Origin of the sequence: Arsukibacterium perlucidum DSM 18276 (assembly GCF_000382165.1) — a bacterium.
GTDB lineage: Bacteria > Pseudomonadota > Gammaproteobacteria > Enterobacterales > Alteromonadaceae > Alishewanella > Alishewanella perlucidum.
The window spans coordinates 57672-115342 of sequence record NZ_KB907708.1 but is presented as its reverse complement, the minus strand read 5'-3'; the positions used below and the strand labels follow the sequence as shown (position 1 = coordinate 115342).

The 57671-nt window shown below is 49.0% G+C and carries 53 protein-coding genes (2 of these 53 cut by a window edge); 35 read left to right on the top strand and 18 right to left on the bottom strand.

Going from position 1 to position 57671, the window contains the following annotated elements; translation table 11 throughout:
• Together H141_RS0108030 and rraA are read right to left on the bottom strand one after the other, a co-directional pair.
• Positions 1-358 carry the beginning of a formimidoylglutamase gene (locus tag H141_RS0108030; protein ID WP_019675740.1) on the bottom strand. 701 nt of this gene lie to the left of the window's left edge, so only the first 358 of its 1059 coding nucleotides appear in the window; its start codon is at positions 356-358; its stop codon lies beyond the left edge, outside the window.
• A 17-nt stretch (positions 359-375) separates the two neighbouring features.
• The gene (rraA, locus tag H141_RS0108025) at positions 376-861 is read right to left on the bottom strand and encodes a ribonuclease E activity regulator RraA (protein WP_019675739.1); all 486 of its coding nucleotides are present in this window, start codon (positions 859-861) and stop codon (positions 376-378) included.
• 225 nt (positions 862-1086) lie between these two features.
• On the opposite strand from rraA, the gene H141_RS0108020 reads away from it, so the two are divergent.
• Both H141_RS0108020 and H141_RS0108015 read left to right on the top strand, forming a co-directional pair.
• Positions 1087-3024, top strand: coding sequence for a putative bifunctional diguanylate cyclase/phosphodiesterase (locus tag H141_RS0108020; protein ID WP_240473107.1), 1938 nt, complete (start codon positions 1087-1089; stop codon positions 3022-3024).
• Positions 3025-3099: 75 nt separating this feature from the next.
• Positions 3100-4962 (top strand): methyl-accepting chemotaxis protein, encoded by a 1863-nt coding sequence (locus H141_RS0108015; protein WP_019675737.1) that lies wholly within the window; start codon positions 3100-3102, stop codon positions 4960-4962.
• A gap of 27 nt (positions 4963-4989) precedes the next feature.
• Here the strand turns inward: H141_RS0108015 and H141_RS0108010 are convergent, their stop codons facing one another.
• From H141_RS0108010 to priA, 5 genes are all read right to left on the bottom strand, one after another.
• Entirely contained in the window at positions 4990-5358 is a 369-nt protein-coding gene (locus tag H141_RS0108010) for a gamma-butyrobetaine hydroxylase family protein (protein ID WP_019675736.1), read from the bottom strand.
• Positions 5359-5391: 33 nt separating this feature from the next.
• Positions 5392-6726, bottom strand: coding sequence for an HslU--HslV peptidase ATPase subunit (gene hslU / locus H141_RS0108005; RefSeq protein WP_019675735.1), 1335 nt, complete (start codon positions 6724-6726; stop codon positions 5392-5394).
• Positions 6727-6737: 11 nt separating this feature from the next.
• A complete protein-coding gene (hslV, locus tag H141_RS0108000; protein ID WP_019675734.1) occupies positions 6738-7256 on the bottom strand; it encodes an ATP-dependent protease subunit HslV in 519 nt (172 codons plus the stop codon).
• A 59-nt stretch (positions 7257-7315) separates the two neighbouring features.
• The gene (locus H141_RS0107995) at positions 7316-7891 is read right to left on the bottom strand and encodes an SPOR domain-containing protein (protein ID WP_019675733.1); all 576 of its coding nucleotides are present in this window, start codon (positions 7889-7891) and stop codon (positions 7316-7318) included.
• An 87-nt stretch (positions 7892-7978) separates the two neighbouring features.
• Positions 7979-10153 carry a primosomal protein N' gene (gene priA / locus H141_RS0107990; RefSeq protein WP_019675732.1) on the bottom strand — a complete coding sequence of 725 codons (2175 nt, stop codon included), beginning with the start codon at positions 10151-10153 and terminating at the stop codon, positions 7979-7981.
• A gap of 203 nt (positions 10154-10356) precedes the next feature.
• Here priA and rpmE point away from each other — a divergent pair, with 203 nt between their 5' ends.
• Positions 10357-10569, top strand: coding sequence for a 50S ribosomal protein L31 (gene rpmE / locus H141_RS0107985; RefSeq protein WP_019675731.1), 213 nt, complete (start codon positions 10357-10359; stop codon positions 10567-10569).
• A 118-nt stretch (positions 10570-10687) separates the two neighbouring features.
• On the opposite strand, the gene H141_RS0107980 is transcribed toward rpmE, so the two are convergent.
• Positions 10688-11593 carry a tetratricopeptide repeat protein gene (locus tag H141_RS0107980; protein ID WP_026349322.1) on the bottom strand — a complete coding sequence of 302 codons (906 nt, stop codon included), beginning with the start codon at positions 11591-11593 and terminating at the stop codon, positions 10688-10690.
• A gap of 555 nt (positions 11594-12148) precedes the next feature.
• Here H141_RS0107980 and H141_RS0107975 point away from each other — a divergent pair.
• A complete protein-coding gene (locus tag H141_RS0107975) occupies positions 12149-13390 on the top strand; it encodes a malic enzyme-like NAD(P)-binding protein (protein ID WP_019675728.1) in 1242 nt (413 codons plus the stop codon).
• A 29-nt stretch (positions 13391-13419) separates the two neighbouring features.
• Here the strand turns inward: H141_RS0107975 and H141_RS19980 are convergent, their stop codons facing one another.
• The 3 genes from H141_RS19980 to H141_RS0107960 all read right to left on the bottom strand — a co-directional run bounded on the left by H141_RS19980 (position 13420) and on the right by H141_RS0107960 (position 16146).
• Positions 13420-14391: a sugar phosphate nucleotidyltransferase gene (locus H141_RS19980; protein ID WP_051090387.1), complete on the bottom strand. Its 972-nt coding sequence runs from the start codon at positions 14389-14391 to the stop codon at positions 13420-13422.
• A 136-nt stretch (positions 14392-14527) separates the two neighbouring features.
• On the bottom strand, positions 14528-15337 hold the full coding sequence (locus H141_RS0107965) for an SDR family oxidoreductase (protein ID WP_019675727.1): 810 nt from the start codon (positions 15335-15337) through the stop codon (positions 14528-14530).
• 50 nt (positions 15338-15387) lie between these two features.
• Positions 15388-16146 (bottom strand): DUF2306 domain-containing protein, encoded by a 759-nt coding sequence (locus H141_RS0107960; protein ID WP_019675726.1) that lies wholly within the window; start codon positions 16144-16146, stop codon positions 15388-15390.
• A gap of 129 nt (positions 16147-16275) precedes the next feature.
• Between H141_RS0107960 and H141_RS0107955 the strand changes: the two genes are divergently transcribed.
• On the top strand, positions 16276-17418 hold the full coding sequence (locus H141_RS0107955; RefSeq protein WP_019675725.1) for a sensor histidine kinase: 1143 nt from the start codon (positions 16276-16278) through the stop codon (positions 17416-17418).
• Positions 17411-18058 (top strand): response regulator, encoded by a 648-nt coding sequence (locus H141_RS0107950; protein ID WP_019675724.1) that lies wholly within the window; start codon positions 17411-17413, stop codon positions 18056-18058. The genes H141_RS0107955 and H141_RS0107950 overlap by 8 nt, the downstream gene beginning before the upstream one ends.
• Before the next feature lie 82 nt (positions 18059-18140).
• Here H141_RS0107950 and metJ read toward each other — a convergent pair whose 3' ends face one another.
• Positions 18141-18476 carry a met regulon transcriptional regulator MetJ gene (metJ, locus tag H141_RS0107945; protein ID WP_019675723.1) on the bottom strand — a complete coding sequence of 112 codons (336 nt, stop codon included), beginning with the start codon at positions 18474-18476 and terminating at the stop codon, positions 18141-18143.
• Positions 18477-18673: 197 nt separating this feature from the next.
• Here metJ and metB point away from each other — a divergent pair, with 197 nt between their 5' ends.
• The 9 genes from metB (at position 18674) to argH (ending at position 31770) form a co-directional block, all read left to right on the top strand.
• A complete protein-coding gene (gene metB, locus H141_RS0107940) occupies positions 18674-19948 on the top strand; it encodes a cystathionine gamma-synthase (RefSeq protein ID WP_019675722.1) in 1275 nt (424 codons plus the stop codon).
• 6 nt (positions 19949-19954) lie between these two features.
• A complete protein-coding gene (metL, locus tag H141_RS0107935) occupies positions 19955-22351 on the top strand; it encodes a bifunctional aspartate kinase/homoserine dehydrogenase II (protein WP_019675721.1) in 2397 nt (798 codons plus the stop codon).
• 25 nt (positions 22352-22376) lie between these two features.
• Positions 22377-23270, top strand: a complete 894-nt coding sequence (metF, locus tag H141_RS0107930) for a methylenetetrahydrofolate reductase (RefSeq protein ID WP_019675720.1) — start codon at positions 22377-22379, stop codon at positions 23268-23270.
• An 89-nt stretch (positions 23271-23359) separates the two neighbouring features.
• Positions 23360-26257, top strand: coding sequence for a ligand-binding sensor domain-containing diguanylate cyclase (locus tag H141_RS0107925; protein WP_019675719.1), 2898 nt, complete (start codon positions 23360-23362; stop codon positions 26255-26257).
• Between the two features lie 123 nt (positions 26258-26380).
• Positions 26381-27412: an N-acetyl-gamma-glutamyl-phosphate reductase gene (gene argC / locus H141_RS0107920; RefSeq protein WP_026349321.1), complete on the top strand. Its 1032-nt coding sequence runs from the start codon at positions 26381-26383 to the stop codon at positions 27410-27412.
• The gene (gene argB / locus H141_RS0107915; protein WP_019675717.1) at positions 27409-28179 is read left to right on the top strand and encodes an acetylglutamate kinase; all 771 of its coding nucleotides are present in this window, start codon (positions 27409-27411) and stop codon (positions 28177-28179) included. Before argC ends, argB begins: the two co-directional genes overlap by 4 nt.
• Positions 28180-28248: 69 nt before the next feature.
• Positions 28249-29163 (top strand): ornithine carbamoyltransferase, encoded by a 915-nt coding sequence (locus H141_RS0107910; protein ID WP_019675716.1) that lies wholly within the window; start codon positions 28249-28251, stop codon positions 29161-29163.
• A gap of 7 nt (positions 29164-29170) precedes the next feature.
• The gene (locus H141_RS0107905; RefSeq protein ID WP_019675715.1) at positions 29171-30376 is read left to right on the top strand and encodes an argininosuccinate synthase; all 1206 of its coding nucleotides are present in this window, start codon (positions 29171-29173) and stop codon (positions 30374-30376) included.
• Positions 30377-30381: 5 nt separating this feature from the next.
• Positions 30382-31770 carry an argininosuccinate lyase gene (argH, locus tag H141_RS0107900; RefSeq protein WP_019675714.1) on the top strand — a complete coding sequence of 463 codons (1389 nt, stop codon included), beginning with the start codon at positions 30382-30384 and terminating at the stop codon, positions 31768-31770.
• A 101-nt stretch (positions 31771-31871) separates the two neighbouring features.
• Here the strand turns inward: argH and H141_RS0107895 are convergent, their stop codons facing one another.
• A complete protein-coding gene (locus tag H141_RS0107895; protein WP_019675713.1) occupies positions 31872-34541 on the bottom strand; it encodes a penicillin-binding protein 1A in 2670 nt (889 codons plus the stop codon).
• Positions 34542-34694: 153 nt separating this feature from the next.
• On the opposite strand from H141_RS0107895, the gene H141_RS0107890 reads away from it, so the two are divergent.
• The 9 genes from H141_RS0107890 (at position 34695) to H141_RS0107850 (ending at position 43597) form a co-directional block, all read left to right on the top strand.
• A complete protein-coding gene (locus H141_RS0107890; RefSeq protein ID WP_019675712.1) occupies positions 34695-35774 on the top strand; it encodes a pilus assembly protein PilM in 1080 nt (359 codons plus the stop codon).
• Positions 35762-36358 carry a PilN domain-containing protein gene (locus H141_RS0107885; RefSeq protein ID WP_019675711.1) on the top strand — a complete coding sequence of 199 codons (597 nt, stop codon included), beginning with the start codon at positions 35762-35764 and terminating at the stop codon, positions 36356-36358. The genes H141_RS0107890 and H141_RS0107885 overlap by 13 nt, the downstream gene beginning before the upstream one ends.
• Positions 36355-36954: a type IV pilus inner membrane component PilO gene (locus H141_RS0107880; protein WP_019675710.1), complete on the top strand. Its 600-nt coding sequence runs from the start codon at positions 36355-36357 to the stop codon at positions 36952-36954. The genes H141_RS0107885 and H141_RS0107880 overlap by 4 nt, the downstream gene beginning before the upstream one ends.
• Positions 36951-37487: a pilus assembly protein PilP gene (locus H141_RS0107875; RefSeq protein WP_019675709.1), complete on the top strand. Its 537-nt coding sequence runs from the start codon at positions 36951-36953 to the stop codon at positions 37485-37487. Before H141_RS0107880 ends, H141_RS0107875 begins: the two co-directional genes overlap by 4 nt.
• Positions 37488-37505: 18 nt before the next feature.
• On the top strand, positions 37506-39572 hold the full coding sequence (locus H141_RS0107870; RefSeq protein WP_019675708.1) for a type IV pilus secretin PilQ: 2067 nt from the start codon (positions 37506-37508) through the stop codon (positions 39570-39572).
• A 166-nt stretch (positions 39573-39738) separates the two neighbouring features.
• The gene (gene aroK, locus H141_RS0107865; RefSeq protein ID WP_019675707.1) at positions 39739-40257 is read left to right on the top strand and encodes a shikimate kinase AroK; all 519 of its coding nucleotides are present in this window, start codon (positions 39739-39741) and stop codon (positions 40255-40257) included.
• A gap of 19 nt (positions 40258-40276) precedes the next feature.
• Entirely contained in the window at positions 40277-41332 is a 1056-nt protein-coding gene (gene aroB, locus H141_RS0107860; RefSeq protein ID WP_026349320.1) for a 3-dehydroquinate synthase, read from the top strand.
• On the top strand, positions 41332-42714 hold the full coding sequence (locus H141_RS0107855; protein WP_019675705.1) for an SPOR domain-containing protein: 1383 nt from the start codon (positions 41332-41334) through the stop codon (positions 42712-42714). Before aroB ends, H141_RS0107855 begins: the two co-directional genes overlap by 1 nt.
• Positions 42715-42718: 4 nt before the next feature.
• Entirely contained in the window at positions 42719-43597 is an 879-nt protein-coding gene (locus H141_RS0107850; protein ID WP_019675704.1) for a Dam family site-specific DNA-(adenine-N6)-methyltransferase, read from the top strand.
• Here H141_RS0107850 and H141_RS0107845 read toward each other — a convergent pair.
• From H141_RS0107845 to H141_RS0107835, 3 genes are all read right to left on the bottom strand, one after another.
• Positions 43536-43730, bottom strand: a complete 195-nt coding sequence (locus H141_RS0107845; protein ID WP_026349319.1) for a DUF2970 domain-containing protein — start codon at positions 43728-43730, stop codon at positions 43536-43538. The genes H141_RS0107850 and H141_RS0107845 overlap by 62 nt on opposite strands.
• Positions 43730-43984, bottom strand: coding sequence for a hypothetical protein (locus H141_RS0107840; RefSeq protein WP_026349318.1), 255 nt, complete (start codon positions 43982-43984; stop codon positions 43730-43732). Before H141_RS0107840 ends, H141_RS0107845 begins: the two co-directional genes overlap by 1 nt.
• A 154-nt stretch (positions 43985-44138) precedes the next feature.
• The gene (locus H141_RS0107835; RefSeq protein WP_019675702.1) at positions 44139-44819 is read right to left on the bottom strand and encodes a TorF family putative porin; all 681 of its coding nucleotides are present in this window, start codon (positions 44817-44819) and stop codon (positions 44139-44141) included.
• 221 nt (positions 44820-45040) lie between these two features.
• Between H141_RS0107835 and rpe the strand changes: the two genes are divergently transcribed.
• From rpe to speD, 11 genes are all read left to right on the top strand, one after another.
• Positions 45041-45718, top strand: coding sequence for a ribulose-phosphate 3-epimerase (rpe, locus tag H141_RS0107830; protein WP_019675701.1), 678 nt, complete (start codon positions 45041-45043; stop codon positions 45716-45718).
• Between the two features lie 77 nt (positions 45719-45795).
• Positions 45796-46800 carry a tryptophan--tRNA ligase gene (trpS, locus tag H141_RS0107825; RefSeq protein WP_026349317.1) on the top strand — a complete coding sequence of 335 codons (1005 nt, stop codon included), beginning with the start codon at positions 45796-45798 and terminating at the stop codon, positions 46798-46800.
• A 171-nt stretch (positions 46801-46971) separates the two neighbouring features.
• Positions 46972-47658 carry a substrate-binding periplasmic protein gene (locus H141_RS0107820; RefSeq protein WP_019675699.1) on the top strand — a complete coding sequence of 229 codons (687 nt, stop codon included), beginning with the start codon at positions 46972-46974 and terminating at the stop codon, positions 47656-47658.
• Positions 47659-47765: 107 nt separating this feature from the next.
• Complete coding sequence (locus tag H141_RS0107815; protein ID WP_019675698.1) at positions 47766-48380, top strand: anthranilate synthase component II; 615 nt, start codon at positions 47766-47768, stop codon at positions 48378-48380.
• On the top strand, positions 48377-49492 hold the full coding sequence (locus H141_RS0107810) for an HDOD domain-containing protein (protein WP_019675697.1): 1116 nt from the start codon (positions 48377-48379) through the stop codon (positions 49490-49492). The genes H141_RS0107815 and H141_RS0107810 overlap by 4 nt, the downstream gene beginning before the upstream one ends.
• A gap of 290 nt (positions 49493-49782) precedes the next feature.
• Complete coding sequence (locus H141_RS0107805) at positions 49783-51000, top strand: aspartate aminotransferase family protein (RefSeq protein ID WP_019675696.1); 1218 nt, start codon at positions 49783-49785, stop codon at positions 50998-51000.
• Positions 51001-51111: 111 nt separating this feature from the next.
• A complete protein-coding gene (gene astA / locus H141_RS0107800) occupies positions 51112-52131 on the top strand; it encodes an arginine N-succinyltransferase (RefSeq protein ID WP_019675695.1) in 1020 nt (339 codons plus the stop codon).
• 13 nt (positions 52132-52144) lie between these two features.
• Positions 52145-53614: a succinylglutamate-semialdehyde dehydrogenase gene (gene astD / locus H141_RS0107795; protein WP_019675694.1), complete on the top strand. Its 1470-nt coding sequence runs from the start codon at positions 52145-52147 to the stop codon at positions 53612-53614.
• Positions 53615-53693: 79 nt separating this feature from the next.
• Entirely contained in the window at positions 53694-54074 is a 381-nt protein-coding gene (locus H141_RS0107790; protein ID WP_019675693.1) for a DUF3802 family protein, read from the top strand.
• 84 nt (positions 54075-54158) lie between these two features.
• On the top strand, positions 54159-54587 hold the full coding sequence (locus H141_RS0107785; protein WP_026349315.1) for an OsmC family protein: 429 nt from the start codon (positions 54159-54161) through the stop codon (positions 54585-54587).
• 48 nt (positions 54588-54635) lie between these two features.
• The gene (speD, locus tag H141_RS0107780; protein WP_019675691.1) at positions 54636-55442 is read left to right on the top strand and encodes an adenosylmethionine decarboxylase; all 807 of its coding nucleotides are present in this window, start codon (positions 54636-54638) and stop codon (positions 55440-55442) included.
• A gap of 57 nt (positions 55443-55499) precedes the next feature.
• Here speD and H141_RS0107775 read toward each other — a convergent pair whose 3' ends face one another.
• A complete protein-coding gene (locus tag H141_RS0107775) occupies positions 55500-56396 on the bottom strand; it encodes a phosphoribulokinase (RefSeq protein ID WP_019675690.1) in 897 nt (298 codons plus the stop codon).
• Positions 56397-56535: 139 nt separating this feature from the next.
• Positions 56536-57671, bottom strand: the 3' portion of a protein-coding gene (locus H141_RS0107770; protein WP_019675689.1) for an ExeM/NucH family extracellular endonuclease. 646 nt of this gene lie beyond the right edge of the window; the window shows 1136 of its 1782 coding nt (coding positions 647-1782); its start codon lies beyond the right edge, outside the window; the stop codon is at positions 56536-56538.

Sequence of the window (57671 nt, the reverse complement as noted above, 5' to 3'; positions counted from 1 at the left end):
GCTGCGGATCCTGATTATCCAGAGTGGTAGCTTGTTGTTGCAAATCGACACAGTCGATCTGACCCAGTAACAAAATGTGTTCAGGCACCAGGTTATCGTTATGTTGCAGATTTAAAAAGCGTTGTAAAAAAGCCTGCCAGCCCAGTTCGGCCCCAGGGTTACCCATATTTGCTCTTGGGCCAATACACTCGGCAATGCCCAGCAAAACAAACTGGCCACCGTCAGCTTTATGGCCAGCTAATAGTTCAGCCACTGACAGAGCCGGGTCAGGCAACCGTAGCTGCTGGCCAAGCCGGCTCTCGCCACTGCGCCGGACACAAAGATCATTTAAATCACTAATAGTAAAACGTTGTAGCATATGGCTTTTCAATATTTTTATTCAATATCGAGCGGATCCGGTGACATAATAATGCCGGTACTGTCAGCATACAAATGATCGCCCGGTAAGAAGGTTACTCCGGCAAAATTAACCGGCACTTCGGTTTCACCAAAACCATTGTCATCAGCACCGATAGGGATCGCATTAACGGCCTGAATACCAATTTCGAAATCTTCCAGTGCATCCAGATCGCGAACACTGCCGTAACAAACAATACCTTCCCAGCCATTGCCGGCTGCCAGACTGGCTAGTTCTGCATCAATTAACGCGCGGCGGGCAGAGCCGCCACCGTCAATTAACAACACCTTACCCACGCCGTTATCGGCCAGCACCTGACGCACCAGACCGTTGTCCTCGAAGCATTTAATAGTATAAATTTGACCGCCGAATGAACGTCTGCCACCGTAGTTTGCAAAGATCGGTTCAACAACGTCCACCTGATCCGCATAAAGATCGCATAGCTCTGAGGTATTGTATTCCATGTAAGGCTCCGTGGGCAGTAACAGCTTTTGCACAGTATAGCGCTATGCTTTGCAAGCTCAAGGTAATAATGTGCAACGTCGCTGCTTTACGTTCAACAAAGTATTGCTGCAAAAGTAATTTGTTTGCTAAGGTGTAATCGTCAAGACATAAGAGAGCGCCAAGTGCCAGCAGAACTATTCGCCAGAATACCCCTGTATTTAACGCAAGCTGTTTTAGCGTTATTGATGGTACTTTTATTTTGGTACTACCTGCGGGTTTACCGGCAAGCGTATCTGAAGTACTGGTTGCTGGCTTTTCTGGCTTTTGCAGGATATCAAACCGCCGTTTTACTGATAAACAACTCGCCACTTGGATCGTCAGTAGTAAGACTCCCGCTGGTAACGCTGATGCACTTCTGCTTTTATGCATTTGCGTTATTAATGTTGCTTGGTAATCGACTGCAATTCTTTGACAGCACAGAGCATCAGCAACGTTGGCCTGCCAGTTTTTATTTTATAATAGTAATGTTACTGGCAACCATCACTGCACTTCTACCTGAAATGATAACGGCATTAGCGCCATGGCAACCTTTTCTGGAATTCAGCGCCCGGTTTATTGTCAGTGGCATGCTGCTGTTTAGCGCTGGCGTGTGGTTATGGCGAAACAGTAACCGCAGAGCGGGGCCGCGGCTGTCGGCAATTGTCCTGCTGCTGTGGGGCGTTTTGTACCTGAGCAATATCATCGGCGATTTGTTACAGTCAAGCAGCTATTTTTCGTTGTACCAGTTAATGATTTATAAATGTATTGAACTGACCTTGCTGGTTACTCTGGGTTTTTCGCTGGTGATCTGGTTGCAGGAAAATGAGCGAAACACTAACCTGAAACTGACCGAAAAAACCCGGTATCTGGATCAGCACGATCAGCTTACCGGGGCGCTTAATCGTGATGCCTTATTAGTAAAACTCGACCAGTTGATTACAACTAACCCCGTTGGGAATTTGCACCTGGTCATGCTGGGGCTGGATAAATTTAAAAACGTTAATGAATCAGTTGGCCTGAAACAGGGTGACCGGATTTTACGGGAAGTGATCCGGCGTTTTGAACTTAGTATTGTTAAACCGGCGTTGATTGCCCGCACTGGCGGCGATATTTTTGCATTGGTGCTGGCGGATGTCGTTAACGAGAAACAGCTGCAATATACCCTGCAGCATGTCCAGCAGTTGGTTGAAAAACCGTTTTTACTTGATAGTGGTCCGGTTAAACTGACCACCAGCATCGGCTTGTCCCAATATCCGTTGCATGCTCATAGTGCCGAACAATTGCTGCAACAGGCAAATATTGCCTTTCATCAGGCGAAGCGTTTGCAAGCCAGCTGGCTCAGTTATCAGACCGGCATGGAAGAGGAAACCGCCCGTTTACTGGCCTGGGAAAGTGAACTGTTACAGGCAATCAGTGAAAACCAGTTTGTGTTGTATTATCAGCCGCAGCTCAGCCTGCGCAGCAATTTACTGGAGGGTTTTGAAGTATTGGTGCGTTGGCAACACCCACAACGTGGCTTATTGATGCCGGGAGAGTTTTTACCACTCTGTGAGCAGCTTGGCCTGAGCCAGGTGCTGGATTTAGTTATTTTGCGTAATGCTATTGCCAGTATTCAGCGCTGGCAGCAGCAAGGAGTTCACATTCCGCTGGCGATCAATATGTCACCTATTCATTTTGAGCAGGAGGGGTTGAAACAGGAACTGAAGGGCTTGCTGCAACAATACAAGGTTTCTCCGGAAATGGTGGAGTTAGAGGTGACAGAAAACACAGCGATGCAGGATATGGAGAAAGGCTCTAACTTTGCGCTGGAACTGCAGCAAATGGGTATTAAGGTATCGATAGATGATTTTGGTACTGGATACTCCTCGCTGGCTTATTTGCGTAAAATGCCAATTGAAAAAATTAAAATAGATCGCAGCTTCGTCATGGATATGACCTCGAATGACTCCGACATGATGATTGTTAAAACCATGATAAAACTGGCGCATGGGTTAGGGAAGCGCATTCTGGCGGAAGGCGTAGAAACGGTTGAGCAACTAAACTTACTGCGTAGCTTATCCTGTGATGCCGTTCAGGGTTATTACATCGCCAAACCACTACCTGAAACTGAGGCGCTGGCATTTTTTCGCACCTATCCGCGCTAAATAATTCGTTGTTGCTGTTTACATATACTAAAGTAATTTAATCTTATATTTCAATTAGCCTGGTGAGTGATATTTATGCAGCTTCTTCGTCGGTTGACCATTAAACAACGGTTGTTAGCCAATGCTTTCGCTTTAATTATTGCCATGCTGTTGATGTTGGCTATCCTGTTTTTCCAGAGTAATCAACTCAGTAGTCTGGCCTCAACTCAGCAATTGGTAGAACAATTAAATACTAAAGTATTGATGCTGCGACGCCATGAAAAAGATTTTATGATGCGCAGCGACCTGAAATACCAAAAACGCTTAAATGACCGTATTCAAGAGTTAACTGACATGGTCAGTTCGCTGCGTCAGCATCTGCAGCGCCATGATATTGCTGTCGAACCACTAAACAGGTTCAGTCAGTTGACCACTGAATATCAGCAAGTGTTTAATAGTCTGGTGGCCCAGCAGCAACAACTGGGCTTAACGCCGGAAGAAGGTTTACAAGGCCGTTTGCGCGAAGCGGCTCAGAGCCTGGAGCAACAACTTGTCTTAGCGGGTGAAACAGAGTGGCAATTGCAGCTACTACAATTACGCCGTCAGGAAAAAGATTTTTTACTGCGGCTTGATCTGCGTTACGTAGAAAGCTTTAACCGTGATTTTGCAACATTCATAACCACCTTGCAGCAGGACTACCGGCCAGGCATGGCAGCTGCAACTGCTTACAGCGAAGGCTTTAATCGTCTGGTTGCCGGTATGCAGCAACTGGGAATGAGCGAAACTGAAGGCCTGACCGGTCAGATGCGTGCAGCAATTCACCAGACAGAAACCAGCCTGAAAACCTTGTCAGAAGAAACCAGTGCAGCAATTACGGCTGCAGTTGGTAGTACCAAACAGCTGGCGGTTATTATTTTTATTGTCGTATTGTTGTTGATGCTGGCGCTGGTTGGCTTTACCAGCAGCAGTATTATTGGTCCGGTGAGAGCGGTCTGCCATACCATAGGTTTAATTCGGACTGAGCACGATTTCCGGCAACGGGTGGATGAAAGTGGCCAGGATGAAATGAGCCATCTGGCGCAGGATTTCAACGCGATGTTAGCCGATGTGCAGCATTTAATCCGCACCGTAAACGAAGCCTTGTCTATGCTGGATCAGGCAACAGCTGAGCTGGCTCAGTCAACTTCCGACACCAGCCAGGGCATGCAACGCCAGCAATCAGAGACCGATATGGTGGCGACTGCGGTTACGCAGATGGGCGCCACCATTAATGAAATTGCCAGCAATACTGAGATGACAGCTGCTAAGGCAGACAGTACTAACCAGAATGCTAACAGCGGCCGTAAGGAAGTAGAGCAAACGGTAAATCAGATCCAGCAGTTATCCAAACGCTTAAAGGAAGCAACTACCATTGTTACCGAGCTGGAGCAGGACAGTCAGACTATCGGTTCGGTACTTGATGTTATTCGTGGTATTGCCGAGCAAACCAATTTACTGGCGTTAAATGCTGCTATTGAAGCTGCCCGCGCTGGCGATCAGGGCCGTGGTTTTGCTGTAGTTGCAGACGAAGTGCGTCATTTAGCGCAGCGTACGGCGCAATCGACCGGGCAAATCGAAGAGATTATTGCCGCGTTACAAGGCCGCACCCGCCACATTGTAGAAGCTATGCAGCAGTGCCGGCAGCAAGGTAATGACAGCGCTGAGCAGGCGGGTATTGCCATGACGTTACTGGGTGAGATTACTGCAGATGTTACCAATATTATGGATATGACTACCCAGATCGCGGCGGCGATTGAGGAGCAAAGCCATGTCGCAGCCGAGGTTAATAAAAACGTGGTTAAAATACGCGATTTATCTGACGATACTTTTGGCTATGCCCGCCAAAATGCGACTATTAGTGAGGAAGTGGCACAACAGGCAGCAAGTTTGCGCCAGAGTGTGCAAATCTTTAAAGCCTGAGTTGCTAATAACTCACGATCTGACCTGCTAACTAAGCTGGCGGGTGTTTATCAGGCTTTCGCGGCTGGCATTGGCTGCTTTAAGCAGTGCCAGGTATTGCTGCCACAGTGTATGCTGCTCGTCTGCCAATTGGCATAAATAGCTGAAATGGTACAAGCCGGTATTATGCCCATCATCAAAAGTTAATTTAACGCCATAATGACCTACCGGGCTAATAGACCGGATCGCCACATCGCGTTTATTGGTGACCAATTTTGGCTGGCCGTGCCCGCGCACTTCGGCGGATGGTGAATGCACCCGCAAAAACTCAGCTGACAGCACTTTTACCGTGCCGTCAGTGAATATCAGATCCAGCAAACGTTGTTGCTGGTGGTAATGCAGGGTGCGCAATGTCATATGTTATTAAGCCTTCACTCAACGCGCTATCAATTACAGGATAAACCGGCTTAAATCTTCATCCTGCACCAGTGCCCCCAGATGTTGCTCGACATAATCGGCAGTAATCTCGATATGCTCACCGGCGTGGTCAGCTGCATCATAGGATATTTCTTCCAGTAAGCGCTCCATAACCGTGTAAAGGCGGCGGGCCCCGATGTTTTCGGTGGTTTCATTAACCTGAAACGCTGCCGCAGCAATCCGTTTAATGCCCTCGTCACTAAAACTGATATGCACGCCTTCGGTTGCCAGCATGGCAATAGATTGCTCGGTCAGCGACGCTTTAGGCTCAGTTAAAATACGCTCAAAATCCGCGGCTGTCAGCGCTTCCAGTTCTACCCGGATTGGCAGCCGGCCTTGCAGCTCGGGTACTAAATCAGAAGGCTTACTCATCTGAAAGGCACCAGAGGCAATAAATAAAATATGGTCTGTTTTTACCATGCCATGTTTAGTATTAACGGTACAGCCCTCAATTAGCGGCAGTAAATCACGTTGCACCCCTTCACGGGAGACATCGGGGCCGCTGGTTTCACCGCGCTTACAGATTTTGTCAATTTCGTCCAGAAATACGATGCCATTTTGTTCAACGGCTTCCAGTGCTTCGGCCTTCAGTTCTTCCGGGTTAACCAGCCTGGCAGCTTCTTCTTCCACTAACTGTTTAAAGGCGTCTTTAATTTTCAGCTTACGCTTTTTCTTTTTGTCACTGCCCAGACTCTGAAACATGCTTTGCAGTTGTGAGGTCATTTCTTCCATGCCAGGTGGCGCCATAATTTCTATGCCAACCTGGCTTTGTGCCAGTTCAAGTTCAATTTCTTTATCATCCAGCTGACCTTCGCGCAACTTCTTACGGAAAATTTGCCGGGTATTATTGTCAGGGGTGGGTTGGTTATCAGTTTCTACCCAGTTGTCGCGCCCCCTAGGCAGAAGGGCATCCAGGATCCGTTCTTCGGCAGCTTCCTCTGCCCGGAAGCGGTTTTTCGCAATCGCCTGCTCGCGCAACATTTTCACGGCACTGTCGGTCAAATCGCGGATAATGCTCTCAACTTCTTTGCCAACATAACCAACTTCGGTGAACTTAGTGGCTTCTACCTTAATAAAGGGGGCATTGGCCAGTTTGGCTAAACGACGGGCAATTTCGGTTTTACCAACACCGGTCGGGCCAATCATCAGGATATTCTTCGGCGTTACTTCGGCGCGCAGGCCAACTTCCAACTGCATCCGGCGCCAGCGATTGCGCAGGGCGATGGCGACCGCCCGCTTTGCTTTGCTCTGGCCAATAATATGCCGGTCCAGCTCGTGGACAATTTCTCTGGGTGTCATATCAGACATAATAAACCTGCTTAAAGTTGTTCAATGGTGTGTTGCTGATTGGTGTATACACAGATATCACCAGCAATCGTTAAGCTTTTCTCAACAATATCCTGGGCGCTAAGCTCGGTGTTTTGTAATAAAGCGGTGGCGGCAGCCTGGGCGTAAGGGCCGCCGCTGCCAATAGCAATTAAATCCTGCTCTGGCTGAATAACGTCGCCGTTGCCAGTAATAATCAATGAGCAGTTAGCATCAGCGACGGCCAACAGTGCTTCGAGCTTGCGCAGCATACGATCGGTGCGCCAGTCTTTAGCCAGTTCTACCGCCGCCCGCATTAAATGGCCCTGGTGTAGTTCAAGTTTAGCTTCAAAACGTTCAAATAAAGTGAAAGCATCAGCAGTACCCCCGGCAAAACCGGCCAGCACTTTGTTGTTATAGAGCCGGCGTACCTTACGGGCATTACCTTTCATTACGGTATTACCTAACGACACCTGGCCATCGCCGCCAATAGCGACATGGCCATTACGGCGAACAGAAACGATAGTTGTCATGGATTTTTGCCCTATGGCGAATGAACCTAGGGCTTAAGTGTGGCTGGAGGCTCTGCTTTTCAAGTCCAGTTCCAGATCCGACAGCCATTGATATTTTGTTGCTGCAGCCGGTTGCGATCGGCAGTGGCCTGACGTTTCGAATCATAAGGACCTAATACCACCCGATACCAGACGCCATTACTGCCTTCGGTGCGGCGCACGGCAGAGGCAAAGCCGGCAAAAGCAATCTGAGCACGCATAGCTTCGGCTTGTTCGGCCTGACGGAATGAACCACATTGCATTTGAAAGGGCCCCAGATTTTCGCGCTCTGTAGTGTCTACCTCCACTTGTACTTCTTTATTTTCTAGTTCTTTAATGTATTGGTAAGGCTCGGCAATCGGCTTAGCAGGCAGCTCATCAACAACGGGTTTGCTCTGGCTCACTTTTGCAGGGGGCTGTTGCGTGTTGGCTGGTTGCTGTTTTAAATACCATAAAAACCAGCCAAAACTACCGAGCAGCAATGCCGTGATAATAATCAGGAGCCAGGGACGACTTGCACCTTGTGCCGGCCGGCTATTGCCCCGGCGCGTGTTAGTAGCCCGGGGTTTGGCTTTCGGCTTGGGACGGGCAGTTTTTACGTAATCTTTTTGCGGCATATTGACAGCTTAACAACCTGGCTTATGTATTCACTGGCGCTATTCTACCTGCTTAGTCTGAAAAAGAAATAAGCAGCACCAATGCAGTTAACTCAGATCGATTGGATCGACATCCAGCTGCCACTTTAGCTGGCGGCTTAGTGGCCAGCTTTGCAACGCCGCCAGCAATGTATTTAGTGCCTGATGCAGCTGCGGCCGCTGGCTGCTATATAGCTGTAACTGCCAGCGGTATTTGCCGGCCCGTTTTTCCATTGGCGAACTGACAGGCCCCAATAACTCCAGCCCTGGCAAAGTTTTAGCCAGGCTCACCAGCTCTGATAACCATTGTTGGCACAGGGTGCTTTGCAGCGCTTCTGCCCGGAATAACGCCAGATGCTGGTATGGCGGCAAGCGGGTGTGCTGCCTTTCCAGCAGGGCGCTGCGGGCAAAAGAGGCATAGCCATTTTGAATAATATCCTGCAGCAGCACATGCTCCGGGTAATGCGTCTGCAGTAATACGGTGCCCGGATTGCTGCCCCGGCCTGCCCTGCCGGCTACCTGAGTAAGCAACTGGCCGAGTTGCTCCGGGGCTCTGAAATCGCTGCTGTACAGAGCGCCATCGACATCGACAATAACCACCAGGGTTACGAATGGAAAGTGATGGCCTTTAGCCAGCATCTGGGTACCCAATATCAGTCGTGGGCCACTTTGATTGATGCTATCAAGCGCGCTTGCTAACGCCCCCTTGCGGCGCGTCGTGTCGCGATCAAGCCGGGTAATCGCAACATCCGGGAACAATTGCTGTAAATTTTCTTCCAGCTGCTCGGTGCCTTGTCCAACAGGTGCTAAGCGGGCGCTGCCACATTGTTTGCATTGGCGCGGCACTGCTTTTATTGCACCGCAGTGGTGACATACCAGCTGTCTGCTTTGTTTATGATAGGTGGTAAATGCACTGCAGCGATGGCATTCCGTCAGCCAGCCGCACTCTTGGCAGCTCAATGCCGGGGCAAAGCCACGCCGGTTTAAAAATAACATTACCTGCATGCCTTGCTGCAGCTGCTGGCGAATATACTGCAACGTCTGGCTGGCCAGACCAAATTGCAGCACCTGCTGTTTTAAATCTACCAGTTGGTAACGCGGCATAGCCTGGCCACCAGCCCGGTTATGCAGGCTAAGGTGAATAAAGCGTTGCTGCTGACAATTGTACAGGCTTTCCAATGACGGCGTTGCTGAGCCAAGCAAAATAGGACAATGCTCAATGGCTGCCCGTTTAATCGCCAGATCCCTGGCGTGATAGCGAAAGCCATCCTGCTGTTTTAGTGATTGATCATGCTCTTCATCAATAATAATTAAACCGAGGCGGGCAAAAGGTAAAAACAAGGCTGAGCGAGTGCCGACGACAATAGCGGCGCTGCCAGCCTGCGTTTGTTGCCAGCAGTTCAGGCGCTCTGTATCAGTCAGGTTGGAATGCCAGCACAGTACCGGCGCCTGAAAACGACTCTGAAAGCGGGAGAGTGTTTGCGGGGTAAGGCCTATTTCCGGCACTATCAATAGCACCTGCTGACCGGCGTCGAGCAGTGGGGCGATAGCTTGCAGGTAAACTTCTGTTTTGCCTGAACCCGTGACCCCTTCCAGTAACAAACTCTGAAAACGGCCGGCAGCCTGATTAATTGCAGTCACAGCTAATGCCTGGTCGGCTGTCAGCCGCAATGCGGGTTGTTTCAGACCTTGCTGGCTAAAGGGGGTCAGTGGCAATACCTGTTGCTCAATCAGGCCTTTATCTGCAAGTTGCTTAAAAGCGGTGCGCGGATGACTGATCAGTAACTCAATAGCTGGCACAGGGCCAGCCTGCAGCGCCTGGAATAATGCTAATTGACGGGCCGAGCGTTTAAAGTCTGCCGCGCTGGCATCCGTGCCGGCAGCGGTGAGGCGCCAGGCATATTGCTGGTACTCTGCCAGGTCTTTGCCTTCCCGCAGTAATGCGGGCAGGGCAGCCGTTAATACTTCCCCCAGCGGATGATGATAGTACTCGGCCGCAAAAGTCAGCAACTGGCGCAGGGTGTCACTTAATACGGGCTGCTTATCAATAACACTGATCACTGGTTTTAACTGCGCCAAAGGATAATGATCAGCGGGATTAAGTTGCCAGGCAATACCAATTAACTCGCGCTTGCCAAAAGGAACCCGCAGCCTGCTGCCAATCTGCACCTGCTGGCCGGCACTAAGCAAATAATCAAAGTGTTGTCGTAATGGCAACGGCAGAGCAACGCGAATAACTGACACAGCTAAAATCCTTCAGGTTAGGCAAGCCATAGTGTAAGGTGCACTCTGGCCACTGCCAAGTAAAACAAAGTTGTAAATAAGCCGGTATGACAGTTGCAACTTTGCTGGCTATCTATTAAGCTACGCGCCCTTAATTAACTGTAATTACGTATGGTGTCTGGCACATGATGACCAGATAGCGATACGGCCTAACGAGGTAACCCATGAAACCAGGTATCCACCCAGAATACAAAGAAATTACTGCAACCTGTACTTGCGGTAACAGCTTCAAAACGCACTCAGCCCTGTGCAAAGATATTCACTTGGACGTATGTTCAAGCTGCCACCCGTTCTATACTGGTAAGCAGAAAGTATTAGACGTTGGCGGCCGGGTTGACCGCTTCAAAAAACGTTTCGCGGTGCTGGGCAATCGTTAATTCGCCTGGATATGTCGCACACAAAAAAAGCACCTTCGGGTGCTTTTTTTATTGCAGCTTGCTACTTAGTTTCAGCTGTCAGGGCAGTTATAGCTGTCGGGGCAGTTATAGCTAATAGTTACTTGCTACCGCTTAATACTTCACCTAGAGAGCTGGCACCTTTATCTGGTTTGACTGACGCGCAGGCAGAACCTGAATTCTCACAGCTAACGCCGCTGATCCGGCTGCCAATAGAGCGGCGATCATATTTGCCACTGGCATTAAGCCGCCTTACTAAACCATCCAGCATCACATTAGCTTCCATTTTCTGGCCACGTACCTGAATAACTTCAATATCATCAACACTTCTGAAGTCGGTAATCAGCTCAGTTTGCTGCTGGTCCGTGGCCATTTCGTCTATTACCTGTTGCAGATAGTCACGAGCCTGAGGGTGACGCGCCAGCGTTAATGCTTTGTATAAAGCACCGGCTCCGGCTAAATCCTGCTCTGTGGCGGTGCCTGTCTGCTTCAGCCTTGCCAGCAGAAACATCGCGTTCATTAGTTTATTTTCGGCTGCTTTCTCAAGCAAACTAACAGCTTCAGTTACTCTGGTTTCATCGTCAGTTTGTAAATATAACAACGCCTGCTGGTACATGGCAGGCGGGTAATCACTTTGCACCGCCTGGGCTAATAATTTATCGGCCTGAGCGGTATCCTGCTCCAGCACAAAACCATTACGATACCAATCTGACATCAGGTAGGTTGCCATTGGGTTACGATGCCTGACGCCAAGCTTAATAAAACGTGCTGCTTCTTTGTGGTCGAGTTCCAGTCCATCGCCAGACGCGTAAGCCATGGCAACAAATGCCGCTGCGTCACCGCTACCACTGCGCGCCAGTTTAATCAAGCGCCGCATCTCATTTGCACACTGGTCACCTTGACATACCTTTGCTCCGGCTGCTGCCATGGCAGGCATGCTGCTCACTCCGGTAAAAGTCAGTGTTAGGCTAAGCGCTATCGCGCTTACTATCCGTGATGCTTGCATTATTCCCCCAGCCTGTTTACAAAAAATTTATATGACAATGATCGGCCACTCAGTCTGCAGGGTCAAGACAATAGGGACAGCAAACTGTAAACAAATGTATTGCCTGGGGGGAGCTTGGTTAGTAAATCAGAACTATGATTATCTGCTGGTTTTTTAAGCAAATAGTCGTTATTAATAAAAAAAATGGTTTATTTTCCATCATTTAGCTGATTATGCAATTCCGAATGAGGCTTTTAGATGGCTACACGCCTGAATTGCCAGCATTTTGAGCTGAAACAGGTGGCTACATTTGCTGATAGTTAATCACAATAATCGCAATCTTAATCGATAGCGGAAGCGCAAAGTATCCGGATTATGTTGATTTTTACCTGATAAGGGAAATTTCGTGCCAGGTGTGGGCTTGGCGATTGCGGCTGAAGTTGCTATAACAGCTGGCAATAAGACTAAAGTGGTATGGTCAGTAAGGCGCAGCTGCGCTGGTAAGATCACCGTATCGCCGTCGCATAACAATAACAATCAGAAGTTACCCTCACTCATTATAAGCAGGAAAACAAGATGTCAGATTTCAGAGAGCAGGCACTGAGGTACCATGCAGAGCCGACCCCGGGCAAAATTAGTATTGAAATCAGTAAGCCGGCAGAAACCGTAAAAGATCTGGCGCTGGCATATAGTCCCGGCGTGGCGGAGCCGGTGCGCGAAATTGCGGCTGACGTTGACAATGTCTACAAATATACCGCCAAAGGCAATCTGGTGGCGGTAATTACCAATGGCACGGCAATTCTTGGCTTAGGTAATTTAGGGCCTATGGCCTCCAAGCCGGTTATGGAAGGTAAGGCTTTGCTGTTTAAACGTTTTGCCAATCTGGACTCGATTGATATTGAAGTCAGCCATCGCACTACTGAAGAATTTATTAATACGGTTGCCAATATCGCAGATACCTTTGGTGGTATTAACCTGGAAGATATTAAAGCGCCGGAATGCTTTGAAATTGAAAAAGAGTTGATTAAACGCTGTAAAATACCGGTATTTCATGATGATCAGCATGGTACCGCTATCGTTACGGCCGCTGGCATGCTGAACGCGCTGGAAATTCAGGGTAAAGACATCAACAAAGCTATTATTGTCTGTATGGGTGCCGGCGCAGCTGCTATCGCCTGTATGGAGCTGCTGATCAAATGTGGCGCGCAGCGCGAGCATATCTATATGCTGGATACCAAAGGGGTTATTCATACCCGGCGTGATGACTTAAACCAGTACAAATTGCTGTTCGCTAACAACACAGATAAACGAACCCTGGAAGATGCACTAAACGGCGCTGATGTATTTGTCGGGGTGTCCGGCCCGGATGTGCTGCCACCCGAGGCTTTGCAATTAATGGCGCCAAATCCGGTGATTTTCGCTTGTTCCAATCCTGACCCTGAAATAAAACCGGCACTGGCCCATGCAGCCCGTAAAGATTTGATTATGGCGACCGGTCGTTCTGATTATCCTAATCAGGTTAATAATGTTTTGTGTTTCCCGTTTATTTTTCGTGGCGCACTCGATGTGCGCGCCAGTGTTATCAACGATGAAATGAAAATTGCTGCAGTTAATGCCATTCGTGCGATCGCCAAAGAGCCGGTGCCAGCTGCAGTGCTGCAGGCCGCCCAAATCGATAAACTGGAATTTGGCAAAGCCTATATTATACCCAAGCCAATGGACCCAAGGTTGCTGCCACGGGTTGCCCGTGCTGTTGCTGAAGCGGCAGTAGCCTCTGGCGTGGCGCGGATTGAGCTGCCAGACAATTACTATCAGTAAGGTCCGCAGCGAACTTACTCTGTTGTCAGCTAATTGGCTCGTTGTTGCAGGCCGTAGTGTTTAGCCGCGTAACAAGGCCTGCCACCTGTCATCGGTTGCACTTTGCACAACTGATGGCGGGGCCTTACCCGGGTAATTGCGTCACCGCTCAGAATTGGCCAGGGCTGCTGCGGGCCTTGCAGCCAGCTTCGATGGTTTAGCACATCTTGCTGCGCCGCATAGTAGGCATTAAGCGTGCCGACATCACGCCAGTAACCGGCCAGCGCCTGGGTGCCTGGTAACAGATTGTCAGCAAAATCGTAAACATAAACAGCATGTTGTTGGAACAAGGCTGGTAACACGTGCTGGCCAAAATCGAGGTGTTGACCGGGTTGGCATGACATCAGTGCTTGCTCCAGGGCACTGGCATTAAACAAATAGTTTCCCATAGACGCCAATACATAACCTGGTTTGCCTGGCATACAGGGAGGAGGTGTCTGAGGTTTTTCAATAAAACCGATCATCCGGCCATTGGCGTCAGTCTGAATAATGCCAAAGTGGTGGGCATGCTCTTTGGGTATAGCGACCGCCGCCACAGTGACGGCGGCCAGTTGCCGCAGATGAAACTGCAATAATTGCCGGTAGTCCATTTTGTAAATATGGTCAGCACTTAACAGGGCGATATACTGTGGCCGCAAGTCGCGGATCTGGCTTAATTGCATAGCCACGGCCCCAGCGGTGCCAACATTTGCATTTGCCGGCGCAGCGCAACAGTGCAAAAAGCCCTGATGCTGAAAGCGGCTTAACCAGTATCGTTGTAAGTAGTGCTCCAGGCCTGCGGCCTGATATTGGGTTAATATCAGCAGGTCGGTAAAGCCAGAATGCAGTAAATTACTTAAGACAAAATCAATTATCCGGAAGCGGCCAGCAAAAGGCACCGCAGGTTTGGCCTGATGTAAGGTCAAAGGACGCAAGCGGCTGCCACAGCCACCGGCCAGTAAAACACTTAACACCGCTGACATAGTTAATTTACCAGGCTGGCTTAGAGTGCCATTAAGCCTAGTTCAACAGCAGTGATATGGCTTGATACAGATCAAAAGATTATTGTGTTTTGTTGTAAAGGGCAGTTTGCAGGAAGTGCCAGCCTGTCAGGGTTAGTCAGCGTACTTTGCTTTTAGGGATCATTTTATACAGCAATTCTGGTGATAGCCGCGATACCCAGGCACCCAACCGTTCCTTTAAGCCACCTATAACAATGTAACTTTTACCGTTAATCAGTGCCTTAACTGCTTTTTCTGCAAACAGTTCTGCGCTCATGGCTTTTGCCTGAGCATCGTCCATTTCACCCAGAGCGCTGCCATCTCCGGTTAAAGCGTTCCGTGACACTTCTGTTTTCACAAAGCCCGGGAAAATGGTTGCTACCGTAAGCCCTTGTGCAAACAGCTCAGCCCGTAAGCTATTAGCCCACAAGTGCAATGCAGCCTTAGCAGCAGAGTAGCTGCCGCGATACTGGGTGCCCACTAAACCGGCTACCGAAGAGACAAACACCACCTTGCCGCCGCCGTCGGCCAGCAATAAGGGCAGAGCCTGGCGGGTTAAATTAATCTGGGAAAAGTAATCAACTTCGAATAGTTTGCGTTCAGTATCCAGGGTAGTGTCGGTGATCAACGCGCGTTGGCTGATACCGGCATTATTGATAAGCCAGTCCAGGCCACCAATTTGCGCTGAAATGGTGTTAATAGCCAGGCCAATCGCCTGACTGTCAGTAATATCCAACGCCAGTATCAGGTGAGCTGCTGCATTAGGCAGGCTGGTGCGCACCCGCTCCAATTCAGATTGACGCCGGGCACTCAAGATCAGTCTGGCCCCATCAGCTGCCAGCTCACGGGCCAGTGCCTCACCAATACCACCAGAAGCACCGGTGATCCAGATCACTTTATTGTTAACAGCAGTGTGTTTTATGGTCATTGTTATTGTCCCTGGTCAGCATTGTCTGGGACATTAAGCCAGCCCGGAGGTTATTGTAAAGCTTTGTTGTGTTGCACCTTATATTTACGCTTGTAATAACCGCTCAGGGTGGCAAGTATGGTCAGGCCAATAACCGGTGCTGCCAGCCAGCTGACTATTTGCCATTCACCCGGCAGCCATTGTGATAACAGCCGACGTCCGCCTGCAGCAAAGAAGGCGGTATAAACTGCAATACCGGCACCTACCATGGCACTGAAGTGTTCAATAATCCAGGCCCTGGGCTTTATCTCAGCCCGATAAACATAGGTACTAATGGTGGTTGCTGAGATCAGACTGACAACAGCAAAAATTATTAGTAACGGCATAGCAATACTTATCCCTTGCCAGCCAACGAATAAGGCAACCGGAAACATCATAAATACGGGCCCCTGATAGCGCCAGTTGCGCAGCATAATGCGATTAGCTTTAGCGCGCAGTACACCGATGGCATGACGCACCGTTACCCAGGTCAGCAGGCTGAGCAGCAGTAAAAAGTAAGTGAAAGGGATGCGCCAGAGCATCATGCTTTCAATCTGCTCAGGAGTCAGTTGTCTGCTATTGATGTAAATACCGACAGGATCAGCTAAGCCAATCAGGGTCATTATTATGCCGGAACCGGCAACAACCAGCATAATAGTGTAAAAAGCCTTGCCGGCAGCAATATGCAGCTTGCCACCTTTACGGGCAACGATGGGCAGCCAGAATAACAGCAGCGCTATCGCGCCAAGCGCAATATGCAGATACAACAATGTGGTGTGAATAACTAACATGGTCAGCCTCCTTGGTTAATGTTGCCAGCTTACGCCAGGCAAGTTGCCAAGGCAGGTGCCAGAAGTCAGGATTTTGTACTGTGACTTCTGGCCTATTGCAGTTAATGATTTACCCCGCATAATGACAGAATGAAAACAAAAATTGATTTTGCCACCCTGGCCGGCTTGTTAACCTGGCTGATGGTATATGGCATAAGTCTGTATATTTTGCAGAAAACAGCGGCAACATATGGCAGCTTAGCGTTGCATATATTATTTCTGGCTTATGGTGGCTTATTCTGGTTGCTGACCCGCGAACAAGGCCGCTTTACGTTGCAGGGGCAGTTTGGCAGTCATTTTTTGGTGCTGCAGTTGTTGGTGGCTTTCGGTTTGTTATGGTTAACACCGGCGCGCAATTTTGAGTTTCTGTCTATCCTCACCATCATCTGGGCTGCGATGCTGCCTTTTGTTATGCGCACCGGGCCGGCACTGCTGCTGACGATAGCAGTGGTGGTGGTCTGGTTTGGGCTGGTGGCCTGGCAAGGTGGTCGGGCGGTCTGGATAACAGCGCTGTTGTATGGCTGCTTTCATTTATTTGCGGTAATGGTGCAAAGTACCAGAAGCGATGCTGAGAATGCCAAAGATGAGCTGGAGCAAAAACATCAGCAGCTGCTGGCCACCCAGCAATTGCTGCAGGCAGCGTCGCGCCAGAGTGAACGCACCCGGATTGCCCGTAATTTGCATGATCTGGTTGGTCACCATTTAACAGCCCTGACTATTCAATTGCAGGTCGCCAGCCATTTAACCGACGGTGAGGCAAAAGTGCAGGTTGATAAATGCCATCAGCTGGCGAAACTATTGTTGTCAGATGTTCGCGATGCCGTCAGTACTATGCGCCAGTATGCTGATGTCAGTTTACTGGATGCACTGGGCGGCTTAACCCGGTTAGTGCCAATGCAGCTTCAGGTAAAGCTGGATATTCCGTCTGATATTATGCTCAATGATCTGGCACAAGCCCAGCATCTGCTTTGTATTGTGCAAGAAGCGTTAAGTAACAGCTTAAAACACAGTGGTGCCAGCGAAGTGACTATTGAAGCGGAGGTAACACAACCACAGCTACAAATAGTAATTTATGATAATGGCAGCCTGACACCACGCTGGCAACCAGGTAACGGTATTACCGGCATGCAGGAGCGGTTAGCTGAGTGCAAGGGCAGTTTGGTGCTTGGCAATCATAACCAGGCAATGCAGTTAACCATTAAGCTTCCATACAAAGAGAGTGACAATGCATAAAGTATTGCTGGTTGATGATCAGAAACTGATCCGCGACGGTATTAAAAGTTTGCTTGGGCTATCTGGAAAAGTCGTGGTAGTGGGTGAGTGTGTTGATGGTTCCGGTGTGCTCAAAGCCTGCTCACAGTTGCAACCAGACGTTATTTTACTGGATCTGTCCATGCCGGTGATGAACGGGGTGCAAACCCTGGCGTCACTAAAGCAGGCCGGGGTCAGCACGCCGGTATTGATCCTGACCACTTTCGATGAACATGAGCTGGTGTTACAGAGTATCTCTTATGGTGCACGGGGCTTTTTATTGAAAGATGTGTCATTAGAGACCCTGGTGCAGGCGATCGCAACTCTGGCTGGCGGCGGTAGCTGGTTTGCCCCCAATATTACCGAGCGCTTACTTGGTAGTATCCGGCAAACCAGCGATGCGGGTTTCAGCATGCCCGCCCAGCTGGAGCCGCTGAGTGACAAAGAGCTGGAAATTCTGCAATTAATGGCGGCGGGTTACAGCAACAAGGAAATTGCGACTGCATTGTATAAATCGGAAGGAACGGTGAAAAACCAGTGTTCCGCCATTCTGGCCAAGCTCGGGGTGCGTGACCGAACCCGGGCCGTCTTGCTGGCACTGGAGCTTGGCCTTATCAATTAACGTTTGCTGCGTTTCAAAACTTTTTTTGCGATAAAAAACCGCCCTCAGGCGGTTTATTCAATTAGAGCTGATATTGCCAGGCTTATTCTTCGGTGGTATCGGCTTCAATAATTACCGGGATAGGTTTACCCATGCTGGTCAGAATTTGCCGTACTTCGGCCGGGATTTGGTGTGGATTATCTTTACGTAAGTCTTCATCAGCCGGCAATGGCTGGCCGGTAAAGGCATGCAAAAACGCTTCGCATAACAATTCACTGTTAGTGGCATGGCGCAGGTTGTTGACCTGGCGGCGGGTGCGCTCATCGGTTAATACTTTTAAAACATTAAGCGGAATGGAAACGGTAATTTTTTTTACTTGTTCTGACTTTTTACCATGTTCCGCATAAGGATGGATGTATTCGCCATTCCATTTAGCCATAAGGGTACCTTAGTTATTTATAATGGTTATTCGTATTTGCTCGCGCAGCTGACAAATTCTAACTTTTTATCCTGCCATGTCCAATAGAGAGCAACAAATAATCATTATAGACGGCTAAATGGTTTGACATCCAATTTTTGATAGATATACTTTTAGACGTCTAAACATCCAAAAGTAAAAATCTACAAGGTGCCGTTATGTCTCATTCAGCTGCTGCAACCATTACTGCCCGGGCCGGTATTGCTCAGGATACGGCGTTTGGGGCGGTTACCCCACCTTTATATTTAACTTCAACATACGAGTTACCGGCTTTTAAACAACCCGGCCAATATGATTACTCACGCTCCAACAATCCTACCCGCGATACCCTGGCTGATGCGTTATGTCAGTTAGAACAAGGTGCGCGGGCGATAGTAACCGGTAGTGGCATGTCGGCTTGTTTGCTGGCGCTGCAACTATTGGGGCCAGACGATACCCTGGTGATCCCGCATGATTGCTACGGCGGCAGTTATCGTTTGTTCACTAATCTGGCCCAGCGCAAACAGGCTTTTAAGCTGGTGATCATCAATTTTCAGGATACCGGCTGGGCTGAAAAAATCAGGGCGGCAAAGCCGGCAATGATCTGGCTGGAAACGCCGAGCAACCCCTTACTGCAAATTACCGATGTTAAGGCTGTTTGTCAGTTGGCTGCAGGTTTGCAAGCTAAAGTTGTGGTCGACAACACTTTTTTATCGCCGGTATTGCAACAGCCGCTGCTGTTAGGCGCCGATATCGTGGTGCACTCCACCACTAAGTATATTAATGGCCACAGCGACATTGTTGGCGGTGTGCTGGTAGCTAAAGACCCCGCAATTGGTGATGAACTGAAATGGTGGGCTAATTGTTTAGGGGTAACCGGACCTGCTTTTGACAGCTATATGACGTTGCGCGGTCTGCGCACACTGGTGCCACGGTTGCAGTTACAACAACAAAATACGGCTGAACTGGTCAGTTTTTTGCAGCGTCAGCCACTGGTCTGCAAATTGTATTACCCGGGTTTGCCGGACCACCCGGGCCATGCCATCGCCAAGGCGCAACAAAAGGGCTTTGGGGCAATGTGCAGCTTTGATTTAGCTGCGCCGGCCGAAGCCTTACCGGTATTTTTTGCCAGCCTGCAATTATTTACCCTGGCCCAGTCATTAGGGGGCATTGAAAGCCTGATTTGCCATCCGGGTTCAATGACTCATGCTTCGATGGATGCACCAGCACAGCAAACTGCAGGTATTGGCCCGACACTAATTCGGTTGTCGGTAGGAATTGAAGCCCCGGCAGATTTAATCGCCGACTTACAAGCTGGCTTTATTGCAGTAGCAAATTGGCTTAATACCCCGCACCGTAATAACAACGCTGATCGGGTTGCCAGCGGTAATGCCTTGAAGGGCTCAGCCGACCAGCAATTCCGGCTAAACCCGGCTTTAACAGCATTTTGGTAAATAAAGATGACTCAGCATTTAACAGCAGCGCTTATCCGGCCAGCGGTAGAAGTACATAAATTTGGTGGTAGTAGCCTGGCCAGCGCAGCGCGGTTTCAGGCAGTTGCCGGCCTGGTGCAGCAACAGTGTGGTTTACCCTGGGTGGTAGTTTCTGCTCCCGGTGACACCACCGATGCTTTGCTGGCATTGCTTGCAGGTTATGATAATGGCGATGACATTAAACCGCTATTAACTCAACTTACGACGCAGTTGCAGCAACTGATTACCGCAACCTTGTCAGCACAGGCGGCAATGCCGGTAATTGCAAAACTGAACAACTGGCTTGAGCAAATTCCGCAGTGGTTAGCCAGCAGGCAACGCAACGAGGTTCTGGCAATTGGTGAACTACTGTCGGCCTCATTACTGGCGGCATTGCTAACCGAGCAGGGCAGGCCGGCAGCGGCAATTGATGCCCGCGATTTTCTGGTATTTCAGGACACTAATCCAAACTGGCAGCAAAGCTCATTGCTGTTGGCTGAAATAACCGCAGCCGCACCCCAGTCGGACCTGATTTATGTCGTCACCGGCTATATAGGCCGCAATCAAGCTGGCGTTAGTATTACGCTGGGTCGCAATGGCAGCGACTACAGTGCCACTCTGCTGGCAGCGCTACTTGCTGCAGATAAAGTCAGTATCTGGACTGACGTAAAAGCGATTTACAGCGCTGACCCGCGCAAATGTGCCAACGCCAAACCCTATGCCAGAGTCAATGTGCGTCAGGCTTGTCAGCTGGCTGCACTGGGTAACCCGGTACTACACGCCCGAACCCTGGCCCCACTAGCTGGCAGTAGCACCAGTTTGCTGGTGCGAAGTGCGTTGCAACCCGGCCAAACAGGCTGTGAAGTTGTGCCTGACGCACCGGCGCAGACGTTTCTGACCAGTCTGGCGTCGGTGCGGTTGGTGTCGCTGGCCAGTACTCCGGTAGTCAGTACCGCTGCGCTGGCAGAACAGTTACAAAGCCCGGTGATCGTGTTGCCGCAACAACATGATGGCAGTGATGACACCAGTCAGCGCTGGCTTATCCCGTCACAGGCCTGGCCTGAAGCAGCGGCATTGTTGCAACAGCAAAGTTGCCATCCACTGGCAGATACCATTAATTACTATGCACTGGTTTGGTTAAAAGCAAGTGTTCAGCAACAGGTTAGCCCTGCTTTATCTCAGCTATTGCAGCAATATGAAGTACAGCACAGGTATGAAAATGATCAACTGGCAGTTTGGCTATTTAAACGGGAGTTAACAGTGGCAGAGTTAAATCAGGTCCACCAGCACTGTGTGCTCACTCCAACTTGCTTGCAACTACTGGTGGCTGGTACCGGTAATGTTGGCGCTGAGTTCTTGCAGATGTTGCCCCAACAGATACAAGCACTGGAGAATAATATTAGTTTGCAGCTGGCCGGTGTGTTTAATTCACGCCAGGCCTGGCTCGGCGATGCGCTTAACCCGTTGCAATGGCAAAAAGAGCTTGCTGCCGCTGACAGTTATTCTGACACTGAGCTGCTGGCTTATATACGCCAGTTGCCGGGGCCAAAAGTGCTGGTTGATATTACGCCCAGCCTGCAATTTGCCAGGCAGTATCAGGATTTCATTGCCGCGGGTTGTCATATTATCAGTGCTAATAAACAAGGCGTAACACTACCGCTGGCCGAGTACTACACCATTAGGGATGCCTTAACAGCCAACCAGTTGAGCTGGCGCAGCAATACCACAGTCGGTGCCGGTATTCCGGTGCAACAGGTGATGCAGGCCCTGCTGCAAAGCGGTGATAAAGTTAAACGGATTAGTGGCGTATTCTCCGGTACCTTATCCTGGTTGCTATGTAAGTTTGACGGCAGCCAGCTTTTTTCAAGCTTGCTGGCACAGGCGGCCGAACTCGGCTTTACTGAGCCTGATCCGCGCGACGACTTATCCGGTATTGATGTTCAACGCAAGTTGCTGGTGCTGGCACGTGAACTGGGACTGAGTATGGAGCTGGAGCACATCAGTCTGCAGCCGTTAATGCCAGAGGAACTTGCTGCCGGCAACTGGGCAGAGGCCTGGCAGCAACGCGGCTTGCTGGACACGATGCTGGCCAATGCCTGGGATGAAGCCAAAGCTGCCGGTAAGCTACTGCGTTATGCCGCCAGTTTAACCCTGACTGACCGCGGGCCAATAGCTGAGGTTAAGTTACTGCTGGTGGCACCAGATGAGCCTTTGGCTGCGCTGGCACCCTGTGACAATATTTTTGTGATTGAAAGCCAGTGGTATAGCGACAACCCGCTGGTATTAAAAGGCCCGGGGGCAGGCAAGCAAGTTACTGCCGGTGGTATTCATGCTGATGTGGCCCAGTTGTGTCAGCAGCTAATTTTAACTGGCGCAAGCCACTAAGTATGACGGTTTAACGAGAAAAATTATGGCCTTTGCTAACGCTCAATATCTGGATGCAATCAACCGCAACCTGCACGATGTGCAGGGAAAAGTTAATGTAAGCTTTGAATTTTTTCCGCCACGAACTGCACAAATGGAACAAACTTTGTGGCAGTCGATTGAGCGGCTGGCGCCATTGGCGCCCTCTTTTGTCTCTGTTACTTATGGTGCTAATTCCGGAGAGCGGGATCGCACTCACGATATTATCAAATCAATAAAACAACGTACTGGTTTAATTGCGGCACCGCATTTAACCTGCGTTGACGCCACTAAACAGCAGCTAATTGATATTGCGCGTGATTACTGGAATAACGGTATCAGGCACATAGTGGCGTTACGTGGCGATTTACCCCCGGGCAGCACCGACGTACCAGAGTTATATGCTGCCGATCTGGTTGAAATTCTGCGCTCTGTTGCTGATTTCGATATTTCAGTGGCGGCATACCCGGAAGTGCATCCGCAAGCGCCAAATGCTCAGTTCGATTTGCTGAATTTGAAACGTAAAGTTGAAGCCGGTGCCTCAAGGGCGATAACCCAGTTTTTCTTTGATATCGAAAAGTTTTTACGGTATCGCGACCGCTGTGCCGCAATTGGCATTGATGTCGATATTATTCCGGGTATTTTGCCGGTTACTAACTTTCAGCAATTGCAGAAATTTGCCGGCCTGACTAATGTTGCTATTCCAAACTGGATGAATAAGGCTTACCAGGGGCTGGATAATGACCCGACTACCCGCAATCTGGTGGGCGCTAATATTGCGATGGAAATGGTAAAAGTATTGAGCAGGGAGGGGGTTGACCAATTCCACTTCTATACCCTTAACCGCAGTGAATTAAGCTATGCCATTTGTCATTTGCTGGGCGTGCGGCCGGTAGTTTAGTAACCGCTGTTTAATCAGGCTTCCCAAATATTGGCAAAAGCGGTAATCTTGCGGATGCAAGTTGTGCTTTCTTGAGACAGGGATTGGCCATGCCGTTGTTAACTGTTTACCGATGCTGTGCATATAGCCTGCTGTGGTTACTGTTTGGATTGCTGGTTACACCCGTAATCGCGACAGACAATGACATTGTCAGCCTTGATAACTACTTCAGCGAAAGCTGGACTACCGTCCACGGCTTACCTCACAACACAGTTAATGCTATTGCCCAGACACCTGATGGTTACCTGTGGTTTGCAACCTGGGAAGGTGTCGCCCGTTTTAATGGTCGTCAGTTCGATATTTTTGAGCGCAGCACTGAAACCGGCTTACCTGACTCTGGGATCCGGACGTTAAGTGTTGCAGCTAATGGCGATCTGCTGGTGGCCGGTTCACGGGGGGGCATTGCACGGGTAAAGGGACATCAATGGCAAAGTTATCCGCCACTGGGCGTCTTGATAAACAAAGCTATGGTGGACAGCCAGCAGCGGCTTTGGCTGGCAACCGAGGGTGAAGGGGTTGTTATGCAGGCGCCGGATGGCAGCCGGCGCCAGTTTACTGAAGATAACGGTTTACCTGCCAATGCGGTCCATAGTTTGTTTGAAGATAGTACAGGCCAGATTTGGATAGGAACCGCAGCTGGCCTGGCATTAATTGACACTAACCTGACACTTTCTCAGCAATTTGCTGAGCAGCTGACCTCTCCGGTATTTGCTCTGGCTGCCGACAAGCAGCAACAGTTGCTGATTGGTACTGAACGCGGTTTGTTTCAGCTTAGTAACCAACAACTGACAGAATTATTGGCTAACGTGCCGGTCGCTACCTTGTTGCCGGAAGCGTCGGGCATGTTATGGATAGGCACTGTCGACCGCGGTTTACTCAGGCTTTATAACAACACTCTGGAACAACTGAGTATCGAGCAGGGATTACCGAATAACCGGGTGCTGGCATTGTTGCGCGATAAAGAGCAAAGCCTGTGGGTTGGCACTAACGGCGGTGTTTTCCGTCTGCGCGATGCCCCTTTCACAACCTATACCAGCGACCAGGGCCTGGCAGATAATTATGTTCGTACGGTAATGTCTGACCAGGCAGATTGTGTCTATGTAGGCAGCAGCAGAGGCCTCGACCAGATTTGCAGCGGGATTATCCGCAATATTGACCTCTCAAGTCATGCCAAAGGGCAATCTGTGCTCAGTCTGGCTCTGGATCAGCAGCAAAGCTTGTGGATTGGCACCTATACGGATGGCGTGTTGCATTACGCTGAAGGTAATGTAGTTGCCTACTATCGTAGTGAAGATGGCCTGGCAGCGAATGAAGTTCGTGCTATTTTGCCAAGGCCTGATGGCTCGGTGCTGGTTGGTACCTCTCAGGGGTTAAGTTTAATTAAAAATGGTCAGCTTAGTACACCGGTAGACGCGGTAGCGCTGCCTTCTCCCTTTATTATGGCATTGCATCAAACCGACGATGGCCGGGTATTTATAGGTAGTGGCGCCGGGGTATCGGTATGGCAGAACAACAAGGTGCGTCAGCTTGATTTCAGTGTATTGGATCAAGCGGAATATGCATTCGGGTTTATGGAGGATCCTGCTGCCGGTATTCTGTGGATGACCACAGATCGTGGCCTGGTAGCTTTTGATCTTGCCACTGAGCAACTGGCGCTGGTGGGACGCAGTCATGGTATGCCTTTTGATAAACTTTTTCAGCTGGTTATTGATCAACAGCAACACTTCTGGATAACCACTAACCGGGGTGTACTGCGACTAGGCAGACAGCAGGTGCTGGATGTCGTGTACGGCCGGCGTGACCAGATTAACTATGAAATATTCGGCGAAAGTGACGGTATGGCCAGCGCTCAGGCAAATGGCGGCTCTTCACCTGCTGCCAGCTTGCATAGCGATGGCGCTGTTTGGGTTGCCACTTCTGTTGGCGTCAGTAAAGTGCAACCGGCCAGGTTAAGCTCCTTTTCAGCGGTAATACCGCCAGTGGTGCTGGAAAAACTGGTGGCAGATGGCAAGCAATACTCGCTGCAGCAACCGATCGAACTGGCAGCCGGCACCAGCCGGATAGAGCTGGAATATGCTGGTCTGGGTTTTATTATGCCGCAGCATATTCAGTACCGCACTATGCTGGAAGGGTTTGAACAGGAATGGGCAGGGCGGGATACTCAGGTTAACGTGCAATACACTAACTTAGCGCCTGGCCAGTATACTTTTAACGTAGCGGCTTCCTATCCCGATGGTGGCTGGAGCCCGGTCGCGGCGTCGGTATCTTTTAGCATTGCACCTCACTTATGGCAGCGGCCACTGTTTCAGTTGCTGGTAATATTAGCGCTGGCTGCATTAGTCATTACCGCTGTGCGTTGGCGTCTGGCCAGCTTAAAACGCAGTGAATTGAAATTGAAACGACAAGTGGCTGAGAAAACGGCTGAGCTGGCAGCTCTGGCCAGACTGGATTCACTAACCGGCCTGGCTAACCGTCGGGCATTTGATGAAGCCATGCAGCATGAGTTAAAAAGGGCAAAGCGGCAACAAGAACCGTTGTGTCTGGCATTGCTTGATATTGATCACTTTAAGCAGGTCAACGATAACTGGTCACATAGCGTGGGTGATGAGGTATTAAAGCGGGTAGCTGCAACCTTGCAGCAGCATTGCCGGGATATAGATTCGCTGGCCCGCTGGGGCGGGGAAGAATTTGTTATTTTGTTACCAGATACGCCACTGGCAACAGCACAAGAAGTATGCGACAGACTGCGTCAATGCATAGCCAATACCTGCTTCGTTGACATTGTACCTGATTTAACTGTTACTTTAAGTATAGGTGTGGCGATGCTGGAGCATAAAAATGATGGTAAACAACTACTTATTGATGCAGATAAAGCGCTATACCGGGCTAAAAACTCAGGTCGTAATGCGGTAATAAGTTATGATAATACTGACAGTGGTGAAATCTGACAAAGTAGATAAAAATTCACAAAAACAGCATAATTATTGTTGATTCTGCATGTTGGCCGTTCTACACTAGCAACCGTTTTATGCTATAACTTTTAGCTGGTTTTGCAATTGAGAATGGTTAACATGTCTTTAGTGTCTTCTTCTGATCAAAAAATTCGCAGTGCGGTACTCGGTGCTGCTGGCTACAGTGGTGCTGAGTTATGTGCCTTGCTGGCTGCTAATCCTTACTTCTCACTGGATCATGCTTTTGCTTCTGCTGGCCGCACTGCCGAGCCATTAAGCAATTTATATCCGCGCTTTACCAATGCCATTGATATTGTGGTTGAACCCTGGTTCGACGAGCGGATCAGCACTTTGCAAATAGATGTCGCTTTCCTGGCGTTGCCGCATGAAGCAAGTGAAGCGGTTACTCCCTTATTATTGGCCGCTGGCATAGTGGTGGTTGACTTATCCGGTGCCTTTAGGCTCAAGCAGGCAGAGTTGTATCCTAAATATTATGGTTATCAGCATCAGCATCCACAGCTGCTGAACGACGCAGTTTATTGTCTGATGGAATGGTTAAGTGAGGCGCCGGGCAATTTAATTTCGGTACCTGGTTGTTATCCCACCGCCTGCTCCCTGGCGTTGTTACCCTTGATCAAGGGTGAAATGCTGGCTGAGCAGTGTATCCCTGTTATAAACGCGACCAGTGGGGTGTCGGGAGCAGGCCGCAAGGCGGCACTCAGCACTTCATTTTGTGAAGTAGGTCTGAATGCCTATGGCTTTTTCGGCCATCGGCACCGGCCGGAAATTGAACAGAACCTTGGTCGCAAAGTGGTGTTTACCCCCCATTTAGGTAATTTTAAACGCGGCATTCTGGCCACCAGTGTGGTGACCTTGAAATCTGACGTGAGTCCGGAGCAGGTCAAACATGCCTTCACTGAGGCTTATCAGCATAAGCCGCTGGTCAGGCTGTTAAGTCAGTCTCCCAATGTCGCTAATGTGGTGGGCACACCCTATTGTGATTTGTACTGGCAGCAAGACGGTGAGCAGCTGGTGGTGGTATCTGCTATTGATAATTTACTAAAAGGTGCCGCAGCCCAGGCAATGCAGGCGGCAAATGTGCGCTTTAACAAGCCGGAAACTGCAGGTTTATTCAGCGGGGTGGTGGCATGAAAACCTTACCGTTGATAATAAAAATGGGTGGCCGCTTATTACAGGAGCGCCCGGCCTTGGATGCCTTGCTGACAGTTTGTCATCAACTTAAACAACAGCGGCCAGTTGTGCTGGTGCATGGCGGTGGTGATCAGGTTGATCAATGGCTGACAAAATTTGGTTATACCACCGAAAAAATTGACGGCCAGCGGGTGTCGCCCGCAGAGCAAATGCCAGTAATTACCGGTGCTTTAGACGGTGCGGTCAATGCTGAACTGGTTAGCCGGGCATTGCTGCAGGGCTTAAACCCTGTGGGCCTGAACCTGTCTGCCGGCAACAGTTTGCAGTTTACTGTTAACGCTAAACTGGGGGCTGTCGGTCTTGCCAAAGCTAATGACGCTACGCTGATTGAATTATTACTTGAACAAGGTTTTACCCCGGTGTTCAGCTCAGTAGGTATTGGCAGTGAAGGCCAGTTGCTGAATGTAAATGCTGATTTAGCCGCTGCGGCTATTTGTCAGCTGGTGCAGGGTGAATTGGTATTGCTGACGGATGTGCCGGGCATCCTGGATAGCCAGATGCAGCTGATTGCAGAACTTACTCCTGCCGGCGCTGCCGAGCTGGTTGCCAGCGGCGTAATTAAAGGTGGCATGAAAGTTAAATTGGATGCAGCGCTGGAAACAGGGTTGGCATTGCAGCGCAATATTATTGTCGCTGGCTGGCAGCAACCGGAGAATTTATTAAAACTGATGCAGGACGAGCCGGTAGGCACCAGCATTTTATATTAAACCCGCCAGGGTGTTCTTGCACACCTATGGCTTTATCAGGAAACCGCATAGCGGATTACAGCGTGTTTTATGAGTAAATTAAGCCAGCTCTTGTGCTTAGCCGATCTGGACCGGAACCAACTTAACGATATTCTGAATTTAGCCGTTGAGATTAAACGTAACCCGGGGCAATACAGTAGCGCCCTCGCAGGTAAAAGTATTGCCTTGCTGTTTGAAAAGCCCTCGCTTAGAACCCGGGTGAGTTTCGACGTCGGCATCAATAAGCTGGGCGGTCACAGCGTTTATCTCGACTTACAAAACGGTGCTATGGGTGTGCGTGAGTCTGTGCAGGATTTTGGCAGCAATCTGGCGTGCTGGACCGATGCGATCGTGGCCCGGGTTTTTTCGCAGAAAACCCTGATAGAACTGGCGCATAGCAGCAAAAAGCCGGTGATTAATGCGCTCAGCGATTTATATCATCCCTGTCAGGCGCTGGCAGATTTACTGACCCTGCTCGAACAGTTTGGTGAGCTGGATAAGGTGCATCTGGCCTTTGTTGGCGATGGTAATAATGTTTGTCATTCATTAATGCTCGGTGCGGCCATTATGGGGATGGACTTAACCGTTATTACCCCACCGGGCTTTGGCCCGGATGCCCATGTGTTGTTAAAAGCTCAGCAACTGGCAGCGAAAAGTGGTGCCAAACTGGTGCTAAGCCAGCATTTGTCTTCTGCTGCTGGAGTAGATGCATTATACACCGATACCTGGCTATCGATGGGTGCCAAAGCGGATCCAAAGCAAGTGGGTCAGTTGTTTGCTGATTATCAGATTAACACCGCGGCAATGCAGCGTTTAGCGGTGAAACATTTTATGCACTGTTTGCCGGCGCATCGGGGTCAGGAAGTGACCAGTGAGGTGCTGGACAGTGATTATTCGCTGGTATTGCAGCAAGCCGAAAACCGGATGCATGCCCAGAATGCCGTTTTAGTCAGTTTATTTAGTTGAGGTAACAATGATTGTAAAAAAAGTGGTATTGGCTTACTCGGGTGGTTTAGATACATCGGCTATCGTGCCTTGGTTAAAAGATAATTATCACTGTGAAGTGATTGCTTTTGTTGCCAATGTTGGCCAGGGCGATGAAGAGCTGGCTGGGGTAGAGCAAAAAGCCATTAATTCGGGCGCCAGCAGCTGCTATGTGGTTGATCTGCGCCACGAGCTGGTTAATGAAGTTATTTACCCTACCTTAAAAACCGGTGCGGTATACGAAGGTCAGTATTTACTGGGCACTTCGATGGCCCGGCCGGTGATCGCCCGGGCCCAGGTTAAGCTGGCACTGGAGCTTGGTGCCGACGCGTTATGTCATGGCTGTACCGGTAAGGGTAATGATCAGGTGCGGTTTGAAAGCTGCTTTGCGGCGTTAGCCCCGCATTTAAAAGTTATCGCGCCATGGCGCGAGTGGCAGTTTAACTCACGCCAGTCTTTGCTGGATTATCTGGCAGAGAAAAAGGTGCCTACCACCGCTTCAGCCACCAAGATATACAGCCGTGATGCCAACCTATGGCATATTTCCCATGAAGGCGGTGAGCTGGAAGACCCCTGGTGCGAGCCATCTGAGCAGGTATGGATGTGGACCAAATCACCCGAGCAGGCGCCAGATCATCCTGCCTATGTTGAGCTGGCATTTGCTCGGGGACAGTTAAGCCATGTTAACGGCAAGCAGCTGGATGGCGTGGCAGCAATTGAGCTGTTAAACGAACTGGGCTCAGAGCATGGCGTGGGCCGGATTGATATCGTTGAAAATCGGCTGGTGGGTATGAAATCACGCGGTTGTTATGAAACCCCGGGCGGCACCATTTTACTTGCTGGTTTAAAAGGGTTAGAAGCACTGGTGTATGACCGTAGTTCGCTGAAGTACCGCGAGGAAATTGGTCTGGAGTTTGCTCAGCTGGTATACGATGGTCGCTGGTTTACGCCATTAAAAGACGCTTTGCTGGCTGCTGCAACCTCGCTGGCCGAACAATTAACCGGTGAAGTGGTGATTAAGCTTTATAAAGGTAACGTTACTGTAGCGAAACGTCGCTCAGTTAATACCTTGTACTCGGAAGCTTTTGCTACCTTTGAAGGTGATGAAGTTTACGATCAGAAAGATGCGGCTGGCTTTATCCGGCTATACAGCCTGGCCAGTCGGATCCGGGCCATGCATCAACAAAAGGATTAATCGTTATGGCGATGTGGGGAGGACGGTTTACCGAGGCCACCTTAAGCGAGTTCAGAGAGTTTAATGACTCGCTTAGTTTCGATTATTTACTGGCGCAGCAGGACATTGCGGCTTCCAGAGCCTGGACCAAGGGGCTGCTGCATGCAGCAATTATTACTGCTGCGGAAGCGCAGCAGCTGGAACAGGGCCTGGCAGATTTAGCTATTGCTATCGACGCCGATCCACGTTTGCCATTGCAAACCAAGGAAGAAGACATTCATAGCTGGGTAGAAAGTCAGCTTACCGCTAAGCTTGGCAGTGTTGCGAAAAAGCTCCACACCGGGCGCAGCCGCAACGATTTAGTGGCAACTGATTTAAGGTTATGGACCCGCTTACAAGCTGGCACAGTGCGCAAATCATTGTTGGCTGCGCTGGCAGCATTACTTGAGTTTGCTGATAAAGCTGAACAAGCCGTGATGCCGGGTTTTACCCACTTGCAACGGGCACAGCCGGTATTAGTCGCACACTGGGCGCTGGCCTACGTTGAAATGTTTAAACGCGATTTAGGCCGGTTGGACGATGCCTTAGCCAGGATGGACAGTTGTCCGCTCGGTTGCGGTGCCCTGGCAGGTACCGGCGTTAATATCGATCGCCAGGTCCTGGCAAATGAGTTGGGTTTTAGCAATGCGGCGCTTAATAGTCTCGATGCCGTCTCTGATCGCGATTATCTGGTGGAGCTGTCAGCAACCGCCAGCCTTTGTATGACTCACTTATCGCGCTTGTCAGAAGATGTCATTTTCTTTTGCTCGGGCGAAGCGGGCTTTTTTAAGCTCGGTGATGCCATCAGCTCGGGCTCGTCACTGATGCCGCAGAAGAAAAACCCGGACGTGTTTGAGCTACTCCGGGGTAAAACCGGCCGGGTGCTGGGTCATCTGGTGGCTATTTTGCATGTACTGAAAGGTTTGCCACTGGCTTACAACAAAGATATGCAGGAAGACAAACAAGGCTTTTTTGATCTGATGCACAGCTGGCAGCAGTCGCTGTTGGTGCTGGCGACAGTATTGCCGCATCTGAGCGTAAACCGGCAGCAATGTCGCAAGGCGGCAGAGCTAGGCTACAGCAATGCCACTGACTTAGCTGACTATCTGGTGAGCAAGGGCATGCCGTTTCGGGATGCCCATGAATGTGCCGGCGAGCTGGTGTTAATTGCCTCAAAACAGCAAGTACCGCTGGAAGCGTTAAGTTTGAGCCAGTTGCAACAGGTAAGCGAGTTAATTGCCGATGATGTCTATCCGGCACTGACCCTGGAGGCCGGGATGGCCAGACGTTGTGCATTAGGCGGCACAGCGACAGAGCAGGTTGGCCAGGCGCTGGCTAATGCTAAAAGCTGGTTTGAGAAGACGATTTCGGGGTAACAACCCGTAGCTGGTTATCAGACAGAATTAAAGGCCAGCAAAATGCTGGCCTTTAATTTACACGTAGAATTTTGCTTAACTTATCCAGCGCAGCGTCGCCGTTAGAATAATTCCGATTCGTCCGGTTCGGCTTTTTTATCATTATCAAAATGAATTTGCTGCACACTATTCTGACTGTACTGGCTGGGTTCAGTACCTATCTTAAAGTACTCAAAACTGCTGGTATGGTCGGTACTGCGGCTGAGTAAGCCACTGGCCAGATCAATCCTTACCGACGCCAGACCGGTAGGAGGTTGCAGCGGTTGCTCATCATAACCGGGTAGTACTTCTGTCATATAATTTAACCAGGCAGGCAAAGCTGTACGGGCACCTGATTCGGTTCCGGCACTCTGATCCTGGCCCATATTGGCATGCCACTGCGCCCGGCCCAGGCTGCGATTGGCATCGTCAAACCCTACCCAGGTGGTTACCGCCGTTGCAGCGGTAAATCCGGAAAACCAGGTGTCTTTAGAATCGTTAGTGGTACCGGTTTTTGCTGAAATATCACGACGCTTTAAACGCTGCACCCGCCAGGCGGTGCCATTCCAGCCTGTGCCCTGTTGCCAATCACCGCCGCCCCAGACACTACTGGTAAGGGCATCGGCAATTAAAAATGCATTCTGACTACTGATAACCTGTTCGGCTATTACAGGTTCGGTCAGCTCAGGGTTGGCTGGCTCAGCTTGTTGCATGGAATTAAACAGTTCATGCAACTGTTGTTCACTGTCAACATCATACGCTGGCTCGTCAGCAACTTCTGCCAGCTGATCGTCGGCTGATAATTCGCGCTGACAGTCTGCGCAGGCAATCTCCGGCTGATGTTGATAAATAACCTCATCCTGTTCGTTAAGCACGCGGTCGACCACAAAAGGCGTTACCAGAAAACCGCCATTAGCAAACACCGCATAACCTGTTACCACCTCAAGTGGTGTTAATGACGCAGAGCCCAGAGACAGTGTCTCGTTGCGTGGCAGATCACTGGCTACAAAGCCAAAGCGCTGTAAATGACGAATGCTGTCGTCTATCCCAACGCCGCGCAGTAGTCGCACAGATACCACGTTTTTCGATTTAGCCAACGCTTCCCGGATCCGGATCGGTCCATCATATACTGGTGGTGAATTGCGGGGACGCCAGGCTATACCGGCATTATCATCCCACTGATGGATCGGGGCATCGTTCATAACTGAGGCCAGGGTATAACCTTTTTCTAACGCTGCAGAATAGATAAAAGGCTTAATATTTGAGCCGGCCTGGCGCTTGGCCTGAGTAACCCGGTTAAACTGGCTCTGGCTGAAACTGTAACCACCAACCAGGGCCTGGATAGCACCATTTTGCGGATTTATTGCAACCAGAGCGCTGCTGGCAGCCGGCACCTGACTTAATCGCCATTGCCCTGCCTGTTGCCGAACCATAATATGCATGCCTGGTGCCAGAATGGCTGCGGCACTTTTCGGTGCGACACCCTGACGCTCATCAGTAATAAATGCTCTGGCCCATTTTAAACCATCCCACTCAATGGTAATTGTCTGGTCACTGGCCAATAAGACGTCGGCACTATTTTCATACACGGTTAGCACAACTGCCGGAAATAAATCTTCAATACCTTGTTGCCCGCTTAAATAAGCAATGATGTCGGCATATTCCGGCCGGTCTGCTTCTGTAAATATAAGCTGCTGCTCCTGCTCCTGCTCTGTATCAACATCAACATCAACATCAACATCTTGCTGGGTGCCAGTTTGTTCCGCCAGCTCAGCTTGCCACAATATTGCTACCGGGCCGCGGTAGCCATGGCGCTCATCGTAATCATACAAATTCTGTTGCAATGCTTGTTGGGCAGCATGCTGCTGGTTGCTGTAAATAGTAGTAAATACCCGGTAGCCCTCAGAGTAAGCCGCGTCTTCACCAAATTGCTCAACCATCTGTTGGCGCACCATTTCCGCAATATAGGGGGCAGACGCAGTGATCTGAGCGCCATGTAACTTACTGGTAATGGGGGCAGCCAAAGCCGTCCGGTAATCTTGCTCGCTAATCATATCGATTGCGCGCATTCTGGTTAACACGGTATCACGGCGATTTTTGGCATTCGAAGGTGAACGGATGGGGTTAAGTATTGAAGGAGCCTTGGGTAAGCCCGCAATAATGGCTATTTCATCGAGCGTCAACTCAGCTACAGTTTTGCCAAAATAAACCTGAGCGGCAGCGCCAACACCGAAAGAACGATGGCCTAGCTCAATTTTATTCAGGTATAGCTCGAGAATCTCATCTTTATTCAGAAGTTGCTCAATCCGGAATGCCAGAAAGACTTCCTTGATTTTTCGCATGATCTTTTTTTCCCGGCTAAGGAAAAAATTCCGGGCTAACTGCTGAGTAATAGTACTGGCGCCCTGACTGAAGTCTCCTGATGATGCAACCACCGTGGCGGCCCGCATTATACCAATAACATCTATACCCGGATGATCATAAAACCGAGTGTCTTCAATAGCTAAGAACGCCTGAATCAGTAAAGGTGGCATTTCATCCAGTTTTAACGGTATCCGTCGCTTCTCGCCAAATTGGGATATAAGTTGACCGTCAGCGGTATAAACCTGCATCGGGGTTTGCAGCTTTACTTCCTTTAAGGTAGCTACATCAGGCAGATCATTTTTGACGTAAAAGTACATTGCCACGATCGTCAGGATCCCAGCGAAAAAACCAACCAGGCTGACAATTAAAAGTTTTTTAACCCAAGACACTGAATAACCCCAATTTTTACTCCCAATTCCTTTACAACGCTGCTAGTATATATTTATTGGCTGTCGATGAAACGCTTTTTCTTGCTAAAAAATAGCGTCTGAGCTAAGAATACGACAATAAGAATCATAACTATAAAATGGCCACAGGAAGCTATGATAAAAAGCCTGTTCAGTAAACAAACACCCATGATGGTTGGCATTGATATCGGTGCCCACTCCGTCAAGGCTGTGCTGTTAAGCCAGCATGGCGATCAGTATAAGGTTGAAGCCTTTGCTGTCGAGCCAATGATTAAAGGCGCGATGTCTGATCGGGAGATCCAGGATATCGAAGCCGTAGGTAACGTGATCGGCAAGATCCGCAAAAAGATCCCCAGGTCGGTCAAGTTTGCTGCGGCTGCAGTGTCTGGATCCACAGTGATCAGTAAAGTCATTTTTATGGATGTGTCATTAACTGATGCTGAACTGGAAAGTCAGATTGAAGTTGAAGCAGATACATTAATCCCTTATCCGTTGAACGAAGTTAGCCTTGATTTCGAGAAACTCGATGTCAACGAGTCAGATCCTTCCAAAGTCAACGTATTGCTAAGTGCCGCCAGGACTGAAAGTGTTGAAGCACGTGTTGCTGCGCTTGATAATGGTGGTTTCAGTGCCAAGCTGGTTGATGTGGAAAGTTATGCACTTAGCCGGGCTGCTGAGCTTTGTTTAAGACAGTTGCCGGATGATGCTGCGGGCAAGGTGGTCGCCCTGGTTGATATTGGCGCGACTATGACCTTACTTAGTATTGTCGAGAAAGGTAAAACCTTATATACCCGCGATCAGGCCTTTGGCGGCGAACAATATACCCGCAGTATTTTGTCTTACTACAACAAAAGCTATGATGAAGCCGAACTGGCGAAAGTCAGTGGTGACTTACCACCGAACTATACCTTCGAGGTACTGGCGCCGTTCCAGACTATGCTACTGCAACAGATTCGACGTGGTATTCAGATGTACCTGACCAGTAGTGGCCGCGATGCTGTTGATTATCTTATTGTCTCTGGTGGTACCGCATTAATTGATGGCATAGACAAGCTATTGATTGATGAGTTAGGTATTCACACCGTTGTTGCCAATCCGTTTAAAACAATAGATGTTGCTACCTCGGTTGATCGTGAACAATTAAATAAAAGCGCCCCGCAACTGATGGTTGCCAGTGGCCTCGCCTTACGGAGTTTTTCATCATGGCATATATAAATTTACTGCCCTGGCGGGAAGCTGCGCGTAAAGAAAAACAGAAACAATACGTTACGGTCCTGGCAATGACAGCAGTAGTTAGTTTCTTAGTGTTCTTTCTAATCAACATGGTTTATAGCAGCATGATTGATGGTCAGTATCAACGCAATCGCTATCTGGAGAACGAAATTAAGGTATTGGACCAGAGAATTGCTGAAATTCGTACCCTGAACGAAACTAAACGTAGCTTACAGCAGCGAATGAGTCTGATCGAACAGTTACAGGGCAGTCGTAATCTCGGTACTGAAATAATGTCTGAAATTGCCCGGGTAGTGCCATCGGGTATTTATCTGACCCAGTTGGAGAAAAAAGGCTCAAATTTATTATTGATAGGCCGCAGTGAGTCGAACAACCGGCTGTCAACAATGCTGCGTGATGCTGAGCAGTCTGAATTGCTGGATAGTCCTCTGCTCGAGTTTATTGAAGCTGGTAAAGATGAATCACGGTTACTGAGTAATTTTAAAATGCATCTTACAGTGAAAGGCTATGAAGCGGTGCAGGATGATCAGCCGGTTACACCCAGTGCGAGAGGTGGTGCACGATGAGCCTGAATTTCAATTTATCTGAAATTGATATTAATGATCTTGATATCGAAAACATGGGCTCCTGGCCCGTTGCAGCCAAAGTAATTTTCGCCATTATTTTGGCGGCAGTGGTAGCAGCTCTAACTTATTTTCTGTTAATCGACAGCAAAATTGACGAATTAAACAGCGCTAAACAAAAAGAGACTGAGCTACGGCAGGTTTATCGCACCCGTTACGCATCTGCAGTGAACCTTGATTTGTATAAACAGCAGATGGTAGAAATGGAAAATACTTTCTCGTTTTTGCTGAAACAGTTGCCGACGACTCATGAAACGCCTGGTTTGCTGGATGATATTACCTATGTAGGTACTACCAGCGGCTTGACCTTTCTGCGGATAAACTGGGAACCGGAAATTGAGAAAGAGTTTTATACTGAGCTGCCAATTAAAATTGACGTAGTTGGTGATTATCATCAGTTTGGTAATTTCGTTAGTGAAGTGGCTAAGTTACCCCGAATAGTCAGCTTGCACGATTTCTCTATCCAGACTGAACAGAACGAACGGCTGCGTTTTAATGTTACTGCTAAAACCTATCGTTATAAGGAGACTGCACAATGAGAAAACTCATCTTAGCAGTTTCTGTTGCGACCTTATTATCCGGTTGCTTTGATGACTTAAGCGACGTTCAGGCCCATATGGATTCTGTTAAAGCCAGTACTCAACCGAGAGTTGAACCTTTACCAGAGGTTAAAGAATTTGAGCATATCGCTTATGTCTCTCAAAATAGCCGTAGTCCGTTTTCAGAACCACGGCCTGAAGCAGTACAGGATCGATTCTTGCAAGTACAGGATTGTTTGCATCCGGACCCGCGGCGGCGCAAAGAACCGTTAGAGAAATATGCACTGGATAACCTGAAAATGCGCGGTACTCTTGGTGATACCGGTAATATCTGGGCGTTAATTGAAGCATCAGATAAAACCTTGCATCGGATAACGTTAAATAACTATGTTGGTTTATTTCATGGGCGGGTAATTACGGTAGAGCCTACCCATGTTGAATTGTTAGAGTTAATCCCAGATGGGGCAGGTTGCTGGAAAGAGCGGACTACCATGATTCAGATGGTTGAAAATACAGCAATGGCGAGTAATTGATAGGTGTGCGAGTATATCATGGATAAAATAATCAAAAGAATTTCACGAGGAATCACCGGCACCCGGCTATGTCTGGCAGCGTTATTGTTGTTAGCATTGCCAGCAGCAGCAGTCCCATTGCTGTACGATGTCAGGTACAACCCCTTGCTCACCGGCGAAACAGAGATCGAGTTTATTTTCGATGAAGATCTCTATACCGATCCCAGCATTCAGGTATTTAACGAGCCGGCGCGGATCGAGTTATATTTCGATAACTCTGATTATGAAGAGAAACTTGAAGAAGTATTAATCGATAAAGCCGGTGTTAAAAGAGTAAAATCTGAATTCCTGGGAGAAGGCTTTAAATCGACTATTTACCTTGATTATCTGAAAATCTACCGGACCCGGGTTCGTGGCAATGTGTTTTACATGCATATCTCAGACAACCCAACTGCAGAGCAGGTTGGTCAGGCTGCAGATGTAACACCTACTTATATTAACCGGTTGCAGGCAATTGATTTTCGTCGTGGCGAAAAAGGCGAAGGCCGGGTGTTAGTGTTCCTGCGGGAAAACACGGCAGCTGTTGATGTTAGTGAGCAGGCCGGCAAATTAATTGTCGAATTCCACAACACTGACATTCTTGATGAGCTACTATATCAGTTAGATGTGATGGATTTCGGTACTATCGTTAACGGAATTGAAACCTTTAAAGATGGTGCGTCAGCTCGTTTAGAAATTGCTACCAGCGATGCTTTTACCTACACCTACCAGCAAATTGATAATATCTTTACCCTTAACGTTGAACGTGACACGACTAACCGCAGTATTTTAGGTGGCGGTCGTGAATATAAAGGTCGTGCCATATCCTTGAATTTTCAGGACATTCCAATCCGGACTGTATTGCAGATTATAGCGGACTATAACGGCTTTAACCTGGTAACCAGTGACTCTGTTACCGGCAATATCACCTTACGTTTAGATGGTACACCATGGGATCAGGCACTGGACATCGTGTTGCGGGTTAAAGGTCTTGATAAACGGATGGATGGCAATATCCTGATGGTTGCACCTACAGAAGAGTTGTCTGCCAGGGAAGCTCGCGAACTGGAAGCCAAACAGCAGGTAGAGCAGCTTGAACCCTTATATTCCGATTACTTAACCATTAACTATGCTAAAGCAGCTGATTTAGCGGGCCTGCTGGCCAATCGTGATGCTACCTTGTTATCAAGCCGCGGTAGTGTAGTGGTTGATGAGCGTACCAACACCATCCTGATTAAAGATACAGCACGTAACATTGAAAGCGTGCGCAAACTGATTGAGCGACTTGATGTGCCGGTTCGTCAGGTACTAATTGAATCGAGAATGGTGACGGTGCGTGACAGTGTTACTGATGAGTTGGGTATTCGCTGGGGTTTCAGTGACCAGCAAAGCACCAGTGGTGGCAATCGCGGTGTATCAGGCAATGCTAATGGTTCTAATGCAATCTCTACCGGCCAGTTCCCGGCGTTGGATGATCGTTGGAATGTTAACCTGCCAATTCAGAACCCGGCTGGTAGTATTGCATTCCACGTGGCGCGTTTAGCCGACGGTACGCTGCTGGATCTTGAGCTATCCGCACTGGAGCAGGAAAATAAAGGCGAAATTATTGCCAGTCCAAGAATTACTACTTCAAACCAGAAAGAAGCCCGTATTGAGCAAGGTGTGGAAATTCCTTATGTGCAGGCCGCTTCAAGTGGTGCAACCACGGTTGAATTTAAGAAAGCCGTGTTAAGCCTGACGGTAACTCCGCAAATCACCCCGGATAACAAGATTATCCTGGATTTGGTGATTACCCAGAATACCCGTGGCGAGACAGTGCAAACGCCTACCGGGCCTGCGACTGCAATAGATACCCAGCAGATTCAAACACAGGTATTGGTTGATAATGGTGAAACAATCGTGCTGGGTGGTATCTACCAGCAGCAAATTTTGTCTACTGTATCTAAGGTTCCTATGTTCGGTGATATTCCTTATGTTGGGGCTTTATTCCGGTCAAAACGCGATGTTAATGAGAAAAATGAGTTACTTATTTTCGTAACGCCGAAAATCCTGACCGAAGGCCAGTAATCATTACCTGATGCGGGAGCTGCGCAGTGGCTCCCGCATTAAGTCAGATTTAACTTGCCAACGAAAGGCCATTCCTGACATAATTCAGCGCTTCAAATTTTCGCGGGAGCCTTTTGGTCCTTCAATTCAACTTTTCATTGAGTAAGCTGATTTAGCACTACGACATATGGCAGAAAAACGTAATATCTTCCTTGTTGGCCCGATGGGCGCAGGCAAAAGTACCATCGGACGTCATTTAGCAGACATGCTTCACCTTGACTTTTACGATTCAGATCAGGAAATCGAGCGCCGCACTGGTGCAGATATAGCCTGGGTATTTGATTTGGAAGGTGAAGACGGTTTCAGAGTGCGCGAAGAAACGGTAATTTCAGATTTAACAGAATTGCAGGGCATTGTTTTAGCTACAGGTGGCGGTTCGGTTATCAGCAAAGAAACCCGCAACCGGTTGTCAGCCCGTGGCATAGTGGTTTATCTGGAAACCCCGATCGAGAAGCAAGTAGCGCGAACTCAGCGCGATAAGCGGCGGCCTCTGTTACAAACTGAAGAAGCACCTCGCGAAGTTTTAGAACGGCTTGCGGCTGAACGTAATCCGCTTTATGAAGAAATTGCTGACTTTACAGTGCGCACTGACGAGCAAAGTGCCCGGGCAGTCGCAAATCAGATTATTGAACAGTTGGGTTTTTAACGAAAACAGGGAGCTGCAAATGCAAAAAGTTGAAGTCCAACTTGGTCAGCGCAGCTACCCGATAGATATAGATACCGGCTTTAGTGCCTTGTCAGCTCCGCTGGCCAATGCCAAACAAGTCGTTATCGTCTCAAACCCAACCGTTGCCCCACTTTATTTAGCGCAGGTTAGCGCCTTATTCCGTCATCCTCCCCAGCATATCCTGATTGCAGATGGTGAAGCTTTTAAAACCCTGGCTTCGTTTGAAACCATCTTGTCTTTTCTGCTTGAAAAAGGTCTGTCACGGGATGTGTTGCTGGTTGCTCTTGGTGGTGGCGTCATTGGTGACCTTACCGGCTTTGTTGCAGCCTGTTTTCAACGTGGCGTAAGGTTTTTGCAAATTCCCACTACTTTACTGTCTCAGGTTGACTCATCAGTCGGCGGCAAAACTGCAGTTAATCACCCTCTTGGCAAGAACATGATTGGTGCCTTTAAACAGCCAGAACAGGTAATTATCAGTACCGCAACGCTAAGCACTTTGCCGCCACGCGAGTTTGCAGCCGGCATGGCAGAGGTAGTCAAATATGCCCTGCTCGGAGATGCAGCCTTTCTGCAATGGCTGCTGCAACATAGTGAGCAGATTTGCCGGCAGGAACCTGAGATCCTGGCCCGGATGATCCAGCATTGCTGTCAGATGAAAGCTGATATTGTCAGTCGGGACGAGACGGAGCAGGGGGAGCGTGCATTGCTAAATCTGGGCCATACTTTCGGCCATGCTATAGAGGCCTTTATGGGCTACGGCAATTGGCTGCACGGCGAGGCGGTTGCGGTTGGCATGGTAATGGCGGCAGAATTGTCAGCGCATCGCGGTTGGCTGAGCAGCGGGGATATTGCTAGTGTCAGCAGTGCCTTGCAATGTTTCAGCTTACCAGTAACTATGCCCGATACGATGAAAATTGCTGATTTTATGCCTTACATGAAAACTGATAAAAAAGTAAAAGACGGTCAGATGAGGTTTGTATTGCTGCCAGCGCTGGGGCAAGCCAGTCTGGTTGCTGATGTGACTGAAGCTGAATTGCTGCAGGTTTTTGGTTAATGGATACCTCGGTATTGCAGCAGAAACTGGCTCAGCAGCGTCATTTACTGCCATCACAGCATGAATTGTTGAACAGGTTGTTGTTTCAGCTAGCGTTTAATGACTTTCAGAATATTGGCCTGGTCGGTGCTGAAGGCAGTGGCAAATCGACCCTGGCTTTAGCGTTGGCGGAACTTTTCTCAGAACAGGCAAACGTAGCACTGCTGAGTGGCCCTATAAATGAGACGGAACTCGAAGGCCAGTTACAGCAACATTGGTTTGGGCAGCGCCAGCCTGAACCTGCACTGGCAGAACTGATGGCTGAACTGCCAGCTGACAGTATGCCGCTATTGTTAATTGTTGATAATTTTAATCTGCTCAGTAGCAGTGCCCGCCAAAAACTGTTGCAGCTCGATTGCCTTGGTTTTTTTATGTTGGCCGAGCCATCTGCCGATATGGCGCTGAATTTAAGTATTAATTACCCTACCTTGCAAGATGCCAGTCACATATTGAAAGATAAAGCACTGGATCCACTGGCTATTGCTGAACGGTTTGCTGCCAGTGGCGGCAATATGCATTTATTGCATAGTGCTATTGTTAGGCCTGAAGAGCGCAAAACGCAAGGCGCGGCATTTTGGTTGCTACCTGCTGCCATAGTTCTGCTGGTGCTGGCTGTTGCAATCAACTGGTTGTTGCCTGCCACTGGTGAGCAGACTGTAGCAGTGGAACCTCCAACTCCAGCAGTGGCTGAGTTCACTCCTGTGCCTGCAGACAACTCTGAATATAACGAGAAACCCGAGAGAACTGAGTTGCCGGAGCAGAACATCAATTCTGATGCAGTAAGTAGCCCGGAGCCCGACAACAGTCCTGAATTACCTGACTTCGTTCAGCTGGAAGTAGACGCTGCAGCGACAGACTTAACCGGGTTGTCTGACCTTGTTGAGGGCGAAGCGTCCTCTGAGGTCACAACAACTGAGCAAACAGTCAATGCTGAGCAGGCTGTTGTCACAGAGCAGCCCGCAGACACAGGTTTAAGCAACGATGTTGTGGTGGCAGAGCCAGCAATTGAATCATTTTATCAGGAACAGCAGTTACTGGCATTGCCGGCACGTTTCAGGGTGCTGCAGCTGGCGGTATTGTCATCTGAAGTTGCGGTCGGGCGGTTTATTCAGGCTAACCCTGACACCGATATAGTAGTGTATCAGCGCAGTTGGCAAGGGCAATTACAATGGATAATACTGGCTAAAGATTATTATCCTGATGTCGAAAGTGCACGTCAGGCACGAGCAACGCTGCCAGAGACACTGCGAGCGGCGGGGCCGTTTATCAAGCCCGTTGGGCAGGTGCAACAAGAAATTAAAGCCTTAGCTCGGTTACGTGCTGAGTCAGAGCGGCAGGAATAGTCAGGTGAATGTTAAGCGTAACCGGGCTTTTTTGAAGTGGGCTGGTGGTAAATACAGCCTGGTGCCTGAACTGATAAAGCATCTGCCTGAAGGACCCGAGTTGGTTGAGCCTTTTGTTGGTGCAGGTTCGGTTTTTCTGAACACCGATTACCCTCGTTACGTGTTGAATGACATTAACGCAGATTTAATTCAGTTATATCAGATCGTCCAGCATAAAGCCGATACCTTTGTCGCAGATGCCAGCAGCCTGTTTTGTGCCAGCGCTAATCTGCGCAGCAGCTATCTTAGCTTTCGGCAACAATTTAACAGCTGTACTGATCCTTATCAGCGGGCATTATTGTTTCTTTACCTGAATCGACACGGTTATAACGGGCTGTGTCGCTATAACCTTTCGGGCAAGTTTAACGTTCCTTTTGGTAGTTATAAAAAGCCTTATTTCCCTGAAGCAGAGTTATATTACTTCGCGGAAAAAGCCCAGAAAGCCCGCTTTAGTTGTAGTAGTTATCAGCAGGTATTTACCGGGCTGACGCCTGAGGCCGTCGTTTATTGTGACCCGCCCTATGTGCCCCTTAGCAAAACTGCCAGTTTTACCAGTTACGCGCGGCAGGGTTTCAATCTGGACGATCAAGCACAGCTGGCTAATCTGGCTGAACAGGCCCAGCAAAAGGGTCACAGTGTGTTGATAAGCAACCACGACACTACCTGGACCCGGAAAATATATCAGCAGGCGGTATTAAAAACTATTCAGGTAGGTCGTTCGATTAGTCAGAACGGAGCAGGCAGAGGTAAAGTGGCAGAACTGTTTGCGTTATATCCGGCGGTTAGCCCAGTACCAGTGTTACCGTTAGCAGCAGGGTTGCAACAAACAGCAACGCAGCAATAACGCCAACAACTATGTACGGCACAATGCTCTTGGTTTGAAAATCCAGCTGACGTTGCTTCTCTGATTGTACCCCAACAAATGCACCGAGCACTGCTTTGATAACTTGCCAGGTACTGGCTTTGGTCTCAGCCATTAATTAGCTTTGTTGCTGGCAGGGGTTAAACGGTTTAACAACTCAAGGAAGTCAACAAAATGGAACTGGGTAGAGCGGCTGTCTCCTTTAATCCAGCTTAGCCAATTTTGTTGGGCATTTTGACACAGCTCGTTAGCCGTTTGGCTGCTGCCGTCCTGGCACAAGGGGCTGGCCTTAAAGTAGCCGGTAGCAGCAGCTGCCAATATAAATACGGCTCCAATCGCTAACGCCTTGCTGTTAAAGGTAATTTTCATGTTAAATCCAGTTAACGCTTTAATCACTAACTGCAGAGTGTAATGGATCTGCATTTTGGATACAAGTTGCTTATTTAGTATACGCTGCAGTAGTTAACCGGATCAGTTGCTCAGGTTATCCTGAGCAACTTTTTTAGACAGCTGGCATTGATGCTCAGAAACCTTTTGAAACGGTGAAAATAACCCGGCTATCACACAGATTGCAGGCATCAATATCGGTATCTACGTAAGCCAGGCTTAAACCTGCACCCAGTACTTCAGTGCTTAAGCCAATACTCCAGTCCAGATAGCTAGCTGCACTGTCGTCATATTCGTTTTGGCCAATATGCAAGTCCAGAGTCAGGTTATCTGTAAGCGCATAGCTGTAACCACCATACAGATAGAAATAGGTACCAGCATTGGCATAATAGTCATCACTGTATGCCAGGCCAAAAGTAAAAGCCTCATACGACAAAGAACCATACAATTCATAGAAATTAGAGCCGGCAAATTCAGTGTTAGGGTAGCCATAACGCATAGCCCCGACATCTATTGACCAGTCTTCATTTAACGCGCCGCTCCAGCCAAGCATAACATCAAACTCAAGTGTGCCCTGGCCGCCAAAATCTACACTTGAACCCCATACCGAAACATAGAAACCTGACTCGTCACTTAGGGTTAAGCCGCCCTGGATGGCCGGAGCTTCATCGGTTTGCGAAATACCGCGAAACGCATAATCAGAGGTAAAAGTGATATCACCACTAAGCTCAACAGCATGGCTCTGCGGACTGGTGCTGGCCAGGCCAAAAATTAAACTGGCGGTTACTAAACTGGAAAGTGTTGTTGTCATTTTCATTGGTATTGCCCTTATGTTTATTCCCTGGCTAAACCATTCCAATAAGCATGCCAAATGAAATAAACATTTAAATACAATAGCCTGCAAGTTTTCAGTTCGTCTATATACGGCTGGTTGCGCCTAACTGGTGCGCGGCTGCCTGCTTTTTGTGCAACTTACAGCACGTGCTTTTTGTGGGTTAATTCAGTAAAGTCAGCTTTTCAGATCTTTGGAGCCCGTTTATGTTGCCTTATTTAATTGCCCCTTCTATTTTGTCTGCCGATTTCGCCAGGCTTGGCAGTGAGGTCGAAAATGTACTGGCAGCGGGAGCCGATGTGGTTCATTTTGATGTGATGGATAACCACTACGTACCAAACCTGACGATTGGGCCGATGGTATGTAAGGCACTGCGCAATTATGGCATTACCGCGCCAATAGATGTGCATCTGATGGTAGAGCCCGTTGACAGTCTGGTGCCGCAGTTTGCTGAAGCCGGTGCCAGTATTATTACCTTTCATCCGGAAGCGTCGCGCCATATCGATCGCACCCTGCAATTGATTAAAAGCCATGGCTGCCAGGCGGGTTTAGTGTTTAACCCGGCAACACCACTAAGCTATCTTAATTATGTGCTGGATAAGCTGGATGTCATTTTGCTGATGTCGGTTAATCCGGGCTTTGGTGGCCAGAAATTTATTCCTGCCACCCTGGATAAGCTGGTTCAGGTGCGAAAAATGATTGACGCCAGCGGCCTGCCAATCAGGTTGGAAGTGGATGGTGGGGTGACGATTGATAATATCGGCGATATTGCCGCAGCAGGCGCTGATATGTTTGTTGCTGGCTCAGCCATTTTCAACAGCGCTGATTACCAGCAGACGATCAACACCATGCGCCAGACGCTGGCTGCAGTGCATGGCAAATAATTTACTGCGATCAATGCTCGCTTGCGGCTATAATGCCGCTCTTTTTGGATGTTTTAACCGAGGACAGTGAACCCATCATGAGTAGCAAACCAATTGTATTAAGTGGCGCCCAACCTTCAGGACAACTGACCATTGGTAACTACCTGGGCGCACTACGGCAATGGGATCAGATGCAGGATGACTATGACTGTCTGTATTGTATTGTAGATTTGCACGCCATAACGGTGCGGCAGGACCCGGTTGCATTACGTAGCGCCTCACTGGACAGTCTGGCCCTGTATCTGGCTTGTGGCATCGATCCGAAACGCTCAGCTGTATTTATGCAATCCCATGTGCCAGAGCATAGCCAGCTAGCCTGGGTACTTAATTGTTATACCCAGTTTGGTGAGCTGAGCCGGATGACCCAGTTTAAAGATAAATCTGAGCGCCACAATAATAACGTTAATGCCGGCTTATTTACCTACCCGGTATTAATGGCAGCTGACATTTTGCTGTATCAGGCTAACCAGATCCCGGTAGGCCATGACCAAAAGCAGCATTTAGAATTAGCCCGCGATGTTGCAATGCGTTTTAATTCGGCCCATGGCGATATCTTTACAGTACCTGAGCCTTATATTCCGCCGGTCGCGGCCCGGGTAATGAGCCTGCAGGATCCAACGAAAAAAATGTCCAAATCAGATGAGAACCCTTGGAATTTTGTTGGCTTGCTGGAAGATCCGAAAACCATCAGCAAGAAATTTAAAAAAGCGATGACAGATTCAGAAGACCCGCCACGGGTTCGTTTCGACATCGATGCTAAACCCGGCGTGGCTAACTTGCTAAGTATTTTAAGTGGCGTTACTGGTAAATCAGTGCCGGCACTGGAAGCCGAGTATGAAGGTAAAATGTATGGTCATTTAAAAGGTGATGTTGCTGATGCAGTAATCAATTTGCTGGAACCGGTGCAAAAATCTTTTACCGAACTGCGTGCCGATTTACCTACCTTGCAAAGCGTAATGCGTGCTGGTGCTGAAAAAGCCCGGGCCCGGGCAGCAGTCACTTTGGCTAAAGTAAATGATGCAGTGGGTTTTGTGTTGCCATAGCAAGGTCCGGGTTCTGTGGCGCCGCTTAATAGTTGATTACAATTTGTCAGGGGGGGCGCGAGCTAAAAATATCTGGTATTTTTCAAGAGACGTTGTATTGTTATTTGCTGTTGTAGTTAATGCTAAATTTATAGGTAAAACGCTATGTTAAAGTGTTATAGCATAGTCATAATGTCAGTTTGTTTGACCTTCAATGTATTAGCTTCTGGCGATAGTCAACGTTGGCAAATTAAAGCCGTCACTGCAATAAGCTTTCCGGGCCTGGAATTGCTGGCAGACGGCAAACTTAAGCCCGGTTTGCCTTTTAATTATCGCACTATCATCGATTGTATGGAAAATCAGCTTAATGCTGACTTTGTTTGGCAGCAATTCCCTACAGCCCGTTTAGTGCATGTAGCAGTGCAGCATCATGTCGATGTCATTTTCCCAATGGGATATACGCCTGAGCGCAGTAAATTATTGCAGCCGAGCGACTATCTGGTGCAGGAGCAGGATTATTGGGCTTATTTTGCGCACCAGCCTGACTGGCAAAACAAGCAGCTTAATATTGCCGTCAAACAGTCATCACCTCAGGCGGAATGGCTGGCGCAGCAAGGTTATCAAAGTATCCATCAGGTATATGATTACAAGCAGTTGTTGCCACTGTTACTTGCTGGTCGGGTAGACGCGATTAGCATACCCGGAGCGGTGGCTGCGGAATATCAAAAAGGCGCTATCGAAGGGCTGGCGCTGTCTGGTTATTATCAGCGTGAAGCGGGCTTTTACCTGAACCCCAGTTTTGCTGCTGAGCATTTGCCGTTATTTAATCAGGCTGTCCGACAATGCCGTCATTTTGCAGTGTTAGATTTACCTGGATAACTAAAGCGTAACTCGCCACTCATTGTTCTCATATAGCGGCTACAGCTTGCTGATCTGGCCTGCTGTCTGGTTTAATAGCGACTTCACTTTAACGGAGTATCAGCTGCATGCTGCTGATGATCGACAATTACGATTCTTTTACCTGGAATCTGGTGCAGTATTTTGCCGGGCTGGGCCAGCAGGTTGTAGTAAAACGCAACGACGAAATTAATGTGGCGCAAATAGCAGCGTTGGCACCCGAGTGTATTGTGATATCACCAGGGCCGGGGACACCCGAGCAGGCCGGTATCAGTCTGGCGGCGATCGAGCAGTTTGCCGGTAAAATACCACTGCTTGGGGTTTGTCTGGGCCATCAGGCTATTGCTCAGGTTTTTGGTGCTAAGATATGCCGGGCGGCTAAAGTTATGCATGGTAAAAACTCTGACATTTATCATCAGGGCCAGTCTGTATTCGCCGGTTTACCCAGTCCGTTAGCCGTTACCCGTTATCATTCTTTACTGGTTGACGCCGATAGTTTGCCCGCGGAGCTGACTGTAACCGCCTGGACCGACGAACCTGACCAATCAAATGAAATTATGGGAATAATGCATCAGCACATGGCACTGCATGGCGTGCAATTTCATCCGGAAGCTATTTTAAGCAACGCTGGTAAAGCAATGCTGCAAAATTTTTTGCAGCAGTCTGCAGTCACTTACCAACACAACCTGGTTAGTAACTTATGAATAATAAGACAGAGCCTTTAAACCAACGTTTCTGGGATGAGTTTATTGGTGTGAATCCCGATGCGGCTCGTTTGCAGTATCAGGTTAAAGCAGGCTCTTCACCCATTCGCAAGCTATTGGCGGTAGATGCTCAGGCGATGCAGCAGCGGTTAGCCGGTCAACAGGCCCGCCAGCAGTTTGTCGAGTTTGCCCAGGCCCATATGCATGATCAGGTTGCTGACCAGCTGTTTCAGCGACTGGGCAATATATCGCTGGTCAGCGCCTCTATTTTCGATTTAGGAGATAGTTATCATCAGGTGCTGGACAAACTTGCCCACAAAGCCGTGACCATAAACCAGCTCGACCCGTTAATCAGTCAGGTTGACTGGCTAAAGGAAGACTTATTAAAGCTGGTTAACCAACCGCAGTATCGCAATCGCACTGCCTCTGGCGCGCTGATTAAAGATGTTAAAACAGCCTTACGATTTCTCGGGGTGGAAAGTCTGCAGCTGATTGTGCCGGTATATGGCATGCGCCGTTGTTTACCGCATGCTACTGACCCTTTTATTGGTTTTAAAACCCGTTTATGGGATTACGCTCTGGCTTGTGCCATTGCCGCGCGCCGGTTAGCCGAAGACAGTGCAGAGCTGCCTTATGCTGCGTTTTGTGTTGGTTTGTTTCATCCGCTCGGCCATATAGTAGTGACCCGCAATTACCTGCGAACTTATCAGCAAATAAAGCAGGAAGAGCTGTTAAAAGCTCGGGACGAGCGCAACAACGAGTTAACTGATGCGCTGGACGGCCTGGAACCAGATGCCAGTTTTTTAAGTGACAGTTTATTGGAATTCGCTGACATTCTCAGTGCAGATATCAGCTCACGTTGGTCATTACAACATTTGCCATTATGTCAGACCTTAGATCAGCTGGCAGAAGGTATCGGTTATCCGGGGATAAGCCCGCTGGGACGTATTGTGCAGCAGGCTCAGGTTTATGTGCAGTGGCAACAGTTAAAGACCGCGGGCAAAGCCAGTCAGCAGGATGCGGCAGACTGGTTCGCTGCAGTTAAATTAACGGAAGAACAGCTTAATACTCTGGCTAAAACCAATTTAAAACGGCTTAGTATCGATTTATAACATTTTTTTTGGCCATATTCATGCAGGCCCGAAATTCTGCTGGCTAACGACCATATCGCCAGCTGCACCTTTAACGGGGGTCGCAGCTGGTTCTGACTGACGAGTTACTGGTTGCTTAGTTATTCAGTTCGGATGCAAATCTATCTGCAGCCCTTGATTTTTCTGGCTTTAGCTATTTTTCCTGACAAGACAACAGCCCCGAAACCTGCAATAATGCTGCGATAATAACCGGCAGTGGCAGCTTGATTCTGGCCCGCAGACCGACCCCGCTTAAGAAAGAGGAATGGAACATGACGACAAACTTTGCAGTAAACCGAGCCTTATTTGATGAAGTGATGGTACCAAATTATGCCCCGGCCAGTGTCATTCCGGTGCGTGGCCAGGGTTCAAGGGTCTGGGATCAGAACGAGCGCGAGTATATTGACTTTGCTGGTGGCATTGCCGTCAGTAGTCTGGGCCATTGTCACCCGGCCCTGGTCAATGCTTTAAAGCAGCAAGCTGATAAGCTGTGGCATTTAAGCAACGTATTAACCAACGAGCCTGCACTGCGTTTGGCCAAAAAACTGGTTGACGCCACTTTTGCTGACAAAGTTTATTTTGCCAACTCTGGCGCTGAAGCGAACGAGGCTGCATTCAAATTAGCCCGTCGTTGGGCCCTGGATAAATTTGGTGAGCAGAAACAACAAATTATCTCTTTTAGCAAAAGCTTTCACGGCCGCACTTTCTTTACGGTAACCGTTGGTGGCCAGGCGTCTTATTCTGACGGTTTTGGCCCGAAACCCGGTGCAGTACAGCATGCAGAGTTTAATAATCTGGACAGTGTTAAGGCACTGATCTCAAATAACACCTGCGCCATTGTGGTTGAGCCTATTCAGGGTGAAGGTGGTATTATTCCGGCGCAGCCTGAATTTCTGCAAGGTCTGCGCGATTTATGTGATCAGCATAATGCGCTACTGGTATTTGATGAAGTACAGACTGGGGTAGGCCGCACCGGTAAGTTATATGCTTATATGAATTATGGTGTTACTCCTGATATCCTGACCACGGCTAAGTCATTGGGCGGCGGTTTCCCTATAGGCGCTATGCTAACCAGTAATGCTATTGCCAGTCATCTGAAAGTGGGTACTCACGGCAGTACTTATGGTGGTAACCCGCTGGCTTGTGCAGTAGCAGAAGCGGTGATTGATACCATTAATACCCCGGATATTCTGGCAGAAGTACTGCGTAACGAGCAGATATTCCGCGAGTGTCTGCAAGAGGTAAACCGGCAGTATCAGGTATTTACTGAAGTACGGGGCCAGGGCATGTTACTGGGCGCGGTACTGAATGAAAAATACCGCGGTCGGGCACGCGATTTCTTCTTAGCCGCCGCCGACCATGGCTTAATGGCACTAGTTGCTGGCCCGGATGTGATCCGTTTTGCGCCGTCACTGGTGATTACCGAGCAGGATATCCGCGAAGGCATGCAACGCTTTGCAGCGGCAGTAAAACAGGTGGTAGAGGCTTAACAGGCCAGCTGCATCAAACCCAAGAAAGCGGCATTAAGACCGTTTATGAAGCATAGCGGGGTAAAGTAGTTTGCCCCGTAAGGTTATAAAGCAAAAATGGAGTAAGCGACGATGATGGTGATTCGCCCAATCCGAGCGGATGATTACCCGGCGCTCTATCAGATGGCAGTGGAATCGGGGCATGGTTTTACCTCGCTGCCGGTAAATGATGAGCTGCTGATGCGTAAAATCAGCCGTTCAGAGCAGTCATTACAAAAAGCTGTCAGCAGCCCTGGTGATGAAGGCTATTTATTTGTACTGGAAGATACCAGCAATGGTGATGTCTGTGGTACCAGTGCGCTGGAAGCCGCAGTTGGCCTGGATGATGCTTTTTATCACTATCATCTGGGTAAGGTAGTCCATAGTTCCCGGTCGCTTGGCGTATACAAAACGGTTGATATTCTGACCCTGTGTAACGATTACACCGGCGTCAGTGAACTATGCACCTTATTTCTGCGCGAAAACCGGCGTGAAAAAAACAACGGTCGCTTGTTATCAAAAGCCCGCTTTTTGTTCATGGCTGAATTTGCCGAGCGCTTTGCTGACAGAGTGATTGCGGAAATGCGTGGCGTATCGGATCAGAACGGTCATTCACCGTTCTGGCGTTGGCTGCAGGAGCATTTCTTTTCAGTCGATTTCCCAACTGCAGACTACCTGACCGGTATCGGCCAGAAAGTGTTTATTGCCGAGCTGATGCCAAAATATCCGATTTATGTCAGCCTGCTAAGCAAAGAAGCGCAGCAGGTTATTGGTAAAGTACATGATAAAACCCGCCCCGCCCTGGCGTTGTTGCAGTCGGAAGGTTTCTCCAACCGAGGCTATGTAGATATTTTTGACGCCGGACCAACAGTTGAGGCCAGGGTGGAGCATATCCGTTCAATTCGGTATAGTCGCAAGCTACAGGTGCAGATTGGCACACCAGGGCCGGATAGCCAGCCCTATCTAATCTGTAACACTACTATTGAAAATTTCCGTGCTACCTGGTTACCGCTTACTGTATCTGAGCAAAGCGACCAGGTTGTACTGCCGCAGGCCTGCGCCGATGCTTTGGGAGTAAAAGCCGGTGAGCAAGTCAGATTAACCAGAATTTAAGCAGGGGTAAGACATGAGCCACGCAGTGCAATTTATTAATGGCCAATGGCTGGCAGGAGAGGGTAAGCCATTTACATCGCTTGACCCGGCCAAAAATCAACAGGTTTGGCAAGGCGAAGCCGCGAGTGCTGAACAGGTAGACGCAGCGATTAATGCTGCCCGCGCCGCCCAGTATAGCTGGGGCGATTTAAGTTTTGAAGGCAGAGTAGCCGTTGTGAAGCAGTTTGCTGAGCAACTGGCTGCAAATAAAGAAGAGCTGGCGCTGTGTATTGCCAGAGATACCGGTAAAGCACTGTGGGAAAGCCGCACTGAAGTGGCTGCTATGATTGGAAAGGTTGATATTTCGGTGCGGGCATACGAAGAGCGCACAGGTACCAAAGAAAATCCAATGCCGCAAGGCCGGGCTTTTGTCCGGCATAAACCACATGGCGTGGTGGCGGTGTTTGGCCCATATAATTTCCCGGGCCATCTGCCTAATGGCCATATTGTACCGGCTTTATTAGCAGGCAATACCGTAGTGTTTAAACCGTCCGAGTTAACCCCAATGGTTGCCGAGCACACGGTTAAACTATGGCAGAAAGCGGGTTTGCCGGCAGGCGTACTAAACTTATTACAGGGCGAAGTTGATACCGGCAAGGCGATAGCAAGCCATGATGGTATCGACGGCCTGTTTTTCACTGGCAGTTCACGCACCGGCCACTATTTACACCAACAATTTGCTGGCCGGCCGGAGAAAATTCTGGCCTTGGAAATGGGCGGTAATAACCCACTGCTTGTGCAGGATGTCAGCAATGTTGATGCCACGGTACATGATATCGTGCAATCAGCCTTTATTTCTGCTGGCCAGCGCTGTACCTGTGCCCGTAAGCTGTTTTTACCGGCCAATGTTCAGGGCGACGCTATTCTGGCCCGCTTAATTGAGGTTACCCGTAATATTAAAACCGGCCTGTATGATGCAGAACCACAGCCTTTTATCGGCGCGATGATTTCAGTAGCTGCCGCCAAAGGCATGCGTGCTGCTCAGCAACAGCTGATTGAGTTAGGTGGCGAAGTACTGGTTGAGTTACAGCATCTGCAAAGCGATACTGCACTGGTATCCCCGGGTATTATTGAATGCAGCAACGTCAAAAACTTCCCGGACGAAGAGCATTTCGGCCCACTGCTAAAAGTATTCCGCTTTAATGATTTCGATGCGGCTATTGATGCGGCTAATAATACCAGTTTTGGCTTATCAGCAGGTTTGCTAAGTGATAGTCAGGAGCTTTATCAGCATTTTTACCGGCGGATCAGAGCGGGTATCGTCAATTGGAACCGGCCAATAACCGGTGCCAGTTCAGCAGCACCATTCGGAGGTATTGGCGGCAGCGGTAATCACCGTGCCAGTGCTTATTACGCCGCAGATTACTGCGCATACCCGGTGGCATCAGTAGAATTAGACCAGGTTACCATGCCTGAGCAACTGTCACCTGGCCTGACATTTTAATCTGAAGAATCGGGGCTGCGGCCCCGATTTGTTTTATTGCCGACATTTTGCTTAAATTACGCTATTGTAATGGTTTTTAATGGCAAGCAATTCAGGTAATCCTGCAATTATGGTGACTGATCAACCCGGCTACGAGCATCTCATTCAGTTTTTAACTGAGCATCTCTCCCTGTTTACCGAGGAGGGTACCGCGCTGTCCAGCAGTAAGACTGTCGGGGTGATTCTGGAAGAACGAATTGCCGAACAAATTATTACCCTCTGTACCCAGCATACTGAGCTGGAAATGAACCACCGAAGCATGATAATCCGTGAAGTTGACGGCATCATGTACGATTTTCAGGAAGTGTTAAGCAGCGTACTTGAAAAAAATGCGACTGCTGAGCAGGCTGAACTGATTAACGAAATTGCATTGTTAATCAAAAACCTGTTTGACAACGCCATCGCCAGGTTAATGGATTAGCGCCCTTACAGCTGGATTAATGCTGGCTACCCGCCCCGGTTTTCCGTAGAATGTTGAGCCTGAAATTTCATGCCGGATCCGGATATGCAAGCAAAAGTCAGCTGGGTTGATAACCTGAGTTTTATAGGCCGTTCTGCCAGCGGTCATGCAGTGGTGTTTGATGCAAACAGCCAAGACAGCACGGCGCCAAGCCCAATGGAAATGGTGCTGATGTCTGCTGGCGCCTGTTCGTCAGTAGATGTGGTGAGTATTTTGCAAAAAGCCCGCCAGCAGGTGCTGGGTTGCGAAGTTGAACTGACTGCCGAACGAGCCGACAGCATTCCCAGGGTATTTACCAAAATTCACCTGCACTTTGTGGTTTCTGGCCATGATCTCAGCGAAAAACAAGTCGCGCGGGCAGTCGATTTATCTGCTGATAAATATTGCTCGGTGTCTATTATGCTGGCCAGCAGTGTTGCTGTAAGCCATTCCTATAGTGTTAACAATGCAAACCAGGCCGCCGCGTCTGAGTAATTGCTTAGCTAAACAATACAGCAAGTGCTGTAGTGGAGAACGCAGAAATTGGTAAAGCCTTTTGAAAAACTGAAACTGCATGGGTTTAACAACCTGACCAAAAGTTTAAGCTTTAGCTTATACGATATTTGTTATGCCAAGACTGAACAGCACCGGCAGGAATATATCGAATATATTGATGAGCAGTATAATGCCGACCGGTTAACCGATATTTTAACTGAAGTGGTTGATATTATTGGTGCCAATGTGCTGAATATTGCCCGTCAGGACTACGATCCGCAAGGTGCCAGCGTAACGATTCTGGTAAGCGAAGAACCGGTGCTGGTTAATCCTGATAATTCAGAAAATCCGGGGCCGTTACCAGAAGCGGTCGTAGCGCATTTGGATAAAAGTCACATCTGTGTTCATACCTATCCGGAAGTGCATCCGCACGATGGTATCTGTACCTTCAGGGCCGACATTGAAGTGTCGACCTGTGGCATCATTTCACCTTTGAAAGCACTGAACTTTCTGATCCATAGTTTTGAATCAGACGTGGTAACCATTGACTACCGGGTGCGTGGTTTTACCCGCGATATCAGTGGTACCAAGCATTATATTGACCACCCAATCAGTTCTATTCAGAATTTTATGGATGTTGATACCAAGCAAGCTTTCCAGATGATCGACGTTAACGTTTATCAGGAAAACCTGTTTCACACCAAGATGATGTTAAAAGAGGCTGATTTGAACAACTATCTGTTTGGCATGGGTACCGATAGCATGACGGCAGATGAGCAGAAAGCGATCAGTAAAAAGGTATTTAAAGAAATCAGGGAAATTTTTTACGGTCGTAATTTACCTGAGATGAAATAACCTCAAAACATAAGCAAACAATAACGGCGGCGTCAGCCGGCGGTTAGCACAAACAGGTTACTTGCCTAACCAGTCTGCCTGACCACGAGCCTGACGCCGCTTTTGCATTATCGCCTCAATCAGTGGCGTTAAAATCAGCTCCATTGCCAGCCCCATCTTGCCACCCGGCACCACCAAAGTATTAACCCGCGACATAAATGAGCCATGGATCATCCGCAGGTAATACGGAAAATCGACATGTTTAATGCCGCGAAAGCGGATCACCACAAAGCTCTCATCCAGTGATGGAATATCTTTGGCACTGAACGGGTTAGAGGTATCGACGGTTGGCACCCGCTGAAAATTAATATGAGTACGGGAAAACTGCGGCGTAATGTGGTTAATGTAGTCGTCCATACTGCGGACGATACTGGCCTGTACCGCCTCACGGCTATGGCCCCGCTCTGAGGTGTCGCGAATAATTTTCTGGATCCACTCCAGGTTAACTATCGGCACCATGCCAATCAGTAAATCGACATGCTGCGCCACATTGTGCTGCTCGGTTACTGCACCACCGTGTAAGCCCTCATAAAACAGTAAATCGGTATTAGCGCGTAAATCCTGCCACGGGGTAAAAGTGCCGGGCAACTGATTATAGGGTACGGCTTCATCAAAGGTATGCAGATAGTGGCGAATGCGACCGGTGCCGGTTTCAGCATAACTGGCAAAAAAGGTTTCCAGCGCGCCAAAGTCGTTTGCCTCTGCGCCGAAATAACTGATATAGCGGCCTTCTTCCTTGGCTTTGCGTACGGCCAGGTCCATTTCCGGCCGGCTGAAGCGATGAAAACAATCACCTTCGACAAAGGCGGCATCAATACCCAGGGTGCGGAATATATGCTGAAAAGCGATCGTGGTGGTGGTAGTGCCAGCGCCTGACGAACCGGTGATCGCAATAATCGGATTTTTATGAGACATAGACTACGCCAGTAAATTAACTGCAGATACCATAAAGCAACAACGCGGCATGCTGCAACTGTTATCTGGCTGTCATCTGTTGCAGTGAAGCGGAACTGCGATCAGCATTGCAATGCTGACCGCACCCAGCCTGAAGGGTTTAAAAGCTAAACGTGATAATTACCGGGTCATGATCTGACGAACGGTAGGGTGTTGGGCCATACAGGCGTTGCTGTGCCTCTGCTGATTTATAGCGGCTGCTGTAATCCAGCAGCACGGGCTCATCGGCGTTAATTGACCAGTGTTCCAGCGTGCGCAGATATTTCGCCAGTTGTGGGCGGGCCAGCGCGTGGTCTAATGAACCACTGCGGCCACGAAACGCATATGAAAACCCCGGATTCTGCTCATCATGCAAATAAGTCCAACCTGCCTGTTCCAGTGCCCGTACCGGATCTTCCATCCGGTAGGCATTTAAATCGCCGACAACCAGCTGGTAAGGGGTGGTAACCCCGGTGGGCGCTGTCGCTAACCATGCTGATAAGGCATGGCTGGCTTCAACCCGGGCCGCATTCCAGCAAGCCTGACCGTCGTGCTGATCTGCCTGTAACTGCAGGCTATCGTCCCGCGGGCAGCTGCCTTTCGATTTAAAATGATTAACCGCTACGGTAACATCTTTGCCGCTGGCCAGATGTTTAAAGCTCTGAGCCACCGGCGCCCGGTTCAGCCTGGTAAAAGGCTCAGCCGTCTGGGTAGCAGCTGTGCCGGTTTCGCTGACCGCTGATTGCCGGTATATTAAGCCTACTTTAATAGCATCAGTGCCCGGAGTCTCTGCAGTTTTAACCAGGGTATAGGGGGTGCTGACTTCTTCGTTTAATGCCGCAACCAGCGTTGCCATGGCACTGCCGTTACCGTAGCCATTATTTTCCAGTTCCAGTAAACCGATAATGTCCGCATCCATCGCCGCCAACGCGCTGACCAGCTTTGCCTGCTGACGGGCTAAATCTGTCGGCGTCCGAGCGCCACGGCGGGTTGGGAAAGGCTCAGCCTGGCCATGGCCGGTAAAAAAATTCAGGACATTAAACACCGCTATCCGCAACTCCTCTGGTTGCTTGGCAACCGGCGCGACAGGGCGGGGATTAGTATTAATAAATTCCGGAGTTCCGGTAGGGATAAGCCGGTAACCGCGCTCATCCTGGAACAGGACGCCACTGACACCTCGCACCGTATCACCCAACCTGATAGTGTTATTGGCTGTTAAACCACTCGGCGGGTAAGGCGCCGGATCAGGATTCTGCT

Bases quoted from the DNA above. Each gene is read 5' to 3' on its own strand.
- astA (WP_019675695.1), top strand. From the start codon at position 51,112: ATGATGGTGATTCGCCCAATCCGAGCGGATGATTACCCGGCGCTCTAT.
- astD (WP_019675694.1), top strand. From the start codon at position 52,145: ATGAGCCACGCAGTGCAATTTATTAATGGCCAATGGCTGGCAGGAGAG.
- H141_RS0107870 (WP_019675708.1), top strand. From the start codon at position 37,506: ATGGATAAAATAATCAAAAGAATTTCACGAGGAATCACCGGCACCCGG.
- aroK (WP_019675707.1), top strand. From the start codon at position 39,739: ATGGCAGAAAAACGTAATATCTTCCTTGTTGGCCCGATGGGCGCAGGC.
- H141_RS0107805 (WP_019675696.1), top strand. From the start codon at position 49,783: ATGACGACAAACTTTGCAGTAAACCGAGCCTTATTTGATGAAGTGATG.
- H141_RS0107955 (WP_019675725.1), top strand. From the start codon at position 16,276: ATGAAAACAAAAATTGATTTTGCCACCCTGGCCGGCTTGTTAACCTGG.
- rpe (WP_019675701.1), top strand. From the start codon at position 45,041: ATGTTGCCTTATTTAATTGCCCCTTCTATTTTGTCTGCCGATTTCGCC.
- aroB (WP_026349320.1), top strand. From the start codon at position 40,277: ATGCAAAAAGTTGAAGTCCAACTTGGTCAGCGCAGCTACCCGATAGAT.
- H141_RS0107835 (WP_019675702.1), bottom strand. From the start codon at position 44,819: ATGAAAATGACAACAACACTTTCCAGTTTAGTAACCGCCAGTTTAATT.
- H141_RS0108010 (WP_019675736.1), bottom strand. From the start codon at position 5,358: ATGACATTGCGCACCCTGCATTACCACCAGCAACAACGTTTGCTGGAT.
- rraA (WP_019675739.1), bottom strand. From the start codon at position 861: ATGGAATACAATACCTCAGAGCTATGCGATCTTTATGCGGATCAGGTG.
- metF (WP_019675720.1), top strand. From the start codon at position 22,377: ATGGCCTTTGCTAACGCTCAATATCTGGATGCAATCAACCGCAACCTG.
- H141_RS0107875 (WP_019675709.1), top strand. From the start codon at position 36,951: ATGAGAAAACTCATCTTAGCAGTTTCTGTTGCGACCTTATTATCCGGT.
- rpmE (WP_019675731.1), top strand. From the start codon at position 10,357: ATGAAACCAGGTATCCACCCAGAATACAAAGAAATTACTGCAACCTGT.
- H141_RS0107855 (WP_019675705.1), top strand. From the start codon at position 41,332: ATGGATACCTCGGTATTGCAGCAGAAACTGGCTCAGCAGCGTCATTTA.
- H141_RS0107960 (WP_019675726.1), bottom strand. From the start codon at position 16,146: ATGTTAGTTATTCACACCACATTGTTGTATCTGCATATTGCGCTTGGC.
- H141_RS0107820 (WP_019675699.1), top strand. From the start codon at position 46,972: ATGTCAGTTTGTTTGACCTTCAATGTATTAGCTTCTGGCGATAGTCAA.
- metB (WP_019675722.1), top strand. From the start codon at position 18,674: ATGTCTCATTCAGCTGCTGCAACCATTACTGCCCGGGCCGGTATTGCT.
- H141_RS0107785 (WP_026349315.1), top strand. From the start codon at position 54,159: ATGCAAGCAAAAGTCAGCTGGGTTGATAACCTGAGTTTTATAGGCCGT.
- H141_RS0107840 (WP_026349318.1), bottom strand. From the start codon at position 43,984: ATGAAAATTACCTTTAACAGCAAGGCGTTAGCGATTGGAGCCGTATTT.
- H141_RS0107810 (WP_019675697.1), top strand. From the start codon at position 48,377: ATGAATAATAAGACAGAGCCTTTAAACCAACGTTTCTGGGATGAGTTT.
- H141_RS0108015 (WP_019675737.1), top strand. From the start codon at position 3,100: ATGCAGCTTCTTCGTCGGTTGACCATTAAACAACGGTTGTTAGCCAAT.
- H141_RS0107885 (WP_019675711.1), top strand. From the start codon at position 35,762: ATGGCATATATAAATTTACTGCCCTGGCGGGAAGCTGCGCGTAAAGAA.
- H141_RS0107905 (WP_019675715.1), top strand. From the start codon at position 29,171: ATGATTGTAAAAAAAGTGGTATTGGCTTACTCGGGTGGTTTAGATACA.
- H141_RS0107995 (WP_019675733.1), bottom strand. From the start codon at position 7,891: ATGCCGCAAAAAGATTACGTAAAAACTGCCCGTCCCAAGCCGAAAGCC.
- H141_RS0107950 (WP_019675724.1), top strand. From the start codon at position 17,411: ATGCATAAAGTATTGCTGGTTGATGATCAGAAACTGATCCGCGACGGT.
- argB (WP_019675717.1), top strand. From the start codon at position 27,409: ATGAAAACCTTACCGTTGATAATAAAAATGGGTGGCCGCTTATTACAG.
- hslV (WP_019675734.1), bottom strand. From the start codon at position 7,256: ATGACAACTATCGTTTCTGTTCGCCGTAATGGCCATGTCGCTATTGGC.
- metL (WP_019675721.1), top strand. From the start codon at position 19,955: ATGACTCAGCATTTAACAGCAGCGCTTATCCGGCCAGCGGTAGAAGTA.
- hslU (WP_019675735.1), bottom strand. From the start codon at position 6,726: ATGTCTGATATGACACCCAGAGAAATTGTCCACGAGCTGGACCGGCAT.
- H141_RS0107910 (WP_019675716.1), top strand. From the start codon at position 28,249: ATGAGTAAATTAAGCCAGCTCTTGTGCTTAGCCGATCTGGACCGGAAC.
- H141_RS0107975 (WP_019675728.1), top strand. From the start codon at position 12,149: ATGTCAGATTTCAGAGAGCAGGCACTGAGGTACCATGCAGAGCCGACC.
- H141_RS0107980 (WP_026349322.1), bottom strand. From the start codon at position 11,593: ATGCAAGCATCACGGATAGTAAGCGCGATAGCGCTTAGCCTAACACTG.
- argC (WP_026349321.1), top strand. From the start codon at position 26,381: ATGTCTTTAGTGTCTTCTTCTGATCAAAAAATTCGCAGTGCGGTACTC.
- H141_RS0108020 (WP_240473107.1), top strand. From the start codon at position 1,087: ATGGTACTTTTATTTTGGTACTACCTGCGGGTTTACCGGCAAGCGTAT.
- H141_RS0107815 (WP_019675698.1), top strand. From the start codon at position 47,766: ATGCTGCTGATGATCGACAATTACGATTCTTTTACCTGGAATCTGGTG.
- H141_RS0107790 (WP_019675693.1), top strand. From the start codon at position 53,694: ATGGCAAGCAATTCAGGTAATCCTGCAATTATGGTGACTGATCAACCC.
- H141_RS0107845 (WP_026349319.1), bottom strand. From the start codon at position 43,730: ATGGCTGAGACCAAAGCCAGTACCTGGCAAGTTATCAAAGCAGTGCTC.
- metJ (WP_019675723.1), bottom strand. From the start codon at position 18,476: ATGGCTAAATGGAATGGCGAATACATCCATCCTTATGCGGAACATGGT.
- argH (WP_019675714.1), top strand. From the start codon at position 30,382: ATGGCGATGTGGGGAGGACGGTTTACCGAGGCCACCTTAAGCGAGTTC.
- trpS (WP_026349317.1), top strand. From the start codon at position 45,796: ATGAGTAGCAAACCAATTGTATTAAGTGGCGCCCAACCTTCAGGACAA.
- H141_RS0107925 (WP_019675719.1), top strand. From the start codon at position 23,360: ATGCCGTTGTTAACTGTTTACCGATGCTGTGCATATAGCCTGCTGTGG.
- H141_RS0107775 (WP_019675690.1), bottom strand. From the start codon at position 56,396: ATGTCTCATAAAAATCCGATTATTGCGATCACCGGTTCGTCAGGCGCT.
- H141_RS19980 (WP_051090387.1), bottom strand. From the start codon at position 14,391: ATGTCAGCGGTGTTAAGTGTTTTACTGGCCGGTGGCTGTGGCAGCCGC.
- H141_RS0107965 (WP_019675727.1), bottom strand. From the start codon at position 15,337: ATGACCATAAAACACACTGCTGTTAACAATAAAGTGATCTGGATCACC.
- H141_RS0107890 (WP_019675712.1), top strand. From the start codon at position 34,695: ATGATAAAAAGCCTGTTCAGTAAACAAACACCCATGATGGTTGGCATT.
- H141_RS0107880 (WP_019675710.1), top strand. From the start codon at position 36,355: ATGAGCCTGAATTTCAATTTATCTGAAATTGATATTAATGATCTTGAT.